Here is a 57325-nt window from a genome sequence, read left to right as displayed (position 1 = left end):
CACCACCAGCCGCCCGCGCACGACCAGCTCGTCGACGCGCTGCGCCGCGCCGGGCACAGCGGCGAGGTGGTCGAGGCACGCGACGTCATGCAGCGCCGGGCGCTTGTCGCGGCGGGCGCGGCGGTCGGCATCGTGCCGGTGGTCGCGGACGAGGCTGATGCCGAGGAACGCCCGGCCGGGCCAGGGGCCGGGTCCGGGCCAGGGGCCGCCGCCGTGTCGTGTCCGCCGCTGCGCCTACGGGTCGCCCTGCCGCACGCCGCCCAGCGCAGGCCCGAGGTGGATCACGACGCAGTGGCGGCGGCGATCGGCGCCGCACTGGGCACGGTGCCGGGTGGCGGGACAGGACCGGTCGGATGACCCGCGACGGCTGGTCCACCGATGGCCGGCCCGTGGAGGTTGGGGCCACCGGTCCCGCCGCGGGTACGCCTGCCGCTCCCGTCCCGGGCGCCGCCCTCCGAGCGGTCGCCCGCGACGCAGGCGTCACTGTCCAGGTGCACGCGACGCGCCTGACGGGTCCGCCCGGGACAGTGTCCCTGGACGACACCGAGCCGGTGGCGATCGCCTCGCTCTACAAGCTGCCGCTCGCGCTGGTCTGGGCCGATCTCGTGATGGCGGGTCACCTCGCCGCGGATCAGCCGCTCCGGCTTGACGCAACCACCCGCATGCCGGGACCGACGGGGGTGGCGATGCTGCTCGACGACGTCGTCCTCACCGCCCGCGACGTCGTGCGCCTCATGCTCGCCGTGTCGGACAACGCCTGCGGCGACGCGCTGCTGGCGTTCGTCGGGCGGGCCCGCGCGCACGACCGGCTGGCCGCGCTCGGTCTCCCGGAGACGCTGGTGCGGCAGGGCTCGGCGGAGGAGACGCGCGCCGTCCTGCAGGAGACCGGCGCTGACACCTGGGCCGCCGCGCAGCGCACCCTCGCCGACCCGGACCTCGCCGTCGAGACGTCGCAGTACGACCCGGCGTACGCGAGCGCCGCCACCGCCGCGCAGCTCGCGCAGGTGCTGCGCGTCCTGTGGTCGCGCGAGGGCACGGCGTACGACCTGGTCCGGAACGCGCTGGCCCATCAGGCGTGGCGGCACCGGGTGGGCAGCGGGTTCCCGCACGACGACGTGGTGCTGCTCGGAAAGACCGGGACGCTGGGCAGGCTGCGGCACGAGGCCGCGGTGGTGGGGTTCCCGCACGAGCACCCGGTGGGTGTGGTGGTGCTGACCCGCTCGGCACGCCCCGAGCGGCACCTGCCTGCGGTGGATGCGGCGATCGGCGAGCTCGCGCGGCTCGCCGTCGGGCCGCTGCGCCTGCCGGACGACGTGTGAGCAGACAGCCCGGGGTCGGGTAGACCCACCGGCCGGACGGAGGACAGCCGGGTATCTGCCCGACCGCCGTCCGACCAGCATGGACGTATGACCGACACTGCTACGTACGGCCCGCCCACGGCCCAACCGCCCACGGCCCCGCCGCTTCGGATGATCGCGGCCGGCGCCTTCGCCCTCGCCGTGCTCGCCGGCATCGCCGAGACGGTCGTCGCGGTCACCTCGAGAGTCGCCCAGCAGGGGTTCGACGACGCCGTCCTGACCCAGGTCATGGTCCGCGGGCTGATCTTCGCCGTGGCCCTCGTCTGCGCCTGGCACCTCGCCCGGGGCCGGCGCTGGGCCTGGTGGGCGCTCCTGCTCGGGCTCGGCGTCGTGGGCCTGGCCTCCATGGTCGTGCCGATGGCCGCCGCCCTGGCCGACGGCGCCTCCTGGTCGACCGCCTTCGAGGGCGACGTCTCGCCGGCCTTCCCGGTGATCCGCGCGCTGCACATCCTGTTCGTCCTGGCGGGCGTCGCGGTGATGCTGCGCCCGCAGGTCCGTGCGAGCCTGGGCGGCCAGAAGCGCTAGTTGCGGAGGAACTCGGCCACCGCGGCGAGGAACTCGGCCGGGGCCTCGTCGTGCACCATGTGGCCCACGGGGATCTCGACGAGCCGGCCGTCGGCCACCCCGGCGGCGAAGTCCTTGAGGTCAGCCTGGTCGACGTTGCTCGCCGGGCCGCCCGCCACGACCAGCACCGGCACGTCGATGCGCAGGGCGTCGTCCCACCAGGCGGGGTCCGGGTCGCTGCGCTGGGCGCGCAGCGCGTTCACGAGCGGCCAGTCGAACGGGACGGCGTGGTCCGGCTCGTCGAACGGCTCGAACCGCGGCCCGCCCGGTCGGCTGGGCGTGGCGTCCTCGAGCACGAGCCGCGTCACGCGCCCGGGCGAGGCGGCGGTCAGGGCCCTGGTCGCCAGCGCCGCCGTGACCGCCCCCATCGAGTGCCCGACGACGGTCACCGCGCCCGGCGCCATCGTGTCGCAGAAGGCGAGCGTGTCGGCGACCATCAGCTCGTAGCTGTACTCGCCGGGCCGGTCACTGTCGCCGTGGCCCCGCGCGTCGGGCGCGAGGACGCGGTAGCCGAGCCCGGCCAGGTCGTCCAGCAGGGGATCCCAGGAGAGCGAGCTCTCGCCGAGGGCGTGCAGCAGGAGCAGCGTGGGCGCGTCGGGGTCGCCCGCCGCGCGGTAGGCCAGGCTCAGCTGCCCGATGCCGACGTGGTGGACCGAGTGCCTCGGTGTGGTGTTCACCCGCGCAAGTATGCCGAGTGCGCGGGTGAGATCGGTCCCTTGCTATGAGATCGGTCATTCAACCGACCGATCTCATCGCAAGGGACCGAAGTCGCCAGTTCGGTCGGTTGCCCGACCCGTGCTCCGCACCAGCGCTCTGGACCAGCACTCCGGACCAGCACTCCGGACCAGCACTCCGGACCAGCACTCCGGACCAGCACTCCGGACCAGCACTCCCGGGCAACGTCAGCCGTCGCTCAGTGGTGGTGCTCGCCCGGGGCCACCGGCGTCGCGCCCGGGAGGGTCCACTGGATCGCCGGACGCCCGCCGTTCCAGCCGTTCCCGACGCCGTCCTCGTCGGCGCGCCAGAACCAGCCCGGCACGTCGCCCTCCGGCCAGCCCTCGGGGTAGTCCTGCCACGCCTCCTTGCGGCCGCGCACCGTCATGTCGAGCAGAGCCAGCGCCGGCATCGTGGCCTCGGCCCCGCGCCCGGTCACGCTGTTGGTGAGGAACACCCGGTCGCCCTGGCGCAGGAAGCACACCCAGGTGCCGAACTCGCCGCCGCCCACGACGTCGTCGTCCGCGGCGAGCACCGAGTACCAGTGCTGGGGGTAGCCCATGAACTCGACGAACGGCGCGAGCTCGGCGTAGGGCGCCTTCGCGAACACCGCGAACGACACGCCGCGCGCCGTCAGGTACGCCGGGTTCTGCACCGCCCAGTACGTCAGCGTGCATCCCGGGCACTGGTTCTCGAACGGCTCGCCCAGGTGCCACATGTGCTTGTAGACGACCAGCTCCTCGCGCCCGTCGAACAGGTCCAGCAGCGTGGTCGGCCCGTCCGGCCCGACGACGGTGGCGCTCGCGTCGACCTCGGTCATCGGCAGCCGGCGTCGCGCCGCCGCTATCGCGTCGCCCTCGTGGGTGTGCGCCTTCTCCCGGACCAGCAGCTCGTCGCGGGCGGCCTGCCAGGCCTCCCGGTCGACGACGGGCGGGACGGCGGCCGTGCCCTGCTGCTCGGTGGCGCTCTCGTGCGTTGCGGTCATGATGCTCTCCTTGTCGGATCGGCTTCGTCGGATCGGTCTCGGGTGCTGACGTCCGGCCGTGCCCGTGGGTCACGGGCCGGGCGCCTGTCACGACGACGAACGGGCGGCGCCCGAAACGACACCCCGCCCCGCTGCCGGCTCTCGGCTGCCTGCTCCCCGCTGCCTGCCGGAGACCGGCTCAGTGGTGGTGCTCGGCGTGCGCGACCACCGGCGTCGCGCCGGGGCGGGACCACTGAGCGGTGGGCCGGCCGCCGGACCAGCTGTTGCCGGCGCCGTCCTCGTCCGCCTTCCAGAACCAGCCCGGCACCTTGCCCTCCGGCCAGCCCTCGGGGGTGTCCTGCCAGGCCTCCAGTCGCCCGCGCGTCGTCATGTCGAGCAGGGCGAGCGAGGGAGTCGCGACCTCGCTCCCGCGCCCCGCCGTCTCGTACGTGAGGTAGACGCGGTCGCCCTGGCGCAGAAAGGACACCCAGCCGAACTCGCCGCCGCCCACGGCGGGGTCCTCGATGCCGTCTGCGGCGTACCAGTGCGGCGGGTAGCCCATGAACTCCACGAACGGCGCCACCTCGTCCCACGGCCCCTGCGCGAGCACCGCGAACGAGACCCCGCGTGCCGTCAGGTACGCCGGGTCGCGCACCGCGAAGTACGCAAAGGTGCAGCCGGGGCACTGGTTCTCGAACGGTTCCCCGCGGTGCCACATGTGCTTGTAGGCCACCAGCTCCTCACGGCCCTCGAACAGGTCCAGCAGGGACCGGGGCCCGTCCGGCCCGGTCACCGAGAGGCTCGCGTCGACCTCGGTCATCGACATCCGGCGCCGGGCCGCGGCGAGCGCGTCACCCGCGCGCGTGTGCGCCTTCTCCTGGGACAGAAGCTCGCGGCGTTCGCGCAGCCAGGCCTCCCGGTCGACGACGGGCGGGACGGCTGCCGCACGGGTCCGGTCGGTGTGGTCCTCGTGTACTGCGGACATGGTGCTCTCCTCGCTGGGTCCTGGGTGTTCCCGAGTACTGACGACGGGCCGGGCCCAATGTCATCGGGCCCGACTACTACGACGGGCGAACCGCGCCGGAATCGACAGACGCCCTCGACAGGCGGATGCGTAAGTAGTAACTTACGCGTTATGGAGACGTCGACCGTTGACCCGTGGCACGCGCTGGCCGATCCGACGCGTCGCAAGGTCTTCGCGCGCGTAGCGCACGGTCAGTGCTCGGTGACTGAGATCGCGCGGGATCTGCCGGTCAGCCGGCCGGCGGTGTCTCAGCACCTGCGCGTCCTGCTCGACGCGCAGCTGGTCGACGTTCATCAGCAGGGCCGTGAACGGCTCTATCGCCCCCGGCTCAGTGGCCTGGAAGGTCTCCGGCGCGAGCTGGAGTCCTACTGGAGCCAGACGCTGACCAGGTTCAAGGACGTGGCCGAGCAGACCTACGAGCCGACCACCCCGGCACCGGAAGGAAAGACTCGATGAGCACCACAGCGCAGGACCGGACGCGACTGGAGGTCGACATCACCGTCGACGTCCCCGTGGAACACGCCTTTCGCGTGTTCACCGAACGCTTCGACGAGATCAAGCCCCGCGAGCACAACCTGCTGACGGTGCCGATCGAACGCACCGTCCTGGAGCCCTACGCGGGCGGAACCATCTACGACGTCGGCGTCGACGGCAGCCGATGCGCCTGGGCGCGCGTCCTCGTGCACGAGCCGCCCCACCGGCTCGTGATCAGCTGGGACATCAGCCCACGCTGGCAGGTCGAACCGGACCCCGACCGCACCAGCGAGGTGGAGATCCGGTTCGTCGCCGAGACCCCGGAGCGCACCCGGGTCGCGCTGGAGCACCGGCATCTGGACCGGCACGGGGACGGCTGGGAGGGCTTCACCAGCCTCGACAGCGGCGACGGCTGGCCGCTGTACCTCGAGCGCTACCGCGCGATCGCCGAGCGTGAGGCCACGGACGCTTGACGCGCTCGGCTCCGGTCCGCGCCCCTCGGCGTCAGTGCTCGCGCCGCGCCAGGACCAGGGGCAACAGGCACAGCGCCAGGGCTCCTCCGCCGAGCGCGAGCGCAGCATAGGAGGCGCCAGCGACGACCACGCCGGACAGTGCTCCGCCGCCCGCTCCCGCGATCGCGACCAGGACGTCGACGTTGCCCTGCACGCGGGCACGGCCGTCCGGGGGCAGGTCGCGGCTCAGCAGGGTGGTGCCGGCGACAAGCCCGAGGCTCCAGCCGAGCCCGAGCAGGGCCAGCCCCAGGGTCAGCGCCCAGACCGCCCCGGCCGGTGCGAGCCCGGCGACGAGACCGGCACCGAGCAGGGTGAGTGCGGCGAGCGCGCTCACGGCGCGCGGCCCGTACTTGTCCACGAGCCACCCGGACAGGGGTGAGGGCAGGTACATCGCGGCGACGTGCACGGCGATGACGACGCCGATCGCGGCGGTCTCGTGGCCGTGATGCTGCAGGTGCACGGGCGTCATCGTCATGACGGCGACCATGACCGCCTGGGTGACGACCATGACCGCGGCGCCGAGGCGGACCCCGGCGGGCAGGCCGACGGCAGCAAGGGGCGGACGGTCCGCTTGGCCGCCTGTCTGCTCGGCGGTGAGCTTGTTCTGTTCGGCCGCGCCGAGCCGACGAGCGAGCAGGAGCGGGTCGGGCCGCAACAGCAGGACCAGTACGAGCGCGGCCGTGCCGTAGGCGACCGCGGCCAGGCCGAAGGGACCGGCCAGGCGCGGGATTCCCCAGGCCGCGGCGAGGGACCCGGTCACCGTGACCAGGTTGGGCCCGGCGACCGCACCCAGCGTGGTCGCGACCAGGACCGTGGACACCGCGCGGGCCTTGCGGTGCGGAAGGGCAAGGTCCGCACCCGCGTAGCGGGCCTGGAGGTTGGTCGCCGTGCCCGCCCCGTAGACGAACAGCGCGACGAACAGCAGGGGGACCGAGTCGGCGACCGCGGCCAGGAGTACTCCGAGCGCGCCGGCGGCACCGACCGCGTAGCCCAGGGCAAGGCCGGCGCGTCGCCCGGACCGCTGCGACAGCCGTCCCACGACGACGGCCGCCGCGGCCGAGCCGATGGTGAACAGCGCGCTGGGCAGACCCGCGAGACTTGCCGTGCCGAGCATGTCCTGGGCGAGGAGCGCCCCGACCGTGATTCCGGCCGCGAGCCCGGCACCGCTGAAGACCTGGGCCAGGACGAGCGCGGAGAGAACCTTGCGCTGCTCGGGCGGCGTCCTGTCCGTCCCCGGCGTTGCGGCGAGCGGAGCGGCGGACGGCGAGGCGTCGGTCATGACGTGCTCCCGGTCCTGGCGCGATCGGTGGTCAGGGCGACGTCGTCGGCGAGGAACTCGGTCACGCCGTCCGCGACAAGGTGGGCGGTGTAGCCCTGGTCGGTCAGGAGGTGCACGGCGTCGTACGACAGTACGCAGTACCGCCCGCGGCAGTAGGCGGCGACCTCGGCGTCGGCGGGGATCTCGGCGAGGCGCCCGGCGAGCTCGTCGGACGGGATGGAGACGGCACCGGGCAGGTGCCCGGCCGCGTACTCGACGCTCGGGCGCACGTCGAGCACGAGCACCTCACCCCGGCGGGACCGCTCGAAGAGCTCGGCGCGGTCGATGACGCGGACGCCGTCGGGCAGCAGCTGTGACGCCAGCCCCGCCGCGGCCGCGGAGACCTCGGGGCGGTGTCGTTCGGCCACCCGGAACATGACCGTCATCAGCTCGGCCACATCCGGGCCGGCCAAGCGGTACAGCACCCGGGTGCCGTCGCGCCGGGAGACGACCAGGCCGGCGTCACGCAGCAGCTGCAGGTGCGCCGAGGCGGTAGTGAGGTTCAGGCCGGCCACCGCCGCGAGCTGCTGCACGGGGCGCTCGCCCTGGGCCAGCAGCTCCAGCAGCTCGAGCCGCTTGCCGCTCGCCAGCGCCTTGCCGGTCCGGGCGAAGGACTCGAAGAGCTCAGCCTTGGACATGTCGCTTCTCGTTCCTGGCGCTATTCCATAGTTCCATGGAATAGCGTAGCAGCCTTGCCTGTCCTGGTTCGGTCAGCAGTGATCCTTGCGGACCGTCCGACCGAGGCCCAGATCGACCCGCGGCTCGAGCCCTTGCGGAGGCCACCGTCGGCGCGTTCGGAATGGACGAGTCGCGGGCGCTGCTGGCCACGCTCGGCCCGGTGCAGCAGGGCCAGGCCGCCGAGTGCGACTGCAACATCTTTGGCCAGGTGCAACGGCGTCTGCCGGTAGTGCCCTACCGCAGCGCCGCCGAGACGATCTCCAGTGCCTCCGCCCGGCCGATGCCGAGCGCGCGGACCGTCTCCGCGTACTGCGACGCCGCGCGCTGAGCGAGGGAGAGCCGCTGGTCGCCGGCCGCGCTGACGAAGGTGCCGGCCCGGCCGCGGGTCTCGACCAGCCCCGCTGCCTCCAGCTCGCGGTACGCGCGTGCCACGGTGTTGACGGCGATGCCGAGCTCCGCGGCCAGGGCCCGCACCGTCGGCAGGCGGGTGCCGACGGGCAGCGTCCGGTCCGCCATCTGCTGGGCGAGCGTGGTGCGCACCTGCTCGAACGGCGGGACGGGGGAGTCGGCGTCGATGCTGATCACGCCCGCAACACTACAAGCGCGACGGCCTTGAGGGGTCGCCTGATTCACCCGCGCGATGGTAGACATGTGGGACAAATCTACGAACCGGGGGGCATCGTGGCTGAGGTATACGAGATCAAGGACGACGCGGGGATCGTGCTGGAGGTGCTCGGGGCGGACGTCGAGCTCGCGGGCGAGCCGCAGGCCGTGCCCGAGCCGACGGCGGGCGGTCCGGAGCCGGTCGTGACGCCCCAGGCCGCGCTGAGCATCGCCTCGCGCGCCTCGTGGGGCGCCCGCTACCCGGACGGCGACCTGACCCTGACCGGCCTCGCGGTCGAAGTGTTCGTGCACCACAGCGTCACGGCCCAGCTCTCCGCGGACGCGAGCATCGCCGCCGAGGCCGAGCAGATGCGAGCACTGGAGAGCGTCGGCCAGTCCCGGTTCGGCACCGGCATCTCCTACAACGTGGTCATCTTCCCGTCCGGGCGGGCCTACCAGGGCGTGAGCTGGAACCGCCGCGGCACGCACACCGGCGGGCGCAACAGCACGTCCCGCTCGATCTGCTTCGCCGGCAACTACGAGACGAACCAGCCCACCGCCGCGCAGATCTCGACAGCCGCCGCGATCTACCGCGAGGGCAAGCAGCGCTGGTGGACCCAGGCCGCACCGCTGTACGGGCACCGCGACGTCTCCCAGACCGCGTGCCCCGGCCGGAACCTGTACGCCCGCATCGACGACATCCGCGCCGGCTCGGGGTCGACCCCGCCCAGCCCGGGGGAGCCCGGCGGTCTCGTCGTGGACGGGTTCTGGGGCTCGTCCACGACCCGCCGCGTCCAGCAGGAGCTCGGCACCCCGGTCGACGGCGTCGTCTCGTCGCAGAGCGTGGCCTGGCGAAACAGCAACCCGGGCCTGACGACGGGCTGGGAGTGGGTCACCAACGCGCAGGGCTCCCGGATGATCGCCGCCCTGCAGCGCAAGATCGGGATGGACTCGGGGGACCGGGACGGCAAGATCGGCCCGCAGACCATCCGCGCCCTCCAGCGCTACCTCGGCACGCCGGTCGACGGCGTCATCTCCCGGGAGTCCCGGGCGGTCATGGCCCTCCAGCGCCGCCTGAACGACGGCCGGATCTAGGGCCCGGACCTGACGCCCGGACGGACCGCCCGGATGGTCTGCCCGGATGGTCTGCCCGGATGGTCGGCAAGTTGTCAGGTGACCGGTAGCCCGAGCTGCCGATCACCTGACGTCCTGCCGATCGGCCGAGCGAGATCGCGGGCCCGGCGCGATCGCCGTTAGGGTCGCGTCCATGACCGATGCCGCCCCGCGCCCCGCACCCGACCGCGCCCCGGACCTGATTCCGCTCGGCCCCGCGCCCCGGCCCGCCGACGGCGCCGACCTGGCCGCCCGCATCCGCACGGCGCTCGCGGACGAGCTCGGCGGCCAGGCCACCGGGCTCGACCAGGCCTCGATCGCCGTGGTGCTCGACGGCGCGGACGTCGCCTCGGCGGACATCGACCTCTCGGGCGTCGTCGTGAGCCTGGACGGCGCGGCCGGGCAGACCGGGCCGGCCGGTGCGGCCGGACATGGTGCGCATGGGGAAGCGGACGCCGCCAAGCGCTGGCACCCCGAGATCGTCCGGCGGGAGCCCGCAACCCTGCGCCGCATCCGCGTGGACGCGCACCGGCTCGTCGCGGTGGACCTGCCCGTCGACGTCACGGCCGAGCTCGAGGGCCTGCGGTTCGACTGGGTCGAGGGCTCCGACGGCCGGGTCGGCGTTCAGCCGGTGGAGCCCACCGGGGCGCACCCGGTCTCGGGCCACGCGCGGATCGCCGTCGACAAGGCCGGCCTGGTCGCGACGGCACGCGGGCTGCTGACCGTCGTCCTCCTACAGCAGGGCATCACGCTGACCGGGCTCGACGTGGACCTCGTGTCGCAGGGGCCGCGGGCGGCGACGCTCCGGGTCGATGCCGCGATCAAGAAGGGCATGTTCCTCTCCGCCCGGGTGCAGGCCACGGCGTCGGTCAGCATCGACACGCACATGGTGCTCGCGGTCCGCGACGTACAGCTCGCGAGCGGCAACCCGCTGGTCGCCGCGCTGCTCGGGACCGTCAAGGGCCGCGTCGAGGCCGCCACGAGCCGCGACATCGACCTCGCCGAGAAGCTGCCGGACGGCGTCCGGCTGGCGGACGTGCGCCTGGACGTCGGCCAGGAGCTCGTCGTGACCGCCCGGCTGGCCTGATGCCCGTCATGAACACCACCACCGGATCGCGCGGCGGCTACGCGAAGGGTCGCGCGACACAGCAGGAGATCATCCGCGCGGCGATCCTGGTGTTCGCCGACGTCGGCTACCACGGCGCCTCACTGCGGGACATCGCCGCGCGCGTGGGGATCTCCCACCCCGGGCTGCTGCACCACTTCCCGAACAAGGCGGCCCTGCTCGAGGCGGTGCTGGAGTACCGCGACGCGGTGGACGAGGAGTCCTTCGAGGAGGATCTGGCGCGCGGCACCGGCTACTTCGACGCCCTGCTCAACCTCGTCGAGCGCAACCGGCTGCGCCGTCCGCTCGTGGAACTGTTCGCGGGCCTGTCCACGGAGGCTACGTCGTCCGACCATCCGGCGCACGACTACTTCCAGCGCCGGTACACGCGGGTGGTGCGTGAGCAGTCGGCGCAGCTGCGGGAGCGGGCCGCGCGCGGCGGGCTCGCCCCCGGCGTCGACCCGGAGCAGGCGGCGCGCACCGTGGTGGCCCTCATCGACGGGCTGCAGGTGCAGTGGCTCCTGTCCCTGGAACGCCCGGACGCCGACCGGATAGACATGGCGGCCGACCTGAAGGCCTACCTGACACTCATCCTCCGCTGAAGCCGTTCTTGGCTGTGAGCGTGACCGTTGCGCCTAAACCGGGCACGAAGTCGCAACGATCGCGCTCACGGCCAAAAGGGGTCAGGCGTTTGCCTCTGACAGGAGGGTCGTCAGGGCGGCGCGGGTCAGGCCCGCCAGGCCGAAGTCCGCTACGACGGCGAGCGGCATGTCGCCGATCATGCCGAGCATGTCGTCGGCGACCGCGCCCCCGTGCACCATGGCGTGGACCCGCGGGCCGACGACGGGGTGGTCCAGGGCCTCGGCCACCGTGGACAGCTCGGCCAGCGGCAGGCGGAGGTCGTCGCCGTCGACCACCACGGTGGCCGAACCGCGCAGGTCGCGCGACGAGGCGCCGACCGACACCACGAACTCTCCGCCCTCGACGACCCACCGGCGCAGCACGGGGTGCCAGTAGGCCAGGTCGCGGGCCGTGAGGTCGAGGGTGAGGTGCCGCGACTCGCCCGGGGCGAGGTCGACCTTCGCGAACGCCTTGAGCTCCCGCTCGGGGCGGAGCACCTGCGCCGCCGGATCACCGACGTACACCTGCACGACCTCCGCGCCGGCGCGGTCGCCGGTGTTGGTGACGGTCACGCGCACGCGGACGGCGGGGTCGTCGTCGGCCGCATGTGCAACCGTCCCGAGCACCTCGGCGGTGACGCCGTCGTAGGCGAACGTCGTGTACGACAGGCCGTGCCCGAACGGGTAGGCGACTTCCGCCTGCCGCGCGTCGTACCAGCGGTAGCCCACCAGGACGCCCTCGCCGTACCGGACGTGACCGAGCTCGCCGGGGAAGTTCCCGTAGGACGGGTTGTCCGCCAGGCGCAGCGGCAGCGTCTCGGCCAGGCGTCCGGCCGGGTTCACGGCGCCCAGCAGCACGTCGACGACGCCGGAGCCGCCGGCCTGGCCGCCGAGCCAGCTCTCGACCACGGCCGGCGCGAGGTGCTGCCACGGCGCCACGGAGACCGCCGAGCCGTTGGCGAGCACGACGACGACCCGCTCGTTGACCGCGGCGACGGCCTCCAGCAGCGCGACCTGCTCGGCCGGGAGGTCCATGTGCTCACGGTCGAAGCCCTCCGACTCGTAGGAGGCCGGCAGGCCGAGGAAGACCAGCACGGTCTCAGCGGCGCCGGCCACCTCGACGGCCTCGGCTGTCAGGGCTGACTCGTTGATGCCGGAGCCGTTCGCCGGGTCCTGGCCGGCGCCGTCGACCGTGTACCCGGCGGCGAACGGCACGTCCACGCCCGTCGCGGCGCGCAGCGCGGTCAGCGCGTCGTCGAGTCGCGTGGGGTTCACCTGGGAGGATCCGGCGCCCTGGTAGCGGGGCGTGCGGGCGAGCTCGCCGACGACGGCGACGCCGTCCCCCGACGCGAGCGGCAACAGCGGCGCGCCCTCGACGGAGTGGTTCTTCAGCAGCACCGTGCCGGCGGCCGCGGTCTCCCGCGCGAGGGCGTGGTGGGCGTCGGCGTCGTACGCCCCCGGGGCGGCCAGCGCGGGCAGCGAGCGCGCGACCAGCCGCAGCACGCGGCGCGCGGCGACGTCGACCACCGCCTCGTCGAGGTGACCGTCGCGCACGGCGGCGACGACGTCGGCGTCGGTGCGCCCGCCCGAGGCGGGCATCTCCAGGTCGAGCCCGGCGGCGACGCCGGCGACCCGGTCGCGCACGGCACCCCAGTCGGACATCACGAGTCCCTCGAAGCCCCACTCGTCGCGCAGGACCTCGGTCAGCAGCCAGTGGTTCTGCGACGCGTACACGTCGTTGATCTTGTTGTACGAGCACATCACGGTCCACGGCTGCGCCCGCTTGACGACGCGCTCGAACCCGGCGAGGTAGATCTCGCGCAGGGTGCGCTCGTCGACGTCGGCCGAGACGCGCATGCGGTCGGCCTCCTGGTTGTTGGCGGCGAAGTGCTTCAGCGACGTGCCCACGCCCTGGGACTGGACTCCGGACACGAGGGCGGCGCCGAGCTCGCCCGCGATCACCGGGTCCTCCGAGAGGTACTCGAAGTTGCGCCCGTTCAGCGGCGACCGCTTGATGTTGATACCCGGGCCGAGCAGCACGGCGACGTCGTTGGCACGGGTCTCGCGGCCCAGCGCCTCCCCGACCCGGCGCACCAGGGCGGGGTCCCACGTGGAGCCGAGCGTGACCGCGGTGGGGAAGCAGGTGGCGGGCACGGAGTTGCCGAGTCCCAGGTGGTCGGGGGAGTCCGCCTGCTTGCGCAGGCCGTGCGGGCCGTCGGTGACCATCACGCTCGGCACCACCTCGCTCCCGGAGGTGCTGTTCCCGGCTGCGCTGTTCCCGGCCGCGCCGTCCCGGGCGACGGGCTGCGTGGTCCAGAAGTCCTGGCCCGACAGCAGCGACGCCTTCTCCTCGAGCGTCAGCCCGGCCAGCACGCGTTCGACGTCGAACACGCGGCCCGTGGTGGCGGCATCGGGGGTCAGCTCTTCGATCGACATCGTGGGTGCTCCCTTGCTCTCCGAACCTACCGAGTGGTAGACATTCAAAAACTACCACTCGGTAGGTCGACGAGACCAGAGCCCGCCGACACCCACCAGCAAGCGGGGCAAGGAAGCCCCGGAGGGAGCCACCCATGGCATCCATCGATTCGAGCCCGGCGGCGGTCGCAGCGCCGCGACGGGCCGGCGGAACCGGCCTCGTCGTCGCGTACGTCATGGCCTTCTTCGCGCTCTACGTGGCGCTCCTGACCCCGGTCATGAGCACGTTGGCGCTGCGGGTCAGCGTCCTGTCGACACCCGAGGGCCGAGCGGGCGACCTCGCGCTGGTGACCGGCGTCGGCGCGTTCTTCGCGTTCGTGGCCAACCCGCTGGCGGGCGCGCTGTCCGACCGCACGACCTCCCGCCTCGGCATGCGGCGTCCCTGGCTGCTGTGGGGCGTGCTGCTGGGCTCGGTGGGCATCACGATCATCGCGTTCGCGCCGAACATCGCGGTCGTCGTGGTGGGCTGGGCCATCGCCCAGACGGCGTTCAACGGCACCCAGGCCGCACTCCAGGCGCTGCTGCCCGACCAGGTCGACGCTCTGCTGCGCGCCCGCGTCTCCGGCTGGCTCGGCATCGCGCAGAACCTCGCGCCGCTGGCCGGCATCGGGATCGCGGCCTGGCTCACCGCGCAGGGCACGGGCTCCGTGTGGCTGCTCCTGCTGCCGACGTTCCTCGCCATTGCCGGGGTGGTCGCGCTCGTCGCCGTCCTGCGGGACCGGCATCTCGACCCGGCCGACGTCGAGCCGTTCCACCTCGGCCGGTTCCTCGCGGGATTCTGGGTCTCGCCGCGCAAGCACCCGGACTTCGGATGGGCCTTCGCGGGCCGGTTCCTGCTGCTGTTCGGCTTCGCGCTGTACAACAGCTACCAGGTCTACTTCCTGCAGGACCGGTTCGGTATGGACGAGCCGACGGCGCTCGGCTGGCAGCTGCGCCTCATGGTGCTGCAGGCCGCGGTGCTGCTGCTGGCCGGCTCGGCGGGCGGCGCCCTGTCGGACCGCACCGGCCGGCGCAAGGTGTTCGTCATCGTCTCCACGATTCTGGCGGGCGCCGGGCTGCTCGTCTTTGCTTTCGCGGGGGCGCCCGCCCACCTGTACCTCGGGGCCGCGCTGTTCGGCGCGGGGCTGGGCGCGTACTTCGCCGTCGACCTGGCGCTCGTGACCGACGTCCTGCCCAACCGGGAGACCGAGGCCGCGAAGAACATGGGCGTGTTCAACATCGCCAACGCGCTGCCGCAGTCGCTGGCCCCGGCGCTCGCCCCGACGCTGCTGGCGGTCGGGTCGGGCGGGACCGGGTCGGGGAACTACACGGCGCTGTTCCTGGTGGGCGCGGTGGTCGCCGTCGTCGGCGCCGTGAGCACCATGTTCATCAAGGGGGCGCGATGAGGTTCCGCGACCCCGCACTGCCCGACGCCGAGCGGGTCGCCGACCTCCTGGGGCGGATGACGCTCGAGGAGAAGGCCGGCCAGCTGTTCCAGACCATGGTCGAGGTCGGCCCGGGCGGGTCAGTCGTGGACGAGCCGTCCCGGCACGGGATGCCCGGCACGTCCGAGCTCGTGGTCGGCCGGCACCTGACGCACCTCAACGTGCTCGCGGCGCCGCCCACGGCGCGCGAGTTCGCGGCCTGGCACAACCGCCTGCAGCGGCTCGCCGCCGGGACCCGCCTGGGGATCCCGGTGACCGTCGCGTCCGACCCCCGGCACTCCTTCACGGACAACCCGGGCGCCGCGCTGCTGTCGGGCCCGTTCTCGCAGTGGCCGGAGACCCTCGGCCTGGCCGCGACCCGCGACGAGCAGCTCGTCGAGGAGCACGCCGACGTCGTCCGCCGGGAGTACCTGGCCGTGGGCATCCGGACCGCGCTGCACCCCCAGGTCGACCTCGCGACCGAGCCGCGCTGGGCGCGCGGCGGAGGCACTTTCGGGGAGGACGCCGCGCTCACCGGGCGCCTCGGCGCCGCGTACGTGCGCGGGCTGCAGGGCGGTGGCGACGTCGCCCGCGCCGCCGGGCTGGACGGCACGTTCGGCCCGGACAGCGTGTCCACGATGACCAAGCACTTCCCGGGTGGCGGCCCGCAGCGGGACGGCGAGGACCCGCACTTCGCCTACGGCCGCGAGCAGGTCTACCCGGGCGGCCGGTTCGACCTGCACCTGGAGCCGTTCCGGGCGCTGCTCGCCGCGGGCACGCGGCAGATGATGCCGTACTACGGGATGCCCATCGGGCTGCGGGCGGACCTCGGCGACGGGCCGGAGCCGGTCGAGGAGGTCGGGTTCGGGTTCAACCGCGGCGTGCTGACCCGGCTGCTGCGCGAGCGGCTCGGCTTCGACGGCATCATCTGCACGGACTGGGGCCTGGTGACCGACGTCGAGATGTTCGGCCTGCCGTTCCCCGCCCGCGCATGGGGCGTGGAGCACCTGAGCCCGCTGGAGCGGGTGGCGAAGATCCTGGACGCCGGAGCCGACCAGCTCGGCGGCGAGGCCTGTCCCGAGCACGTGGTCGAGCTCGTGCGCGCCGGCCGGGTCCCCGAGGAACGGATCGACGCCTCCGTGCGGCGCCTGCTGGCCGAGAAGTTCGAGCTCGGCCTGTTCGACGACGGCCGGTACGTCGACGAGGACGCCGCCGCGGCCCTCGTCGGGCGCGCCGACCTGGTGGCCGCGGGGCTGCGGGCCCAGTCCCGGTCCGTGACCGTGCTCCGGAACGCGGACGGAGGCGCCGCCCGGCTGCCGCTCGCGCCGGGCCTGCGCCTCTACGCGGAGGGTGTGCCCGAGGGCGAGTTGCCGGGCTTCGTGCGGGTGCCCTCGCCGGGCGAGGCGGACGTCGCGCTGCTGCGCCTGGAGGCGCCGTACGAGGAGCGTGGTCCGGGCTTCGAGAGCTTCTTCCACGCCGGGTCGCTGGAGTTCCCGGACGACGTCGTCGCGCACGTGGGGGAGATTGCCGCCGTCGCGCCGACCGTCGTGGACGTGCACCTCGACCGGCCGGCGATCCTGACGCCGCTCGTCGTGGCGCTGCCGGACGGGACGGCTTTGCGGGGCGGCACGGCGACGCTCGTCGTGACGTTCGGCGTCGGCACGTCCGCGCTGCTCGACGCGCTCACCGGCGCCGTGCCGCCCGAGGGCCGGCTTCCGTTCGACCTGCCCCGGTCGACCGCGGCCGTCGAGAAGTCCCGCTCGGACGTCCCGTTCGACACCGCGGACCCGCTGTTCCGCTTCGGGGACGGCGACCCGCTCTCACCCTCAACCTGAACTTGAACCTGGGCGAAGCCTCAACCTCGACTTGAACGTGAACCGGGCTACCGACCACCCGTGGCGCCTCCGCGCGTCAGTACGGGTTGTCGACGTACGTGCGGTTGAGGGGCTCCGGGACGCGGAAGTAGTTGGCCGAGAGGCCCGCCGGGTCCGTGGCCAGGGTGCCGCGGGCGGGGCCGTCGTCGCCGTCGTCCCAGCCCCAGGGCGCGTTCGCCGAGTTCTGCGAGCAGGAGATCCCGCCGTTGCCGCAACCGCCGGAGCCGTCGCCCGCGAACGTGCCGTGGCTCGCGAAGAGCTGGGAATTGGCGCGCTGCGCCCAGAGGCCGCCGGAGGCGTGCACGTCCACCAGGCGGTAGGAGACGTCCCGGTCGTCCGGGTGCTCCGGCACCTCGGCCCGGCCGGCCGGGTGGTAGATGACGCCGTCGCCCCGGATGTCGTAGCCCGGTCGGGCCTTGAGCCCGTGCCCCTTGGCCTCCTGCGCGGTGACGGGGTGGGCCAGCCCGTCGTGCGGGCTGGTCGCCATCTGCAGCGTCCCGTCGATGTTCTCGGCGCCGGCGCCCCAGGTGCTGCCCGACGGCGTGTACGAGAAGAAGTCGGTGTGCGCCACGGTGACGGCGCCCCGCACGACGCCGTACGTCGAGCCGTCCTTCTGCACCGCCACCATGACGCCCTCGGCGTCGTTCTCGTGCTCGGTGTCGAAGATCGAGTCGGCCCAGTCCCGCGGGTGGAAGAACATGTAGGTGACGAACCAGTGGCTCGCGGTCTCCATCACCGAGTAGTAGGCGGTGGCGGCCAGGGCGTGGTTTCCGGTGTTGTCCCAGTTGTTGCGGCTGTTCAGGTCGCCGTCGAAGTCGTACGCCGCGATGTAGTCCGAGCGGCCGCCCAGCGCGTTGGTGCCGGTCTGGTCCACGTCCTGGTAGTGGATGGGCGCCCAGCGCTGCGCCAGGTCGGCGTTGCTCACGGCGGACGGCACGGCGGGCAGTCCCGCCGTCGGCCCCGCTGCGGCGGATCCCGCCGCCGCGATGCCCAGGGCGACCACAGCGGCCGTCGTACCCATCGCCAGCTTCAGTGTTCGTGCAGGTCCAGGCATGTTTTTCCCTCGTCCCGGTCGGTTCGGCAGGTTGGACTCTCGAGGGAAGGCTTCACCCGGCGCATTGCCGCCCGGCAACCGCCGCATGGCAGTTGGGTGACGATTTGTCCGTTTGGTCGGACGCTCGATAGCGTCCTCAGCCTCAGGGTGAGGGCGACACGTCTTCACCGCGCAGCGGGAGGACACAGCGGTGGGGACTGGCATTGCAGCTGGCTGGGGAAAGATCGGCGAGGTGTCCGCGCCGGAGACACCGCCCATGGTGCTGAGCGCGCGGTACATCGTGCTGCGGGACCGGTCGGCCGAGGAGCGGGTCGGCCGCTTCGCCGTGGAGCTGGGGTGGTCGCGGCAGTGGGAGACGGCGGCGGATCCCGATGAGGGCATCTGCTACGCGGTCGGCTGGGGCGCCGGTGCGCTGTCCGTCGAGTACTGCGAGGACGACGTCTCGCGGCACAGCTACCTGTGCTTCGCGGGGCCCGACGCCGCGGCCGTCGAGGACCTCACGGAGCTCGCCGAGGCGCGCCTGGACGCGTGGCGGGTGGAGGAGCTGCTCACCGCCGTCGACTCGGCGACGGAGCCGGTGGAGCAGGCCGGCGCAATCATCCGGGCGGGCCTCGGGGCGCCGCGGGAGCTCGACGAGCGCTTCTTCGCGATCATCGACGACGCGTTGCGGCATCACGACGCACGGGTCCGGGAGGCCGGCGTCTGGGCCATCTCGTACGCGCCGCACGCGCGGTACCGGCGGCGGCTCGAGTCGCTCCGCGACCACGACCCGGAGTACGACGTGTCGAGCACGGCGGAGATCCTGCTGGACGCGTTCGACGCCGAGGGGATCAGCGAGGCGCGCGTGCGATGACCGTCGGCGGGATCCGGGAACAGCGATAGGGCTCGGCTCCCGGCCGAGGCCCCGCCGGGCTTTCCGTGACAGCGCGACTTTCCGTTACAGCGCGCCGGACATGCGGTACGTTCCGGTCGACACGTAGCGTGCGCCCCGGGCGCGCTGAGAACGGGAAATCATGACAGCCACGACGACCACCCTGTCTGAACGCCTGGCCGACCTGGACGGCTTGACCCCGCTCACCGAGACCAGCACGAGCTCCGATCCTGCAGCCGTGTACGAGCGGCTGCGCGCTCGGTGGGGCAACGTTGCACCCGTGGTCCTGGAGGACGACGTGCGGGCCTGGCCACGCTGGAGGCCGCGCTCGGCTCGATCCCGCCCGCGAGCAACACCGGGCCCCGCTACGCCCTGGCCGACACGGTGCTCGGCGGCCGCAGGATCGAGGCGGGCGACGCCCTCGTGCCCGGCATCCTCGGCGCGAGTGCGGAGTCGCGCGCCGTGGGGGACGACGCGGCGCGGGACGACATCTGGCTCGAGCCCGGCAACCTGTCCTACCTGACCTGGGGCGCGGGTCCGCACGCCTGCCCGGTGCGCCGTCCGGCGAGGGTGATCGCGCAGGTGGCGGTCGAGGTGGCGCTGCGTCGTCTCGGCGGGGCGACGCTCACGGTCCCGCCGGACGCGCTGCACGCGACCGGGACCCTGTGGTCGTCCATGCCGTGGCGGCTCCCGGTGCGGTTCGAGGTGACTGAGCTCGAGGTGACCATGCAGGGGCGGACGCCAACGCGCTGAGCCGCGCACCGACCAGCTCGTCCGCCAGCCACGCGGCCTGACGCCGCAGGTCCGGCACGGAGGTGCACTCCCAATCCAGCCCGCGCCGGGCCAGGCCCATGGCGCGCAGCCGCGGGTGCCCGACGCCGGCGGCGTCGACCAGGGCGGCGCCGGGCGTCAGGTCGAGCCCGGTGCCCAGAGGGTGCGGACGGATCAGGCCGCGCGCGAGCAGGGCGTCCACGAGCGGGTTCCAGCCGGGCGAGGTCAGGGCGGGGAGCCCGGTCGCGCCGACCACGAGGTCGAACGCGGCGGTGTCCCACTGCTCCCCGCCGCGCACCTCCGCGACCGTGCCGACGGTGAGCACTCCTTCGGCGACCAGCTTGTCCACGTGGGTGCGCATCGCGTGCGACATGCGGTGCCGCACGTTCTCCCAGGAGCGCGCGTGCTCGCGCTGGAACGTCGCGCGCTCCTCGGGCGTCAGCCGCGCCCAGACGGTGTTGACCTGCGGCCGGACGGCGTCGATCACCGCGCGCCAGTCGCGGCCCGCCGTCCGCTCGGCGTCCGCACGGCGGCGGACGACGTCGAGCGCGCCGGCGAGTGTGGCTTCGCCGTCCAGCTCCACCTCGATCGCGGGCGGCAGCGGGTCGGCCGCGTGCGCCGTGGGCAGGACGCCGCCGCGCGAGACGGCGGTGAACTGCGCGCCGGGCAGCAGCGGGTGCAGATGGGCGACGACGTCGAGCGTGGTCAGACCGGTGCCCACGACCAGCACCCGGCGTGCGCCGGCCGCGCGGGCGTCGAGGTCGGGTGACCACGGGTCGGCGACGTAGCGCTCGCCCCACGGCTCGTACTCGGGCAGCCGGACGGGCGGCGGCGTGCCGAGCGCGAGCACCGCGGAGTCGGCGCGCAGCGTGGTGCCGTCGGCGAGCGTGAGCACGACGCCGAGGTCGTCCGGCCGGTGCGCGCCGTCCTGCCCGTCCTCGGCGTCGACCACCGTGCCGCGCACGTGCCGCACGCTGCTCCCGTCCGGCACCGGTACGGACGGGATCAGCTCGGCCAGGTACCGCCCGAAGTCGGCGCGCTGCAGGAAGGCGCCAGGCCCGGCGGGCACGCCCGCGGCGGCGCACCAGCGCAGCAGGTGCTCGGGATCGTCGTCGAAGGCGCTGAGCCGGGCGACCACCGCATTGAGGGTGTGCCGGGGGTCGGTGGTGCGATAGGGCAGGCCGCGCCCCGGCGTCTCGGCGGGGTCGACGAGCAGCACCCGCACGGGTCGGGACGCCGAGGCTGCGCGCAGGAGATGGGCCGACAGGATGACGCCGGCGGCGCCACCCCCGACGACGGCGATGGTCCGCGGCATGGCCCGAGGATAGCTGCTGGTGTCAGCTCCCGGCCTGGGGCGCCCACCCGTCGGAGCCCGCGAGGTAGTCGCCGATCTCGTGGTCGGCGGCCGCGGCATCGGACAGCTGGGGCCTTTCGGCGTTCACGACGGCACCCGGGCCGGCGTTGTCGTACTCGGCGTTGCTGCCCTCGGCCCAGTCGTAGCCGGACATGGTCGTCCACGGGTCGGCCTTGAGGTACGTGCCGAGCCAGGTGTCGCGGACGACGGCGCGCGGGTCGTTGTCCGGCGCGCTGGACGGGTGCCAGGGCCGGCCCAGGTAGTAGGAGCCGTCGGGCGCGGCCGACTCGATGCGGCTGTCGATGACGAGGAACCCGCGTGAGAACGCGGCCGACGTGCTCGGTGCGAGCACGTAGCCGCTGGGGTCGGAGGCGCGGGGCAGCGCGTTGATCGTGGTGTCGTGCAGTACGGCGGTGGCCCGCCCGAAGATGAAGTCGACGTCGCCCTCGACGTAGCTGTCGTGCACGTACACGCGGCCTGGGACAGTAGCCGATCGCGAGTCCAGGTAGAGCGTGTCCTGGTTGCCGAGGAACCGGACGTTCTCGAACGCCACCCGGTCGGCGGCGGTCTTCATCGCGACGGCCTGGTGGCCGGCGATCTCCGGGTGTGCGGCCTCGTCGAACGCGTTCTCGAAGGTCACGGCCTCGGCGCGGAAGTCGTCGCCCTGGACGGTGACCGACGCGCTGCCACTGGTGCCCCACGTGCCGCCGCCCGGCTTGGGCGTGCCGGCAGCACGGTCGTCGGTGATGACGACGTCGGCCGGGTCGCCCGTGGCGCCGAGGAACGAGAGACGGTCGTGGGCGGCGTCCACCACCACCCGGCCCGCGTACCGGCCGGGCTCGAAGACGATCTCGACCCGGCCGGCGGCGTCAGTGGGCGCCAGGTCGATCGCCTCCTGGGCCGTCGTCGCGTCCCCGGAGCCGTCGGTGGCCACCACGATGCGGACGACGTCGTCGGAGGCAGGTCCGCACGGCGCCGCTCCGGGGGAGCCGAGCAGCGGCGCCAGGACGAGCGCGGGTGAGAGAGCGAGGGTGGGCAGGGCCAGAACGGGCAGGGCGAAAGGTGCGGGCATCGTTGCCTCCAGGAGAACCGCGTGAGTGCTGGATATTCGCCCTCGGAACACCGGTTTATAGGCCAATATCCAGCACTCACGCGGGTTTGGGTGAAAGCGGGAAACCGGTTTCTCGGTACAGCAAACCATAAGGGGAAGGTTGGGACAAGAGTCCCCGTTTCATCGCTCCACATGGGACATGCGGTACATTCCGCCTAAACGACGTGGTGCGCGCAGTGTCGCGCCCAGAACCCGGGGAGCCATGACAGTCACGACGACCACTCAGTCGGAGCGCCTGATCGACCTGGAGGACCTGACGCCGCTCATCGAGACCACCACCAGCGCTGAGCCCGCGCGGGTGTACGAGCGCCTGCGTGCCCGGTGGGGCAACGTGGCGCCGGTGCTCCTCGAGCCCGGCGTGCCGGCCTGGCTGGTGCTGGGGCACCGCGAGCTGGTCACGGTGCTCCGGAACGAGGGCCTGTTCGCGCGCGACTCGCGCAACTGGAGCCTGCTCCAGGACGGCACGGTCGGTCCGGGCAGCGGCGTCGGCGGGGTCCTCGCTCCGCGCGACGGGATCTACTACGTGGACGGCGTGCGGCACCGCCACCTGCGCCGCCTCGTCGACGACGCCTTCGAGAGCGTCGACGAGCACCAGCTCGCCACGATCACCGAGCAGTGGTGCCGGCTCGCTCTGGACCGCCTGCTGGCCAAGGGCGAGGCGGACCTCGTGGGTGAGTACGCGCGGGCCGTGCCGCTGCTCGTGATGTCCACGATGTTCGGGCTGGACCCGGAGCAGGCCCGCGCCATGCTGCACCACACGCGGCGGGTGTTCGAGGCCAAGGGGGCAGCGGGCGGCGAGGCGCTCAACGCGCAGCGCAGCCTCATCACGGAGCTGATCGCGAGCCGCCGCGCGGCGCCGTCGGACGACCTCACCTCGGTGATCCTGCGCCACCCGAGCGCACCCACCGACCTGGACGCGCAGAGCGCGGTCTCCGCGACGCTCATGCTGGGCAGTGAGTTCGAGGTCGCGTGGATCACGCAGGCGCTGCGTCTGCGGCTGACCGACCCCCGGTTCGACGGACGGTCGGGCGGCCTGCTGTCCGCGCCGGACACCCTGGAGGCGGTGCTCGGCTCGGCGCCGCCCGCGCCCAACGCGGCGCCCCGCTTCGCCCTGGCCGACACGACGCTCGGCGGGCGCAAGATCTGGGCCGGCGACGCGGTGGTGCCCGGCATCCTCGGCGCGAGCGCGGAGTCGCGCGTCTCGGGGGACGACATCTGGCTCGAGTCCGGGAACCTCTCCTACCTCACCTGGGGCGCCGGCCCGCACGCATGCCCGGCGCGGCGCCCCGCGACCGTGATCGCGCAGATCGCGGTCGGGGAGGCGCTGCGCCGGCTCGGCGGTGTCACGCTCACCGTCCCGGCGGAGTCGCTGTCCGCTACGGGGACGCTGTGGTCGTCGGTGCCGCGGGAGCTGCCGGTGCGGTTCGAGGAGCATCGCCCGGCGCAGTGACCGCGAGGATCTCGGGCACCACCACGCCCCACGCGCTCCGGGGCGGGTACTGATGCCCGACGCCCGGCAGCAGCACGAGCCGCGCGCCCCGGATCTCGGTGGCCAGCGCCCGGCCGTGCTCCGGCGGGAACAGCGGGTCGTCCTCGCCGTGCAGGACCAGGGCCGGCACGGTGACGTCGGCGAGCGTGCCGCGCAGCGGGCTGCCCTCGACCAGGAAGTGGTTCGACGCCGCAGCCGGGTCGATGGACCGCGCGACCACGCGGCGCGCCGTCGCGAGCGAGTCCGCCTCGTCGTAGCCCGGGCCCGCGTACAGCCGGTCGGCCTCGGCGAGGGACCGGACGACGGCGTCCGGGTCGTCCCGGTCGGGGTCGGGCGGCGGGCTGGCGAACCCCGCCTGGATATCTGGGGTAGGTCCCGGGAGGGGTGGGCCGCCTTCGCTCCTCGTGAGCGGGCTCGTCGACATCAGCGTGAGCGACGCGACCCGGCCGGGATGCTCGATCGCCACCTGCTGCGCGATCCCGCCGCCCATCGACACACCCACGAGGTGCGCCCGTTCGATCCCGAGGGCGTCGAGCACCCGCACCGGGTCCAGCGCGAGGTCGTCCCCGGTGTACGACGGCGCCCCGGGTGGGTCGGTCCGAGACCGCCCCGTGTCGCGGTGGTCGTAGCGGATGACGAACCGGCCGGTGCCTTCGGGGTGGCTGCTGCCGTCGCTGTCGCCACCGTCGGCGAGCGTGCGGCAGAAGTCCTCGTGCCACCAGTCCATCGCGGCGGCGATCCCGCCGATCAGGAGGAGCGCCGGGTCCGCCGGGTCGCCGAACGTCTCGGCGCACAGCCGCGCGCCCGGTACATCGAGAAAGGTCTCGGTCATGCCTGTCGGACGGCGTGGACGGTGCAAACTCATCGCCGAGCGCCGGCCGGGTGCCGGGCAGGGCGCTCCGTCAGAGGGGGAGGAACAGGGCCGCCACCGCGACCAGGCCGGCCGTGCCCGCGCCGATCCACGCGTACAGGACGTGCTGCCGGGCGCGCTCGCGGGCGGCGTCGAACTCTGTACGGAGGGCCCCGAACTCCTGGTGGGCCGCCTCGATCTCGGCGCGGACGCCCTGGAGCTGTGCCGTGGCCCGGGTGGCGGTCGCCTGGGCGGTCGCCGCCTCGGAGCGTGCGGTCGCGGCATCGGCCCGGGCCGCTTCGGCGTCGGCACGGGCTGCTGCCGCCTCGGTGCGGGCCGCCGCGGCCTCGGCGCCGGCGTGGTCGGCTGTTGCCAGAGCTGCGGAGGCGAGCGCTGCGCCGTCCTCGGCGGGTTGCCCTGGCTGCCCCGTATGGCCGTGGCGCTGCTGCGGGTGCTCCGGGGCGGCCTCGATCTGGGGCGCCTGCCCCGCCGCGTAGATCACCTGGGTCGTCTGCTCGTGGGCATCACGGGGGCGTGCCTGGCTCTCTGCGCGGGAGAGCTGGTTCTGGACCTCGGCCTTGAGATCGGACAGGAAGGGCTTGAGGCCCCGGCCCTTGCGCTCCTTGGCGGAGGCGTGCCGGGGGACGCCGCCGGGCTGGATCGGGGCGTCGAGTGCGCTCGGGTCGTGTTCGGTCGCCATGGGTGAGAAAGGTACACGGCGTCCTGATCGCACCCGCTGGATCAGGCCTCCGCCGCGACCCCGACACGCTGCATCGCACCGCCGGCGTGTCGCGTTCAGACGCACAGGTCACCCGAGTGATGTGGGCGTCTGGCACCTGCGGGACGGGCCGACAGGTCAGGCGGAAGGCTCCGCCAGGAAGTCGGCGATGAGCGCCGTCACTTCGTCGGGGCGCTCCAGGTTGGGCAGGTGGCCCGCCCAGCCGAGCTGCGTGTGCTTGGCGCCAGGGATGCGCCCGGCCAGATGGTTCGCCACCGCACGGAAGTGGTCGAGGTCCTGGCCGCCCGAGACGATCAGTGTGCGGGCGGTGATGGCCCCGAGGTCGATCGGGGGGCCCGCCAGCTGGTGGATGTCCTCGCCGGCGCCGAGCTGGACCTGGAATGCGTGGCGCTGCATGGTGCGCAGCAGCTCGCGGGCGTCGTCGTCGGCGTCGGGCCCGAGCCAGGTGGCGACGTTGAGCTCGGTGGCACCGGCGATGTCGCCCGCCTCCAGGAGGGCGTCCTCCCTACGGGCGAACCGTTGCAGCGAGCGCGTGCCGGGCAGGGCGAAGGCCGAGTTCAGCAGCACGAGGTGCGAGACGAGGCCGGGCCATGCGGAAGCGACTTGGAGGGCGACATTGCCGCCTGACGACGCCCCGACGATGGCGACCGGACGTTCCCGCAGGGAGTCGAGCAGCTCCTTGACGTCGCCCGCGTTGTCGAACTGCTCACTGGTGAGCGGCGTGTCGCCGTAGCCCCGCATGTCGCACGTGATGACCCGGTGGCCCTGGGCGAGCAGCGCCCGCTGGGGTTCCCACATCCGGGAGTCGGCGACGCCGGCGTGCAGGAGCAGGACGGCGGGGCCGGAGCCCGTGGTGTCGTGGTTGAGGATCATCCGCCGACGGTAACGGCGGCGGCCCGGCAAGAACCAGCGCATTGAGGTGGACTCCCGTGAGGGCGACGGCTAGACTCGAACACATGTACGAGTCATCGGAAGGTCAGGCGCCTGGTGCGCAGACGGCGCGGTCGCCGGTCGACGCGGCGTTCGCAGGGCTGCTCGACGAGCTGTTCACCGGCCCCCGGGTCACGTACGCGCCGGTCAGGGAGTCGCCCACCTACTACGGGGGACACCGCTACCGGCGGCCCGCGCACCGGCGCTTCGTGCTGCGCGCCGGTGCCGACCTCGATGATCCCCGCTGACGGTCCCCGCGACGGCTGATCCCGCTGGGCCCGGCCTGCGCCGCGCCTGTCACATCACGACGGCGACCACGGCGGCCACCAGGGCCAGCGCGATCCCGACCCAGGCGAACGTGGTGGCGGTAGCTGCCTTCTTGGTGGCGGCGTCGGCGGTCCCGCGGGCGGTCGCGGCTTCGGACGCCGCGGAGTCGGCCGCGGTCTGGGCGGCGGTCGCCGCGGACCGCGCCGCATCGAGGTCGGTGCGCAGCGTGTCCGTGGTCGAGGCCAGCTCGTCGATCCGCGCCTGCAGCCGCGCCGCCTCCGCACTGGCCGTGGCCGCCGCCTGCTCGACCGAGGCGGCCACGTCAGTCGCCGTCTTCTCCCGTGCCCGTTCGACTGCCTGCTCGAGCGTCTCCTCCAGCGCTCGCGCCCGGGCCTTCTCCTGGGCGGCAGCCTCCTTGGCGACGAGCTCGCGCAGCTCGGTGCCCTGCTCCTTGAGGGCGATCGTCAGCTCGGCGCGGACCTCCTCCGGCGTCAGCGGCTTGTCGGGCTTGGCGAGGTAGGCGTCCGCCCAGGTGCGGCGCGACCGGGTCGACTTGCCGCCCTTCGCGGCGCCGTCGACGACGGCCTCCTTCTCCTCGTCGGTGAGGCGGTCGAGCGCCTCGGCCGCGGCCTTGACGGCCGGTGGGGTCTCGACGGGGGCCTTGGCACCCTTCGGCGTCGTTCCCTGGGATGTCATCGAAGTCTTGGCCCCCTTGGGCGGTGCGGCAGCTGCCACGGGTGCGGCGTAGTCGGCGTCCTCGCTGTCGCTCGACGCGGACTCGGGAATCTTGATGGGCTTGGTCAACAGAGCCCGGAGGCGGTCCATCCGCTCGGTCTTCTCGCCGCCCTCGCTCGGAGGCGCGTCGCTGTCACTGCTCATGGGGGAAACGTACTGCTCTGCCCGTTGTACGTCGACTACCACGGCGGGAGTGGCGGTTTGCCTGTGTGGATGATTCACCTTGCGTGGACGGTGGTGGACAGGAGTGGCCTTGCTGGGCCACCTGAAACCCCACTGGTGCCCCACAGGCCTTGTCTCGGGCAACAGAATCGATCGGGTGTCGCGGTCGCCGGCGGGTTGTGGGTGCGATCGACACCTGGCGGGTGGGGAAAGACCACCCATGGCCAAGAACAAGGAATCCCGCCGGACGTTCGGAGCGTTGGAGGCGCGCAAGCAGTAGCCGCCCACGCCGACTGCGCGATGGTGTGGAGGCTGTGCGGCAGGTGGTGCAGCAGTCCCGTGCGCCTGAGTTCCGAGGTGTGGTTCCTGCGAGCACACTGGGCGACACAAGTCGCGGTCAGGTCCTTTGCAGGTTTCCTCGTCCAGACTGGTGGGGTGCTCGGACTGTCGGGGTCGGTGAGCGGAAGGGAGCAGGAGTGGCCAAGGTTGCGCTCTGCGAGGACGATCCGTCGATCCGCCGGATCGTGGTGGAGGGGCTGCGGCATGCGGGGCACGAGGTGGTGACCGCGCACGACGGGCGCGAGGCCGTGACGCTGTTCGCCGGCGATGACACGATCGCGGTGGTCGTCCTGGACATCGGGCTGCCCGATGCGGACGGCCGCGACGTCTGCCTGGCGCTGCGGTCGGCGGGCCAGGTCGCTCCGGTGCTGTTCCTGACGGCGCTGGGCGCGGTCCACGACCGGCTGGCGGGCTTCAGCGCGGGGGCGGACGACTATCTCCCCAAGCCGTTCGATCTCAAGGAGCTGCTCGCCCGGGTGGAGGCTCTTGCACGGCGCGGGCGGCTGGTCACGGTGTCGTCGGCCGGCGACCTGGTGCTGGACCCGGCCCGGCACGCGATCGCGTGCGAGGGACGCGAGGCCGCACTGACCCCCACGGAGTTCCGGATGCTCGCGGCCATCACGTCCCGGCCCGGGGAGGTGGTGCGGCGCCGCGCGGTGGTCGCGGCGGCCTGGCCGGACGGGGCGATGGTCAACGAGAACACCGTCGATTCCTACGTGCGCCGCATCCGGGCCAAGCTGGCCGATGTCGGGTCCCCGCTGCACCTGCACACGGTCCGCGGAGTCGGGTTCAGCCTGCGATGAAGCGCCTGGCACCGAAGTCGTTCCGAGGGCAGATCGTCCTGTCGACGGCGGGCCTCATGCTCGTGGTGATGCTGCTCATCACCGTGGGTCTCCAGATGCTTCTGGCCTATACGGCGGGCCGGGACATCGACCACGTCCTGCAGGACCGGGCCGACGCCGTGGCCTCCGTCCTGGAAGCTGACACCGAGCGGGAAGAGTTCGTGGTGCCCCCTGAGCTCATCGAGCCGGGCGTGCGTGTCTACGACCAGGCCGGCCTAGCCGTTGTGGGCACTATCGAGCAGGAGGCCAGCCACGCCGCGGACCAGCTCGGTGCGGCCACCAGCGCGCGCAACGTCGACGTCGGGGACGGGATACGGTTGCGGGCTCTCCCGTTCGTTACGGCCGGTGGCGTCCATGGCGTCGTCGTGGTCAGCCAGGCGACCGACCCGTACGAACGCTCGGAGACCTACGCCTTCATCGCCACCCTGGTGATCGGTGTGCTGGTCGTGGTGGCCACCGCCGGAATCGCCCACCGGGTGACGTCGCGCGCGCTGGCCCCGGTCGCGCAGATGGCGCGGCGGGCGGCCGAGTGGAGTGAGCACGACCTGGCCCACCGGTTCGACCTGGGGCCCGGGGACAACGAGCTCGCCCAGCTCGGCGCGACGCTGGACCGGCTGCTGGACCGGGTCGCGACCGCTATCCGTTCGGAGCAGCGTCTGACGTCCGAGCTGGCCCACGAGCTGCGCACACCGCTGACCTCGATCCAGGGCTCGGCGGACCTCGCGCTGCTACGCGGGGTCACCGACCCGCAGGCCCGGGCCGAGCTGGAGCAGATCGCACTGGCCGCCCGGCGGATGTCCGAGGCGATCACGACGCTCCTGGACGTCGCACGCGACCATCCCGCGGCAGGGGCGCAGGAGACCTGCCTGGCGAGCGAGATCGCCCGCGAGGTCCGCTCGTCCGTCCCCGGGCAGCTCGTCTTCGTGGACGGGTCGGCGGGCTCGTCCGGCCGCATCGCCTGTCCCCGGGCACTGGTCCTGCGCGCCTTGGCGCCGCTGGTGCAGAACGCGGTCGCGCACGCCCGGACCGCCGTGACCCTGCGGGCCACCGACAGGCCCCACACGGTCGTCCTGGCGGTGGTCGACGACGGCCCGGGCATCGACGCCCGGGTGCGTGGTCGGATCTTCGACGCCGGTGTTTCCGGGTCCGGGAGCACGGGGCTGGGTCTGGGTATCGCGCTGCGGATCGTGCGGTCGCTGGGCGGCAGCATCGATACCGAGACCTCACCGTCGGGCACCACGTTCATGGTGACTCTGCCGCGTGGATGACGCAGCGCCCGTCGTGGTCGATACCACCACGACGGGCGCTGCTGACTCTGCGAGGGCTCAGCCGAGGGTGGTCAAGAGCGCTTGCAGGTGCTGCTCCTGCACTGCCGGGGCGGGGGTGCCGGCCCGGACCGAGGTGAGGACCGCGTCGATCTCGTGGTCGAGGTAGGTCCAGGCCTGGCAATCCTCGCCGAACAGGGTGTCCTGGTCCTTGTCCCACGCGGTCTCGAGGTCCGCGACCCGCGCGGCCGCTCCGGGCTGGTCACCCGAGTTCACGAGATCGAGCGTGTCCTGGGTGATGGTCCGGTAGCCGGCCAGGTCCTGGGCCGGGAAGTGCTGCGCCGCCTGCTGGTTGGCCTGCGTGGCGGTCAGCTGGGTCGACGTCGAGCAGGTAGGCGCGGCAGCCTCTTCCAGCGCACTGGTGTGCGGCTGCTGGTTGGTCCACTGCAGCAGGAGGACGGTCACGGCGGCGACTCCCGCCAGGACCGCGAGCGACACCTGCCGCCGGACAGGGCTCGTCACGATCGTCGTGGCCTCGACCGGCTCGCGCTTCTCGATCACGTCCGCCCGGGTCAGGCTCAGGAAGACGACGGTGGCGAGGATCGCGCCGAGGAACACCAGGCTGGTGCCGAACGTACCCAGGCCGACTCCTTGCTCGGCCGCCGGGGTGGCCAGCCAGTCCCCGATGTTGGCGCCCAGGGGCCGGGTCAGGACGTAGGCGATCCAGAACGTCAGGACGGCGTCGGCGCCGAACCGCCACAGGACGGTGACCACCGCGATCAGTGCGAGCGGCAGCAGGACCGACAGGCCCGGCCCCCATCCGGTCAGCTCCAGGGTCCAGTCGCCGGTCGCGGTACCGAGCGCGAACGTGACCAGGACCGTGAGCCAGTAGAACGCCTCGCGCGGGACGGTCACGATGCTGTGGATGGACAGGGTGCGTTCACGTGCGTACCAGACGGCGAACACGGCGATCAGGAGTGCGGTGAACACGGTCGTGCTGATCCACAGCGGGACGCCGTACTGGTCGGTCAGGATGTCGGTGTAGAGGGTGCCGGTGACGCTGACCACCACGACCGTGAGCCAGTACACCGCCGGGACATAGCGCCGCAGTCGCATCTGAGCGGTCAGGACGACCACGAAGATCGCTGTGAAGATGATGGCGGTTTTGACCAGCCCTACTCCCAGCTGCATGTTGATCCAGTCGGCGAAGCTCTCGCCGACCGTCGTGCACAGGATCTTGATCACCCAGAACCAGATGGTGACCTCGGGGACCTTGTTGAGCATCTGCCGCGCCGTGGCGCTCGTGACTATTGATGGGGTCATGCGGTCAACACTCGCCGCGCGAACCTGCGAACAACCTGACTGCCTGCCGATCACCAGCGGCAACAAGAAGGTGGGGCTCCTCGCTGGTGCGAGGAGTCCCACCCACAGGCGTTCGTTACTCGGACCCGTCGTTGGCCTCGGCGCCCCCCTCGTCTCCTCAGCGGCCTCCGTCGCAGGGTCCTGCTCGCCGTCGCCGTCGGACTGCTCCACGCTCTGGTGCACAGCGGTCGGCTGGTTGGACTTGCGCCTGCGCCACGGCCGCACCGCCGACGCCGAGCCCGGCCAGCAGCACCGCAGCCGTGCCCGCCGCTGCCTTGCGCGTGATCTTCTTCATGAGGTCACTCCTCGGTAGGCGGTCACCTGGTGTGACCGGCATTCGGGCTGCTGCAGTTCCTGATGCGTCACCCCGGGGTCGTGGTGTCCAAGAGCGAGATCCTGCAGAGCGTCTGGGACCTGAACTACGACGGAGACGACAACGTCGCGGAGGTCTACATCGGCTAAGGCCGGTCCACCTTGCGGCGCAAACAGAGTCTTGGCCGCAACGCTTGGAACGGGGCGACCGGCCCGGCATCTACCGACCGGCTGGGCGGCCTTGCTATACCTGCGCCGCGGCCTGACCGGTCGCCGCACTGGCCGCGTACAGGAGCTCCTTCAGGCCCGGGACAGCCTCGTGGTCGGGGTGCCAGACCAGCCGGAGGCTGAGATCGCCGGTGGCGAAGGCCAGCCGGGTGAGCCTGCCGGAGGCGAGCTCCTCGGCGACGGCGAAGTCGGGCACGAGCGAGATGCCCATGCCCTGCTCGACCCAGGCCTTGATGACGTGGACGCCTCCGACCTGCACCCGCTCTACGTCGTTGCCGAGGAGCTGCTGCCCGCGGAGCCAGAACGTGCAGGCCGGCGAGTTGGTGAGGACCTTCTCGCCGCGCAGGTCGGCTCGGACGACCCGCGCGGCCCCGGCGAGCCGGTGGCCGGGGGCGGCGATCAGGGCGAGCGGGACGGTATCGACGTCGCAGAACTGCAGCGGTGCATCGGGTGCGGCGAAGCCGAGGTCGCCGAGGCTGCCGCCGGTGTCGAGCAGCAGGGCCGCCTCGAGGTCCCCGTCTGCAACGAGGGCGAGCAGCCGGTCCCGGGCAGTCTCGGGCCGCACCTCGACGCGCAGGCTCGGGCGGCGTCCGGCGAGCCTGCCGAGGATCGCGGGGACGTGGGTGGCGACGATGGTCTCCAAGGCCCCCAGCCTGAGCTCGGGCTGCGTGTCGGCCACCTCGCGCCGGGCCCGCTCGGCGCCTTCGAGGAGGCTCGCGGCCCAGGGGCGCAGCCGCTCCCCGGCCGCGGTCGGACACATCCCCTTGGGGCTCCGGTCGAACAGAGCTGTGCCGAGTGAGGCCTCCAGGACCCGGATCTGCTCGGACACCGAGGACGGGGCCATGTCCAGGGCGACGGCGGCGGCGGTCACGGTGCGGTGCTCGGCGACTGCCGCGAAGACCCGCAGCTGGCGTAGTTCCATGCGCGCAGCAACCAACATCGGCGTTCGGATCTTCCGAACGCGGCCTTCGGGGCGGCCGGTGGAGCGCTGTGCCCGGTGCGGGCGAGGGTTGCGCCCATGACCGCCACGCTCGCGCCCCCGAAGACCCGCCCGCTCATCCTGCTCGGCATCTCGATCGGCTACGGCCTCACCATCCTGGACAGCACCATCATGGCCGCGGCCGAAGCCGACCTCACCGACACGCTCGGCGCCAGCACCTCGAGCCTGCAATGGACGGTGGCGGCCTACACGGTCGTGCTCGGGGCGTTCCTGCTCACCGCCGGGGCCACCGTCGACCGGTTCGGCGCCCACCGGGTCTTCCGCGCAGGCGTGGTCGCGTTCGGCCTGCTCTCCCTGGTCGGGGCACTCGCCCCGAACCTGGCCGCTCTCACCGGGGTCCGGGCGCTCATGGGCCTCGCGGCCGCCGCCTGCATGCCTGCCTCCATGTCCCTGATCACCCAGCTCTATACCGACCCGCGCCGCCGCGCCGGAGCCATCGGGGCATGGGCGGCGATCAGCGGCGGTGCGATGGCCGCCGGGCCCCTCGTCGGCGGTGCCGTCGTCGCCCTCGCGGGCTGGAAGGGGATCTTCTGGATCAATGTCCCCCTCGCCGCCGCAGCCCTCGCGCTCACGGCTTCCCCGGCCCTGCACGGCTCCCGCACTGACCGCCCGATCGACTGGGCTTCCCAGCTGTCCGCCTGCGCCGCACTGGGCCTGGGCATCGACGCACTCATAGCACTCGGATCTGGAGCGACCGGCCACGCCGCCGTCTCAGCCGCCGCCACGGCACTCGCCACCACCCTCTTCGCTCGCCTGGAGCGGCGCAGCAAATCTCCCGTCCTCAACCCCGCCGTGCTCCGCGCCGGCAACGTCGGCCCTGTCCTTCTCGCGGGCGGCGCCGTCAACTTTGCGCTCTCGGGCACCCTGTTCGTCCTCCCGCTGTACTTCCAGCGCACCCTCCACCTGGACGCGCTCCAGACCGGGCTCGCGTTCGTCCCGATGACCGCCGCGTTCGGCTTCCTACCGATCCTCACGGGCAAGATCATCGCCAGAACCGGGCCACGCCGTCCGATCCTCGTCGGCCTGGCGCTCCTGGCGACAGGCGCGACGGGCCTCGCTGCGGCGACCGCGACCGGCACCCTCCTGGTGCTCGTGCTCGTCACGTCGGCCTGCCTCGGCGTCGGTGTCACCTTCGCGATCCCCGCCCTCGTCGCCCTCGTGACCGGGGCCGCCCCGGCAGGCACGGCCGGTGCTGCGGGAGGCTTCTTCAACGCGACCCGGATGATGGCCGCCACGGTGGGCGTGGCTGTCATGGGCTCGATCGCAGGGGTAGACGGCAACGCGGGCGCGACCGCGTTGGCCGTCGCGCTCGCGGCAGCGGTCTGCGCGGCGGTGCTGGTTTACTCCATGACCCGTATCCGGACCACGTAACGGCTGCGGACCTCTCGCCGGATGAGTTCATGCGGCCGATCGATGATTTTCTGCGGACGCTGTTCATCAAGAGCATGGCCATGGCGCCCTCCGCAGGCCCACTCACCGAATCGTAGGCGGTGCCGGCTTGAGCTCTGACCCCGGTATTTCGCGGTGAGCGGTCGTTGCCCGATCGGCACACCGAGAAGCTGGCTCCTGATCCTTATCGTGCAACCAAAGGTTGCGCTCGGCTCGGATACGTGCAACCATCGGGTTGCGTCAAACGATCAACACAGGACATTGGGAGCTCCGATGAGCAACGACCGAATCGAACGCGACACCCTGATCACCGCGCCGCTCGAGCTGGTCTGGACCCTTGGCCCAGCCGGCGTTCTGGGTGGCCGACAAAGCCAGCCTGGCCGGCACGGTCGCCAAGGAGGGGGAGTCGATGATCGCCAAGAACCCCGAGTACGGCGACTTCCCGGTGCGCGTCGAGAAGGTCCAGCCGCCGACCTACCTCGCCTACCGCTGGGCCAGCGCCTTCCCCGGAGAAGAGCTGCGCGACGACAACTCCACCCTCGTGGAGTTCACCCTCGCTATAGAGGGCGACCAGACCCGCCTGTATGTCGTCGAAAGCGGATTCGCGACGATCGCCGCGACCGAGGAACTGCGTGGCAAGGCGGTGAAAGACAACATCGGCGGATGGACCCAGGAGCTCGACGCGCTCAAGGCTCGCGCCGAGCAATCGTCCGAGTGATGAACTCCCAGCGCGGTGGCAGCGAGGGGGTCGACCGCGTCCTCGCCGCACTGGCCGATCCGACGCGGCGCCAGGTGCTCGACCTGCTCGCCGCCGAACGCGAGGCCACCGCCACAACGCTCGCCGAACGGCTGCCGATCTCGCGGCAAGCCGTCGTCAAGCACCTCGCGATCCTCGAAGACGGCGGACTGGTCTCGAGCACCCGTGTCAGACGCGAGTTGTTGTACGTCGTGATGCCGGCAGTGCTGAACGCAACCGCCCGCTGGATGGACCGGCTCGCCGCCGACTGGGATCGTCGCCTGGCCACGATCCGGCACATCGTCGAAGCGGTGGAACGGGATTCGCGCCCCTGAACCAACCGCGCCCCTAAACCAACCAAGCAATGCCCTGACCGATCGATCGCTACCGCGGATTGAGTTCGCAACGCACTCGGCCGGACGGTCAGCCCTGTCCTCGAACGACTTCCCGAGAAAGGTCCCCCTTTGATGGCCGACACCATTTCCGCGCCGCGCTTGACCGGCAGGCAGCGGCTGATATTGCTCGTTCTCCTCGGCGCTGGCTTCACGATGTCCGTCGACTTCTCGATCCTGAATGTCGCACTGCCCGAGACCGGTGCCGGCGTCGGCATGGACGTCGCCGGATTCCCCTGGATCACCGCGGCGTACGCGCTACCCGCTGCCGGGTTCACCCTGTTCTTCGGTCGGCTGGCGGACCTGTTCGGGCGCCGCAGGCTGTTCCTGTCGAGCATGGTGCTGCTGGCTGCGGGCTCGCTGCTCGGGGGCTTCGCTTCAACGCCCGAGGTGCTCCTGACCGCCCGCGCGCTACAGGGCCTGGCCACCGCGATGGCGATCCCGGCGTCACTGTCCCTGCTCACCACCACGTTCCCGGAAGGCGCGCTGCGCGACCGCGTCCTCGGCTTCAACGGCGCGCTGCTGTCGGCCGGCTTTACCGTCGGCGCTCTGGTCGGTGGCACACTCGTCAGCCTGCTGAGCTGGCGGGCCGCGTTCTTCATCAACGTCCCGGTCGCCGTGCTCATCCTGGTGGCCACGCCGTTCGTGATCCGCGTGAGCGAAGTCAAGGACCGTCGCAAGCTGGACCTGCCGGGCGCGGTGACCGTGAGCGGCGGCCTGCTGGCCCTCATCTACGGGATCATCGAGCGCAGCCTGATCGCGGGCGTCGTCGGCGTGGTGCTGCTCGCGGCGTTCTGGTTCATCGAGCTGCGAGTGGCGGCGCCGCTCGTCCCGCTGCGCATTCTCGAGCGTCCCAATGTGAAGTGGGGCAACTATGCCGGCTTGATCATCTTCACCATGACCACCGGCATGATCTTCTTGATGACGCTCTACGTCCAGCGGACCCTGGGCTTCTCCCCGCTGGCCACCGGCCTGATCTTCGGTATCCCAGGCCTGGCGGCCGTGGCCGCCGGCGTCATCGCGGGGCGGGCCATCGGGACCTTCGGCACCCGCAAGGTCCTGACCACGGCGCTGCTCGTCCAGGGCTTGGCGACCATCCCGCTGGTGTTCACCGGCACCGATCGGTTCTGGGTGGTCGTCCTGGTCGCCGCGCTGTTCGTCGGGTTCTTCGGGCACGTCGCCGCCATCGTCGCGTACACGGTGACCGGAACCTCAGGGCTGCCCGACGAGGAACAGGGCCTGGCCACGGGGCTGACGTCGATGACGCAGCAGGTGGCCGTGACGGTAGGCATCCCGATCCTGAGCGCGATCGCGACCCTGCGCGGCGGCGAGCTCGCCGGGATCCACCTTGCGCTCACGGTGAACGTGATTGTGACGCTCGTGAGCGTCGGCCTCATCTGGGTCGGGCTGCGCCCGCGAGGGGCGAGTGAGTCGGACACGGATGCACCGGAGCCGGTCGTAGCCGGCGCGGCCGCGGGTTGAGAGGTAACAGATGTCGTTGAGGACGGTGAAAGCGGAGAACGCGACCGGGTCGAGCACATCGGCCAAGGTGAACATCGCTCTGGCCACGCTGTTCATGGCTACGTTCGTGCTCGGCTGTTCCGAGATGCTCGTGATCGGCATGCTCGACCTGATCGCCGCCGACCTCCGGGTGTCGATCTCGGCCGCGGGTGCGCTGCTGACCGCCCAGGCGCTGGGCATGGCGCTGGGTGGCCCGATCCTGACCGCCCTGACGATGAGGTGGAACAAGCGGATCATCCTGATCGGCGCGCTCGGACTGACCGTCGCCGCGAACCTCGTCCTGGTGCTGACCGCTGATTACGGCCTGTTCCTCGCCGCACGCGCGGTGGCTGGAGCGGCGCAGGGGCTGTTCATCGCGGCCGGGATCGCCGTCGCGGTGTCTCTGGTTCCCGCCGAGCGCACCGGCCGGGCCATGTCGGTTGTCATCTCCGGCTTCGCGGTCTCCTCGGCCGTGGGCGTTCCGCTCGGCACGCTGGCCGGTCAGGAGCTGGGTTGGCGCGGCTCGTTCACTGCCGTCATCGTGCTCGCCGTTATCGCCCTGGTGGCCACGCTGGGCGTGGTTTCCTCGGTACGCGGTACCAGCGAGAGAGTCTGGCAGCAGGCGCGGCACGCGTTCGCCCCGCGGGTGCTCGCCGTCCTCGGCCTGGGCGGGCTGATCTTCGCCGGGGCCGCAGCGTTCAACACGTACATGGTTCCGTTCTTGCAGGACGTTACCGGGGTCGCCGGCGGCCTGATCAGCGTGTATCTGATGGCCTTCGGTATCGCCACGGCCGTGGGCAGCTTTGGTGGCGGCCGGCTGGCCGACGCCGGCGCCGCGCGCACGCTCATCCTCGGTGCGAGCGGAGTCGCGGTGTCCCTGGCCGCGCTCTATGTCTTCGGCGAGTTCGCCTTCCTCGCCGCACTGGCCCTGTTCGCCCTGGGTCTGTTCGGGATGGGCTCAGCACCGTCGCTGCAGTACCGCGTGGTTGAGCTGGCCGGACCGGGCGGCCAGCTGGCGCAGTCTCTGCCGGCGTCCGTGGCCAACCTCGGCATCGCGCTCGGTTCGATCGCAGGTGGCCTGGCCATCGGCGCCAGCGCCGTCGCGGCCGTAGCCGTCACCGGCCTCGTCATCGCCGTCCTCGCCGTAGTGGCGGCCGTGGCAACCAGTTTCCTCAAGCCATGACCCACGCACGTTCGTCGCACACCAATGATGCAAGGAGACGATCATGAACGACCGAGCACCGAGCCCCGCCCTGCCCCCTGTGGTGGACAGAAAGACCTGGCAGGAGGCGAGGGATGCCCTGCTGGCCAGGGAGAAGGCACACACTCATGAGGGAGACGCGATCGCGGCGGCACGCAGGCGGCTGCCGATGGTGGAGATCGACGCCGGCATCGAGGTGATCGGTCCGGACGGGCCAGTCACGATCCTCGACGTCTTCAAAGGTCGTAGGCAGCTCATCGCGTACTTCCACGCCTGGTGGCCGGGCCGACCCGCGGCAGAGCAGTGTCCGGGCTGCACGTTCTTCAACAGCCAGGTCCGCGAGCTGTCCTACATCCACTCGCGCGACGCGACGTATGCCGTTCTCTGCAAGGGCCCGTACGAGCAGAGCGTCCGTTACCGGGACTTCCTCGGCCTGGAGATGCCGTGGTATTCGGCCGAGAAGACGGCGCCACAGCTCCTGGAGGGTCGGAACTGGCAGGTCCACCACCTCGTCTGCTACGTCCGCGACGGTGACCGGGTGTTCGAGACCTACTACACCGGCGGTCGCGGCGTGGAGATCATGGCCCCCACCCATGGGCTGCTGGACATGACCGTCTACGGACGGCAGGAGGCGTGGGAGGACTCGCCCGACGGCTGGCCACAGCCCTGGTACTCGGACGAGCGACCTGGGGAATTTCAGATCGACGGACGCCCCATCGCGCAGTGGGCTCGCATCGAAGCCGGCCACTCCGACGACCTGACCCGACCATGACTGTTACTTCCGCCGCGCCCGCCGTCTCCACGAGCCGCCAGCGCCTGGTCCTGTTCGTCCTCCTCGGCGCCGGCTTCCTGATGTCCGTCGACTTCTCAATTCTCGATGTCGCGCTGCCAGAAGCCGGCGCAGGAGTCGGAATGGCGGAGTCACAGCTCCACCGGATCGCCGCGTACGCGCTTCTCTCGGCAGGCTTCGCCTCCATGCGAAAGGGGTCGTTATGCGAATCGACCCGATTGCCCTCAAGGTGATCGTGCGCGACCTCCTTCGGGCCGTCGGAGCTGGCCGGGAAGCTGGTGGTCTACTCGCTGTTCTCGCGGTTGTCGTTCTCGGGCAAGGCTGTGCACCAGGGGTTCGCCTCGGGCGGGCAGGAGGCGTTCCCGCAGGGGGACGTCCATGCCTTCAGCGGGGCGCACCGCGCGATCGGGCGTGCAGGGAGCCTTGACTACCACGGCGGGAGTGGCGCTCTACCTGTGGGGGTGATACGCCGGTCGCACACCCGACGAGCGAGCAGCGGACGCCGCCCCGGCACCGGCCTGGGGTTCGGGTTCGGTCCGAGGGCGGTGCCTGCGGGCCACCACAGCTGCACCGGTCCCGGCCGCGACGAACAGGGCGGCCAGACCGAGCCAGCCCGGGGTCCCATGCTCGATGGCCGTGACGGTCACGAGCGCGGGGGCGACCATCGACGCCAGGGCGTAGCCGGTCTGGCTGAGGCCCTGGTACGCGCCGGCGTGGCGGGGGTCGGCGAGCTCGAAGGCCATGCCCCAGCCGCCCGCCTCGCCGAGGATCTCGCCGACGGAGTGGGCGAGGGCGGCCACCACGAGCAGGGCGCAGGCGGCGGCGAGGTTGCCGTACCCGGCCAGCGCGTACAGCACGCACGCAAGCGCGAGCAGCCACGACGCGCGCCGCACGGTGATCCCCGCCCGGCGCACGTCGTGCGTGCCGCGTGACGCGCGCACCTGGAGCGAGGCCACCACGACGGTGTTCAGGACCAGCAGCACCGCGACCATCGCCGTCGGCGCCTCGGTGGTGGCGACCCAGAGCGGGACGCCGACCGTCTGCAGGCCGAAGTGCATGGCGATGACGGCGTTGCACGCCACGCTCGCGACGTACGTCCGGTCCCGCAGGGGCGACGGCCCGCGCGGCGCGTCCGAGGCCCGCTCGCCGGCGGAGTCCTCGGTCATCCGGGCGGCGAGCTCGGGCACCCGGCAGCCGAGCCGCGCGAGCGGCACGGTAGCGAGCAGGAGCAGGACGCCGACGGCGAGCATCGCGGTCTGGTAGGCGGCGGGCGTGCCAACCAGGAGAGCGGCCGCTGCGGCCACGGTGCCGAGGCCGATGAAGACGTTGGTGACCACACGCATGCGCGCCCGGACCTCGACCCGCTCGGGCCCGGTGTACCACCGGGCGAGCATCGCCTGCTTGGACGAGGCGCTCGCGGAGCGCATACCCACCGCGAGGCACGCGACGAGGGTGAACACGACGGCGTCGGGAGCGAGGGTGTACGCGAGCATCGCCGCCCCGTTCAGGCCCGTGGCCCAGGCCTGGACGTGATGGGCGCCGACCCGGTCGGACAGCCGTCCCGCGGCGTACGCCGCCAGGACGCCCACGCCGCCGGCGATGCCCAGCCCGACGCCGACGGTCGTGGCGCTGAGCCCGATGACACGCGTGAAGTAGAGCGCGCTCACGGTGTAGAACACACCGCTGGACAGTGCGAACGCCATGGTGCTGAGGGTCAGGGAACGCGCGACGCGGTCGCGGGGGAAGAAGGTCTGCTGCACGCCCCTTTCTCCGTCGCGGCGGATGCCCGGAGCAATTGATGTAGCCTCCAGCTTCATGGAACCCGCACGGACCGGAGGCGCACGGACCGTCGGCGGACAGACCCGCGGCGGGCTGATCCAGTACGAGCTGGCCGGGATGGACGTCGCCGACGTGCGGTTCGCGGTATCGCCGCTCACCGAGCTCACGCTGTCCCTGCGCACGTTCCGCGACCCCGGCCGGTACCCGGTCCACCTGCCCTGGCTGCAACGCACCGAGGGTGCACGCGCGGCCCTGGACCTGCCGGTGCTTCGGGCCCTGACCAACGACGTGCTCTGGACGCCCGACTACCTCACACCCCGGCCGTACAGCCCGCTCACCCGGATTGCGGACGAGCTGGCCGCCATCGAGAGCGTGCCCGTGCCCCGCCTGGCCGATGACCTGCGCGCTGTCCACCCCGGCGACCTGCCCGCGGCCCTGCGCGGCGACCTCGGGACCGTACGCGCACGCATCGCCACGGCGCTGAGGGAGTACTGGAACACCTGTTTCGAGCCCTGGTGGCCGCGCATGCGGGCCGTCCTGCAGGCCGACGTCGTCCACCGCGGGCAGGTCATGTCCGCCTACGGGATGGCGTCGATGTTCGCCGACCTCAGCGAACGCGTCCGGCTCGTCGACGGCGTCGTGCGGGTGCGACTGGGCAGCGACGCCCGGTTCCGGCGGGCCACCACCGGCGAAGGGCTCACCCTCGTGCCGACGCTCTTCAGCCGGGGAGCGACGACCCCGATCTCGCCCGACGAGCCGCCCGTGATCATGTACGGCGCACGCGGCGTGGGCACGCTCTGGGAGACCGAGCCGGAGCGGTCGCCGAAGGCGCTCGCAGGTCTGGTGGGCGCGACGCGCGCCGGCCTGCTCACGGTGCTGGCGACGCCCGCGTCGTCGACCGAGTTGGCGGGCCGGCTCGGGGTGACGACGTCCGCGGTCAACCAGCACCTGCGCGCCCTGCGCGACGCGGGTCTGCTCGCCAGCGCACGCCACGGGCGTTCGGTGCTGTACCTGCGCTCGGAGCTGGGCGACGCCCTGGTCACCGGGGTGGCGTCGAGCCGGTCCGGCGTCCGGCACACGGGTGCGCCTGCGGGGTAGTGTGCTTGGCGCCATCGGCGCCGGAGCGCCCCGTCGAGACCAGGGAGTCAACGTTGACCGCACCCACACCCCCGCCCGATGTCCAGAACGTGCCGGCGGGCCGCTTCGTCAGTGGTGACCCGTACGTCCTTGACGCCACGGCGGTGAAGGAGCCGCCCGTCGGCTGGCGCGCCTCCTCGAGGTTCTTCGGCCCCGGCCTGATCGTCTCCGCGTCCGTCGTCGGCGCGGGGGAGCTCATCACCGCGACGTCGCTCGGCGCGCAGGCGGGCTTCGTGCTGCTCTGGCTGGTGTTCGTCTCGACCATCGTCAAGGTGGCCGTCCAGGTGGAGATGGCGCGCTACGCCATCGTCACGGGCGAGGGGGCCATGGAGGGCTACAACCGCGTCCCGCCGCGCGTGGGGCGGCTCAGCTGGGTCTTCCTGATGTGGGTGCTGATGGCGATCAGCAAGCTGATCCAGACGGGAGGCCTGATCGGTGGCATGGCCGCGGCCCTGTCGATCCTCCTGCCCCTCGGTCTCGGGCCGCTCTCGCCCGCCGCGATGACGATCTGGGCCGTCGTCGTGACGGTTGTCGCGATCGCCACCCTGATCGCGAACCGGTACGGGCTGATCGAGAACGTCGCCACCTTCCTGACGATGGCGTTCGTGGCCGTCACGGTCCTCGTGGTGATCGCGCTGCCGTTCAGCGAGTTCGCGTACTCCGCGGCCGACCTGGGGTCCGGTCTCAGCCTGCAGCTTCCACTCGGGGCGCTCGGGATCGCTCTGACGATGTTCGGCCTGACCGGCGTCGCGTCCGAGGAGATCACCGCCTACACCTACTGGTGCCTCGAGAAGGGGTATGCCCGGTGGTCGGGGCCGAACGACGGCTCCGACGCCTACCGGCGGCGTGCTCGCGGCTGGATCGCCGTCATGCAGAAGGACGCGATCGTGTCCTGGGTCATCTACACCGTCTCGACCGCGGCGTTCTTCGTCCTGGGTGCCGCGGTCCTGCATCCCCAGGGGCTGATCCCCGAGGGCAACGAGATGATCCTGACGCTGTCCGAGACCTTCGCCGGGGTCTTCGGCGAGGCCGGCCGGGTCGTCTTCCTGATCGGCGCTCTGGCGGCGCTCGGGTCGACGATCTGGGCGGCGATCCCGTCGTGGTCGCGCTCGTGGGCCAACGCCCTGTCCATCGTCGGCGTGTTCGACTGGGCCGACAGCCGCTCGCGCAACCGGTGGATGCAGGTCTTCATCGCGGCCCTGCCGAGCGTGTGGCTGCTGACCTTCCTCTGGATCAGCTCGCCTCTCGTGATGATCATGATCGGCGGTATCGCCGGCGGCATCTTCCTGGCCGCCGTCGCCGTGTCCGCGCTCTACCTGCGCCGCCGCATCGAACCGGAGCTGCGCGGCGGGCGCTTCATCCGTGCCGCACTCACCGTGAGCGCCGTCGCCATCATGGGGCTGGGCGTCTACTCCGCCGTGACCACGCTGGGCGGCTGACGCCTCGGTAGCCCGGACGCCGTCCGGGCGAGCGGCCCGGGAGTGACCCTTGCCACGTTCCGGGTCACCGCCATGGCTTGACGCGGATCAACGAGCGATTAAGTTAGGTCAGGCAAACCTAAGTCGTGCCGGATCGTCCGGTCCGGGGCGGCGTACTTGCCCCTTCCCGCATCCCTCTTCGAGGAGCCTTCCGCATGCCCTCACGCCTGCCCGCAGTGACGCAGCCAGTGAACACCGCACCCGCCCCGGGAGCGAGCCACGACACGACCGCGCTGTTGCGCGAGGCAACCGCGAGCACCTATGCGGATACGGTCCGGGAGGTCGCCGACGACGTAGCGGCCCGGCTCTCGTCCGTCACGCAGCCGTTCTCGGGCGCCAGCCGTTCCGAGCTGCAGGGCCTGGTGGACGCGGTGGACCTCGACGGACCGCCGTCGGGCACCCGGCAGGCGCTGCGCGAGGCGGGGGACCTGTACGCGAAGCACGCGATCTGGTTCCACGAGCCCACCTATACGGCGCACCTGAACTGTCCGGTCGCGCTGCCCGCGGTGGGCGCCGAGACCATGCTGGCCGCCATCAACACCTCGGTCGACACCTACGACCAGTCCACGGTCGCCACGCTCATGGAGCGCCGCCTGGTGGAGTGGACGGCGGGCCGCATCGGGTTCCCGGTCGACGGCGCGGACGGCGCGGACGGCGTCTTCACCTCGGGCGGCACCCAGTCCAACTTCCAGGCCCTGTTCCTCGCCCGCGAGAAGGCGCGGCGCGCGGGCACCCGCCTGGAGTCCATGCGGATCCTCGCCACGGCCGTGAGCCACTTCAGCATCGCCAAGTCCGCGCTCCTGCTCGGCCTGCCCGACGACGCCGTGGTCGCCGTCGGCACCGACGCCGACGGCCGGATGAGCCTCGACGCCCTGGCCGAGACGCTCGTCGACATCGAGCGCACCGGCGACACCGTGATCGCCGTCGTCGCCACCGCGGGCACCACCGACCGCGGCTGCATCGACCCGCTCGGCCCCATCGCCGACCTGTGCGACGCCGTCGGGACCTGGCTGCACGTCGACGCCGCCTACGGCTGCGGGCTGCTGGTCAGCCCCACGCGCCGCCACCTCCTGGCCGGCATCGAGCGCGCCCGCAGCGTCACCGTCGACTTCCACAAGTCGTTCTTCCAGCCCGTGTCGTCCAGCGCGCTGATCGTGCGGGAGCGCGCGGACCTCGCGCCCGTGGCCTGGCACGCCGACTACCTCAACCCCGAGGAGAACGCCGAGCCCAACCAGGTGGACAAGTCGCTGCAGACCACCCGCCGGTTCGACGCCCTCAAGCTCTGGGTCACCCTGCGCGCACTCGGCCCGGACGGCATCGGCGCCATGGTCGACGCCGTCTGCGACCTGGCCGCCGCCGTCCACCAGGACCTCGCCACCGACCGCGACTTCCGCCTCGTCGGGACCACCGACCTGTCCACCGTGCTGTTCCGCTACCAGCCCGAAGGGCTCGACGACGAGCACTCCGACGCCCTCGTCCCGCAGGTGCGGCGCGTCCTGTTCGACTCCGGCCGCGCCCTGGTCGCCAAGACCGTCGTCGACGGCCGCCCCTGCCTCAAGCTCACCTTGCTCAACCCGGACGCCACGCTCGCCGACATCCGCGGCGTGCTCGAGCTGGTCCGGTCCGCCGCGCACGGCCTGCTCGCGGGGGAGGCGCTCGCGGACACCGACGGGCCGCCGTGCCGCGACGTGCACCCGCGGCTGGCCCGCACCGAAGGAGAGACGCGATGAAGACCTACGACCTCCTCGGCATCGGGGTGGGCCCGTTCGGCCTGGGCCTGGCGGCCCTCGCCGACCCCCTCGACGACGTCGACGCCGTGTTCCTGGACCAGCGCGACGGCTTCTCCTGGCACGCGGGGATGCTGATCGAGGGGACCACCCTGCAGGTCCCGTTCCTGGCGGACCTGGTGACGATGGCCGACCCGACCTCGCGGTACTCGTTCCTGGCGTGGCTCAAGGCGACCGGGCGGCTGTACCAGTTCTACATCCGCGAGTCGTTCTACCCGCTGCGTGCCGAGTACGACCAGTACTGCCGGTGGGTGGCCGAGCAGCTCCCGACGCTGCGGTGGGGGCGGCGGGTGACGGGCGTCGTCCGCGTCCCGGACCCGGCGGTGACGTCGACGGGCGGGGACGGCGGCTACCTGTTCGAGGTGACGGCGGAGACGTCCCAGGGCGTCGAAAAATACTGTGCCAAGCACCTGGTGCTCGGCACCGGCACCCAGCCGCGCCTGCCGGCAGCCCTGAACGAGCTCGGCGGCGCGGGTCCCGTGGTGCACACCAGCGAGTACCTGCCCAACCGTGCGGAGCTGGCGGCGTCCGGCTCGGTGACCGTGGTGGGCAGCGGGCAGTCGGCCGCCGAGGTCTACCGCGACCTGCTGGACGGCTGCGGCACCGGGCCGGGGGAGCACCAGCTGACCTGGGTGACCCGCTCGCCGCGGTTCTTCCCCATGGAGTACACGAAGCTGACGCTCGAGATGACGTCGCCCGAGTACACCGACCACTACGTGTCCCTGCCGATCGAGCAGCGCGACGTCCTGGGTCGCGAGCAGCGCAACCTCTACAAGGGCATCAGCGGCGACCTGATCGACGACATCTACGACACCCTGTACCGCAAGTCCGCCCTGGGCGCCGAGGTGCCGACCACCCTGCTCAGCGACACCGAGGTGATCGCCTCCCGGTACGACGCCGCCGGCGCGGGCGGGGCCGGCGAGTACGTCCTGACCCTGCGGCACGCCCAGCTCGGCACGACGGCGGAGCACCGCACCCGCGCGGTCGTCGCGGCCACGGGCTACGCCGGTGCGGTGCCCGGCTTCCTGGCCCCGGGCCTGGTCAACCTCGACGGGCGCGGCCGGTACGCGGTCACCCGCGACTACGCCGTCGACGCCGACCGCCGCATCCACGTGGCGGGCGGCGAGGAGCACACCCACGGCGTGACCGCCCCCGACCTCGGGTTCGGGGCCTGGCGCAACTCCGTGATCCTCGCTGGCGTCACGGGCCGCGAGCCGTACCCGGTCGAGCGCCGGATCGCCTTCCAGCAGTTCGGCCTGCCGGGCTCGTCGCGGGTCGAGCCGGAGTCGCAGATCGAGCCTGAGTCACGGGTCGAGCCTGTCGCGACCAGCCCGCAGGACAACAAGATGGAGGCCGCCCGGTGAGCGCTCCGACAGCCCCGTCAACCACGACGAGCCCGCACGTCTTCGCCACGACCACCCGCCTCGGCGAGATCACGCTCGAACCCGTGGTGCCGGCGCGCGACGCCGAGCTGGTCCAGGGCTGGCTCGCCCACCCTTCGGCGTCCTACTGGCAGATGGGCGGGCTGACCGTCGACGAGGTGCGCGAGTACCTGGCCTCCGTCCAGGCCGGCCCGCACGAGGACGCCTGGCTCGGCCGCCTCGACGGCGAGCCGCTCTTCATGACCGAGACCTATGACCCGGCCCACGTGCTGCTCGACGGCGTCCACGACGCCCGGCCGGGCGACCTCGGCATGCACCTGCTCGTCGCCCCGCCCGCCACCCCGCGGCACGGCCTGACCGATGCCGTCATGACGGCGGTCATGCGCTTCTGCCTCTCCGATGCCGAACCCTTCGCCCCCACTGAGCCATTGCGCCCATCGGGCACCGACTCTGTGGGCACAATCGCTCCCCGGGACGGCCGCGCGGCCGGTGGGGGGCGCGGCGCGAGCCGCGTTGTGGTCGAGCCCGACGTCCGTAATCGGAAGATCGCCGCCAAGAACGCCGCCGCCGGGTTCCGGGTGCTGCGGGAGGTGGACCTCGGCGGGGGCGCGCACGCCAAGCGCGCCGCCCTGAGCGTCGCCACCCGCGCCGACTTCGCGGCGTCCGCCCTCGGCGACGGACCGCTGCCCGGCCCCAACCTGCCGGGCGACCTGGCGAGTTCCGACCTGCTCGCCTCGCACCTCACCGCCGGTCACATGGAGCACGCCCACCGCCACCTGGTCGCCAAGGCCCTCGCAGAGCTCGCGCACGAGCGCCTGTTCCAGCCGGAGCCCGACGACACCCCGGACGGCTATCGCCTCGCCCTCGACGGCGTCACCTACCGGTTCACCGCCCGCCGGTACGCTCTCGAGCACTGGGTGATCGACCCGGCGTCCGTCCGCCGCACGGGCGACGCCGGGCTGCGGGGCGACATCGTCCTGCCCGTGGACGCGCTGGAACTGATCGCGGAGCTGCAGCCCCTGCTGCGGGTGCCGGACGCCCTGCTGGCGACCTATCTCGAAGAGCTGTCGTCCACCCTGGCGAGCGCGGCCGCGAAGCGGGAGCGCGAGCTCGACGGGCACACGCCCTCGGTGGCCGGGCTGCTCGAGGGGATGCGGGCGGCGTCCGGCACGCGTGCCGGCGAGCCGTTCGAGCAGGCCGAGCCGTTCCAGCAGGCCGAGTCCTTTCAACAGGTGGAAGCCGCCATGTCCGAGGGGCACCCGAGCTTCATCGCGAACAACGGCCGCATCGGCTTCTCGCTGAGCGACTACCGCGCCTACGCCCCCGAGCGCGGGCAGCGCATGCGCATGCTGTGGCTCGCCGCCCGCCGCGAGCACACCCACCTCGCCCTGGCCGCCGACCGATGCGAGCAGGGCCACTACGGCGCCGAGCTGTCCGACGCCGAACGGGCCGCCTTCGCCGACCGCCTCGCCGCCCGCGGCCACGACCCGGCGGACTACCTCTACCTGCCCGTGCACCCGTGGCAGTGGGAGCACCGCGTCGCCATCACCTTCGCCGCCGACGTCGCCCGCGGCGACCTCGTGCCGCTCGGCCCGGGCTCGGACGAGTACCAGCCGCAGCAGTCGATCCGCACCATGTTCAACCGCACCCGCCCCGAGCGGCACTACGTCAAGGTCGCGCTCGCGATCCAGAACATGGGGTTCCTGCGCGGGCTCTCGCCCGCGTACATGCGGGTCACGCCGCAGATCAACGACTGGGTCGCCGACCTCGTCGCCGGCGACGAGACGCTGCGCGCCACCGGTTTCGGCGTCCTGCGAGAGGTGGCGTCGATCGGCTACACGGGCGACGTCTACCACCGCACGCCCCAGCCGAACCCCCACCGCAAGATGCTCGCGGCCCTGTGGCGCGAGTCGCCCGTGCCGCGCCTGGGCGCGGGGGAGCGGCTGGTGACCATGGCGAGCCTGCTGCACCGAGACGCGGGCGGCGCGTCGTTCGCAACCGCGCTGGTCCGCGAGTCCGGCATCGCGCCCGAACAGTGGCTGCGCGCCTACCTCGACGCCTACCTGTACCCCCTCGTGCACTGCCTGCGGACCTACGACCTGGCGTTCATGCCGCACGGCGAGAACCTCATCCTCGTGCTGCGCGACGGCGTCGTGCGCCGCGCCTTCATGAAGGACATCGGCGAGGAGGTCGCCATGCTCGGCGAACGCCCCCTGCCCGACCGGGTCGAGCGCATCCGCTCCGTCGTCGACGACGACGAGAAGGCGCTCGCGATCTTCACCGACGTGTTCGACGGCGTGCTGCGGCACCTGTCCGGCATCCTCGCCGAGGACGGCGTGCTAGGCGAGGACCGGTTCTGGGCGCTCGTGGCCGAGACCATCGACCGGCACGCCGCCGAGCACCCCGACCTCGGAGCGGGCACGGGCGCCGGGCCCGGGGCCGGCGTCGACCTGCGGGCCGAGCGCTTCGCGCACTCGTGCCTGAACCGCCTGCAGCTGCGCAACACCCTGCAGATGGTGGACCTGACCAACCAGTCGGAGTCGCTGATCTACGCGGGAACTCTCTCCAACCCGGTGGGAAGACAAGCAGGGAGACAAGCAGGGCGACGAGCAGAGAGATGATGGCAGACGTGGACTTCGACCTGTTTCGAGACGATCTCGGCATCCCGCACGTGCGGGCCGCCTCGGAGACCGCCCTGGCCTACGGCCAGGGCTGGGTGACCGCCCAGGACCGGGGGCTGCAGATCGAGGCGGACCGGATGCGCGCCGAGGAGCGGTACGCCGACCTCGCGGGCGAGGCGGGTGCCGCCTGGGACCGGTTCGCGGCGCGCGAGCGCCTGGCCGCGACGGCCCAGCGCATCTACGCCGCCCTGGCCGCACCGGAGCAGGTCTGGCTGGCGGCCTATGCGGACGGCGTGAGCGCCGGCCTGATCGCCGGCGGGCGGGACGTGCCCGAGCTGGCCGCACTGCCGCACCGCCCGTGGTTGCCGTGGACGCCGGTCGGCGTGTTCCTCGCGACCCACGTCCTGTTCAACGGGTTCCCGAGCATCCTGTGGCGAGCGCACGTGGCCCGCCATCTGCACGTGCCTGGTGTGCCGCTGGAGCAGGTGCTGGGCCTGTTCGCCGCCGACTCCGGCGCGAGCTCCGGCTCGAACGCGTGGGCCGTGCACGGGTCGTTCACGGAGTCGGGCAGCCCACTGGTCGCGGGTGACCCCCACCGCACGCTGGAGCTCCCGGGCCCGTACCAGCAGGTCCGGCTGGCGTGCACCGACCCGGCCGACCCGTACGACGTGCTCGGGTTCGCGTTCCCGGGGGTGCCGGGCATCCTCCACTTCGGGCACGCGGTCCAGCCCGCCGCGGGGGAGCGCCCGGCATCGTCCGTGGCCTGGGGCATCACCAACGCCGCCGCGCACCACGTCGAGGTCGTGTCCGACGGCGCGGACAGCGCAGGACCCGGCGGCTGGCGCCTGCACTGGCCCGCGCGCGAGCTGTCCGACGCCGGCGTCGCCTCCTGGCGCGCCCTGCTGCACGCCCGCACCGCGCACGACGTCGCCGCGGCGTTCGCCGGGTGGGTGGACCCGGTCAATCGGGTGCTCACGGCGGACAGCACGGGCGCCGTCCTCAGCCTGACCGCGGGCAAGGTCCCCGCCGTCGTGTCCGCCGTGCCGGACCGCGCGCTGCCCGCCGCCAAGCCGGCGGACGGCTACGTCGACCTTCCCGCGCCGACGCCGGTGACCCAGGTCGCCGTCGACGCGAACGAGCGGCCCGTGACCCAGCCGCCGGCCGAGCTGGACGGCCGCCCGGGCCTCGGCCCGCGCGACGTCCGGCCCGGCCGCGAGGTACACGAGCTGGGCTGGTCGTACGCGCCCCACCGCGCGGAGCGGATCCGGCAGCTGCTCGCGGAGGCGCCCGCCCCGGAGTCGCCCGCGACCCAGGCCCGCATCCACGGCGACACCCGCGACCTCGGCGCGCCCGGCCTCGTCGCGCACCTCGCAGCCGACCCCTCCGACGCCGCCGTCCGGCTGCGGGCCTGGGTCACGGCCGGCGCCCACGTCGACGCCGACTCCACCGACGCCGCCCTCTACATGCGCTGGCGGGACACCCTGGCGCACCGCCTCGCCGCCCATCCCGTGTTCGCCCCCCTGCACGAGCCGCACGGGCAGGACCCGGCCCTCGCACCGGTGCTCGCCGGGGTCTTCCACGTACCGACGGCGGTCGGGGCCGGGCTCGCGCACATCCTCGCGGCAGACTGGCTGGGCGTCGACGCCGCCGCCGAGGCGAGCGCAGCGCTGTCCGAGGTGGCGCGCGCCGCCGTCGGGCACGGCGAGCCGACCTGGGGCGAGCTGCACGTCCCCGACCCGCTCCACCCCGTCCCGGGCCCCGTCGTCCCGGTCCCGCATGCCGCCGGCCCCGCTGCGTTCAGCCCCGCACCCGTCTCGGGGAACAACGAGACCGTGCGCTGCACGGGCGGGTCCCCGGGCGTCGCCCCGACCGCCTACCGCGGGTCCGTGGCCCGCTACGTCTGGGACCTCGCCGACCGCGCCAACAGCCGGTGGGGCGTCCCCTTCGGCGCCGACGGTCGGCCCGGCAGCCCGCACTTCGACGACCAGCACGCCACCTGGGCCGATGCCCGCACCACCGCCGTCGTCACCGGCTGGGACCGCCTGCACCCCGTCGACACGACCGGCCGCCTGCTCAACGGCGCCCGCGGGGAGGAGGTGTGGCGCCGCGGCTTCGGTCCCGACGGCGTCATCACCGTGCACATGCTGGACCCCGAGGCGGACGCCGACGTCCTGCACGGCTGGTTCACCCAGCCGCGCGCCGCCTTCTGGGGGATGGGCGAGCACACCCGCGACGAGGTACGCGACACGTACACGTTCGTCGAGTCCCTGCCGACCCACCACGCCTACCTCGTGCGCTGGGACGGGGAGCCCGTCGTCCTCGTGCAGGCCTACCACCCGGAGCATGACCCCGTCGCCACCGCCTACGACGTCCGGCCCGGCGACCTCGGCCTGCACTTCTTCCTCGGCAGCCGCGGCCCGACCGCCCGGCACGGGTCGCCGGACGACCCCTGGACGGTGCTCGGCCCCGCCATGCGGGCCTTCCTCTTCGCCGGCCCCGGCACCCGGCGGGTCGTCGGCGAGCCCGACACGCGCAACGAGAAAGCGGTGCGCCGCATGACGACGATGGGCTTCACCGCGGGCGAGGTCGTACGGTTCGAGTCGCCGCAGGGACCCAAGGAGGCCCGCATGGCCTACCTGACGCGCGAGCAGGCGCTCGCGGACACGGCGGCCGGGTAGCGTGGTCCGCTAACGTCGCGTCATGGCGACTGAACCGGCCCACCGCACCCTGCTCGTCCGCCCGCCGTCGCCCAGCCTGGCGGACGGCGAGCTGACCCACCTCGAACGCGTCCCGGTCGACGCCGGCCTGGCCGCCCAGCAGTGGCGCCGGTACGTGGACGTGTTCCGCGACCACGGCTGGGACGTGCACGAGATACCGGCGGCGGAGGCGCACCCGGACGGGGTGTTCGTCGAGGACACGGTGGTGGTCTTCGACGGCCTCGCCGTCCTGACCCGTCCCGGCGCCCGGTCCCGGCGGGGCGAGGTGGCGTCCGTGCGACCGGTGGTCGAGCGTGTCGCGCACGAGATCGCCGAGATCATCGAGCCGGGCACGCTCGAGGGCGGCGACATCCTGAAGGTCGGCCGCACCGTCTACGTCGGCCGCACGGCGCGCACGAACGCCGAGGGTTCCGCCCAGCTCCGGGCGCTGCTCGAGCCGCGTGGGTGGCGGGTCGTCGAGGTGCCCGTGACCCGGGCGCTGCACCTGAAGTCGGCAGTCACCGCGTTGCCCGACGGCACGATCATCGGGTACGGCCCCACGGTCGACGACGCCACCCTCTTCAAGGAGTTCCTGCAGGTCCCGGAGGCGGAGGGCAACGCCGTCGTCGTCCTGGACGACACCACCGTGCTGCTGTCGGACGCCGCGCCCGGCACCGCGGAGCTGCTCCGCGGGAGAGGGCTCACGGTGCGCACCACGCCCGTGACGGAGTTCGAGAAGCTCGAGGGCTGCGTGACCTGTCTGTCGGTGCGGGTGCGCTGAGCCGGTAGCCGTCCCGCACGCGGGACCGAATGCACGATCTGTGACGCAGGTCACAGAACCGTTAGGTGCTTACCCAAACTAACAACTTGCACCCAGCGGGATAATGGACCCGATGCCTCTCAACGACGACAGTTCGAATCGATCTGATCATTCCCCCGAGCGCAGCACATTCGCCTCGATCCGGCGCCTCTACCCCTACGTCCGCACGGCCTTGCCACGCCTGCTCGGCGGCCTGGCCGCGTCGCTCGGCGCCAGCCTCATGGCGCTCGCCATCCCGCGTGTCCTGCAGTGGGTCACCGACGGCCCTCTCGCGACCGACGCGCGCGAGCACGACTGGTCGGGCCTGATCTGGTCCGTCGTCCTCGTCGCAGCGCTCGGTGCGGGGGAGGCGGGCCTGATCCTCTTGCGCCGCACGCTCGTCATGTTTCCCGGGACGCGCGTCGAGGCCGCGATGCGCATGGCCCTGTTCCGGCACCTGCAGGACCTCCCGGTGGCGTTCCACGACCGCTGGCCCGGCGGGCAGCTGCTGAGCCGGATCATGGGCGACCTCGGCCTGCTGCGCCGCTGGCTCGTGTTCGGGATCCTGCAGCTCGTCGTCAGCTTCGTGACCATCGTGGTGGGTGTCGGCCTGCTCGTGGCCACGGGCGGCTGGCTCGGGATCATCTTCCTGTGCGGGTCGGTGCCGGTGACGATCCTGGCGTTCCGGTTCTCCCGCAAGTACCGCAAGATCTCGCGGCTGTCCCAGGACCAGTCGGGCGACCTCGCCACCACCGTCGAGGAGTCCGTGCACGGCATCCGCGTGCTGAAGGCGTTCGGCCGCGGCCCGGACGCGCTGGACCAGTTCACCGACCAGGCCTCCGAGCTGCGTGAGACCGAGATCCGCAAGGCCACCACCGACGCCGGCCTGACGACCGCCCTGCGCGTCATCCCCGAGGTCACGAACGGCGTGGCGCTGGTCGCGGGTGCCTACCTGGTGGCCCAGGGCGACATGACGCTCGGCGCCCTCGTCGCGTTCTTCGCCACCACCGCCGTCATCAACGGCCCGGTGGTCGACCTCGGCATGACCCTGTCGATGACGCTCAACGCACGTACCGCCGTCGACCGGTTCTTCGAGGTCATGGACACGGTCAACCCGCTGACCGACCCTGCCGACCATGCCGAGCCAGCCGAGCCCGGCGCCGGTGGCGCGGGCGGGCACGTCGCCTTCCGCGACGTCACCTTCCGGTACGACGACGCCGCGCGTCCCGTGCTCGACAGCGTGGACCTCGAGCTGCCGCCCGGCACCACCACGGCGCTGGTCGGCCTGACGGGTTCCGGCAAGTCGACCCTCGCGATGCTCCCGCCGCGGCTCTTCGACGTCACCGACGGTGTCGTCGAGGTGGACGGCGTCGACGTGCGGGAGATGACGCGCGCCCAGGTGCGCGAGCTGGTCGCCGTCGCCTTCGAGGACCCCACGCTGTTCTCCGCGTCCGTGCGGGACAACGTGCTGCTCGGCGTCTCCGACGACGTGCCCCGGGCCGAGCGCGAGGCTCTGATGACCGAGGCCCTCGAGGTTGCCCAGGCACACTTCGTCGCCGACCTGCCCGACGGCGTCGACACCCGCATCGGCGAGGAGGGTCTGTCGCTGTCCGGCGGGCAGCGGCAGCGCCTCGCGCTGGCCCGCGCCATCGCCGCCCGGCCGCGGGTTCTCGTGCTCGACGACCCGCTGTCCGCGCTCGACGTCACCACCGAGGAGGCGGTGACGGCCCGGCTGCGGGACGTGCTCGTGGCCACGACCAGCCTCATCATCGCGCACCGGCCGTCGACGGTGGCTCTTGCCGACCGGGTGGCCGTGCTCCAGGGCGGGCGGATCACCGCCGTCGGGACGCACCAGGAGCTGCTCGCGAACGACCTCCACTACCGGTACATCATCTCGAGCCTGGAGGGGGACTACGAGGCGCACGGGCACGGGTACGGGCAGGACGGCGCCCAGGACCCTCCGCTCGAGGAGTCCGAGCCGCTCGGCCCGGACCCGCGGGGCGGCGACCCGCGAAGCTCCGACCCGCAGAGCCAGGAGGCGCTGTCATGACCGCCACCACCCAGCCCGCCGACCGCCGTCGGCCCACCGATGCCGCCGCGGACGACGTGACGAGCCTCGGCAAGGAGGCTTCCCGCAGCGTCCGACGCCGGTCCATGCAGCTGCTCGGCGACCTGCTGCGCCCGCACAAGCGCGCCCTGGCGTGGGCCGCCGTGCTCGTCGTGGCGTCCACGCTCGGCCAGGTGGCCGGGCCGCTGCTCGTCGGCGTGACCATCGACGACGCCGTCCCGGCGCTGCGTGACGGTTCGGTGACGCCGCTGGTCCTCCTGGGCGCCGCGTACCTGGCGGCGGCCCTGCTCGGCGGTATCGCCGCGGGCGCCTACGTGCGGGCCGCTGCCCGCATCGCCCAGGCGGTGCTGCTGGACCTGCGCCGCCGCGTCTTCCGGCAGACCCAGCGGCTGTCGCTGGAGTTCCACGAGTCGTACACGTCGGGCCGCATCATCTCCCGGCAGACCTCCGACCTGGAGGCCCTGCGCGAGCTGCTCGACGGCGGCCTGACGGGCGTCGTCTCCTCGCTGCTCCTGATGGTGTTCACGTTCGGCTTCCTGTTCTTCGTGGACTGGCAGTCCGGGCTGGTGCTCACCGTGGCGTTCGTCCCGGCGTGGCTGCTCACCCGCTGGTTCCAGCGCATGTCGCAACGGTTCTACCGGGAACAGCGGACGGCGTCGGCCCGGCTCATCGTCAAGTTCGTCGAGACCATGACCGGTATGCGGGCGGTGCAGGCGTTCCGCCGCGAGCCCACCACCGAGGCCGACTACCGCAAGCTCGGCGAGGACTACCGCGACGCCAACCTGCAGATCTTCGGCGTCAACGGCCGGTTCCAGCCGGGCCTCATCCTGATCGGCAACCTGACCGTGGTGGCTGCTCTCGCGATCGGCGGGTGGCGCGTGCTGGACGGGTCGCTCGAGGTGGGCGTGCTGGCCGCCGTCCTGCTGTACTGCAAGCGGTTCTTCCAGCCGGTGCAGCAGCTGGGCATGTTCTACAACTCGTTCCAGTCCGCGACGGCGGCGCTGGAGAAGGTGTCGGGCCTGCTCTCGGAGGAGCCGACCGTGACGGAGCCCGCGAACCCCACGCCGCTGCCCCTGTCGGACGGCGGGCGGGCGCGCGGCGAGCTGCGGCTCGACCACGTGCGGTTCCAGTACGGCGACGGGCCAGTGGTGCTGCCCGACCTGGACCTCACCATCCCCGCCGGCCAGACCGTGGCGGTCGTGGGCACCACCGGCGCCGGCAAGTCGACGGTGGCCAAGCTGGTGACGCGGTTCTACGACGCGTCGGAGGGTGCGGTGCGCCTGGACGGGGTTGACGTGCGGGACCTGGCGTCGACGGACCTGCGTCGCGCCGTCGTCATGGTCACGCAGGAGGCCTACCTGTTCAGCGGGTCGGTGCGCGAGAACATCGCCCTCGGGCGGCCCGGAGCGAGCCAGGCCGAGATCGAGGCGGCGGCGCGTGCCGTGGGCGCGCACGAGTTCGTGCTCGACATGCCCGACGGGTACGACACCGACGTGAACAAGCGCGGCGGGCGGGTCTCCGCCGGGCAGCGGCAGCTGCTGTCGTTCGCCCGGGCGTTCCTCGCCGATCCCGCCGTCCTGGTGCTGGACGAGGCGACGTCGTCGCTCGACATGCCCGGCGAGCGGCTCGTGCAGCGCGGCCTGCAGACGCTGCTCTCCGACCGGACGGCGATCATCATCGCGCACCGCCTGTCCACGGTGGCGATCGCGGACCGGGTGCTGGTCATGGAGCACGGGCGGATCGTCGAGGACGGCACACCCGCCGACCTGATCGCGGGCGACGGGCAGTACGCCCGGCTGCACGCGGCGTGGCAGGACTCGCTGGTCTAGCGCCGGTACCCGGCCAGCCCGCCCGCGATCGCCGACAGCGCGCGGTCGAGCTCGTCGTCGGTCACGCCGCCGAAGCCGACGACGAGCCCCGCGAGGCCCGGGCTCCGGCAGTACTCGGCCAGGAGCGGGAGGTCGAACCCCGCGGCTCGGGCGGCGTCCCGGGCCGCGGCGGCGGCGTCCGGATCGGTGAGCCAGGTCGAGTACATCCCGGCCAGCGGCCCGGCGAGCTCGGCGTGCGGTTCCAGGGCGGCCGCGACCCGCGGTGCCCGGTCCGCGTAGACCCGTCGAGCGGTGCGGACGACCTTGTCGGCCCAGCCGTCGCGCAGCAGGGTCAGCATCGCCCGCTGGGTGGGCCAGGGCGGGGTGTCGTGGGTGACCGTGCGGCGTCGGACGAGGCGTTCGTGGATCTCCCGCGGCGCGACCAGCCAGCCGAGCCGCAGGCTGGGGCTGACCGACTTGGAGGCGCTGCCGAGGTAGGCGACGCGCGACCGGTCGAGGACCGCGAGGGCGGGCACGGGGGCGACGTCGTACCGGAACTCGGAGTCGTAGTCGTCCTCGACGACCAGGGACTCCGCTGCACGGGCGGAAGCCAGCAGGGCCAGCCGGTCCGCGGCCGGCATGACCCGGCCCAGCGGGTGCTGGTGGGCGGGCGTGACGTAGGCGGCGGCGCACCCGGCCAGGTCCGTGACCGGCGCGAGCGCCGGATGGTCGACGACGGCGCGCCCGGACGCCCGGACCGTCTCGACCGCCGCGCGGTAACCGGGGTCCTCGACGAGAACGCCCCCGGGGCCGAGCGCGCCCAGCAGCTGGCGCAGCCCGTCCGTGGTGCCGGCCGTCACGAGGATCTCGTCCGGCCCCACGGTCAGGCCTCGGGTGCGGGCGAGCCGTTCGGCGAGCGCTTCGCGCAGCTCGGGGATGCCGCGCGGGTCGGGATAACCCCGGGGCGGCCTGGCCGCGGAGACCTCCCGCCAGGCGCGGCGCCAGCCCGCGAGGTGGCGCGGATCGATCCAGGGTGTGCCGGCGTCCAGGCGGACGTACCGCGGCTCGCGCGTCGCGAGCCGCGGCGGTGGAGCCTGCACCGGGAGCTCCTCGCCCGACGCCACGAAGGTGCCCGCCCCCCGGCGCGTCTCGACCCAGGCCTCGGCCAGGAGCTGGTCGTACGCCTGCTCGACGACGGCGCGCGCCACGCCCAGGTCGGCCGCCAGCGCGCGGCTGGAGGGCAGGCGGTCGCCCGTGGTGAGCGTGCCGTCGGTCACCAGCC

At 72.7% G+C, this 57325-nt stretch carries 49 protein-coding genes (1 of these 49 cut by a window edge); 31 read left to right on the top strand and 18 right to left on the bottom strand.

Annotation, left to right across the window (positions count from 1 at the left end):
• The 3 genes from EW117_RS27055 to EW117_RS27045 all read left to right on the top strand — a co-directional run.
• Window positions 1-357 carry the final stretch of a LysR family transcriptional regulator gene (locus EW117_RS27055; RefSeq protein WP_129789831.1) on the top strand. Its footprint begins 561 nt before the window's first position, so 357 of the gene's 918 nt are visible here — the last part of the coding sequence; its start codon lies beyond the left edge, outside the window; it ends in the stop codon at window positions 355-357.
• On the top strand, window positions 354-1319 hold the full coding sequence (locus tag EW117_RS27050) for a serine hydrolase (RefSeq protein WP_129789830.1): 966 nt from the start codon (window positions 354-356) through the stop codon (window positions 1317-1319). Before EW117_RS27055 ends, EW117_RS27050 begins: the two co-directional genes overlap by 4 nt.
• Before the next feature lie 87 nt (window positions 1320-1406).
• A complete protein-coding gene (locus EW117_RS27045) occupies window positions 1407-1883 on the top strand; it encodes a hypothetical protein (RefSeq protein ID WP_129789829.1) in 477 nt (158 codons plus the stop codon).
• Here the strand turns inward: EW117_RS27045 and EW117_RS27040 are convergent.
• From EW117_RS27040 to EW117_RS27030, 3 genes are all read right to left on the bottom strand, one after another.
• Complete coding sequence (locus EW117_RS27040; RefSeq protein ID WP_207212087.1) at window positions 1880-2599, bottom strand: alpha/beta fold hydrolase; 720 nt, start codon at window positions 2597-2599, stop codon at window positions 1880-1882. The genes EW117_RS27045 and EW117_RS27040 overlap by 4 nt on opposite strands.
• 236 nt (window positions 2600-2835) lie before the next feature.
• Window positions 2836-3621 (bottom strand): DUF899 family protein, encoded by a 786-nt coding sequence (locus tag EW117_RS27035; protein WP_129789828.1) that lies wholly within the window; start codon window positions 3619-3621, stop codon window positions 2836-2838.
• Between the two features lie 178 nt (window positions 3622-3799).
• The gene (locus tag EW117_RS27030) at window positions 3800-4585 is read right to left on the bottom strand and encodes a DUF899 family protein (protein WP_129789827.1); all 786 of its coding nucleotides are present in this window, start codon (window positions 4583-4585) and stop codon (window positions 3800-3802) included.
• 150 nt (window positions 4586-4735) lie between these two features.
• Between EW117_RS27030 and EW117_RS27025 the strand changes: the two genes are divergently transcribed.
• Window positions 4736-5080: an ArsR/SmtB family transcription factor gene (locus EW117_RS27025; protein ID WP_129789826.1), complete on the top strand. Its 345-nt coding sequence runs from the start codon at window positions 4736-4738 to the stop codon at window positions 5078-5080.
• A complete protein-coding gene (locus EW117_RS27020; RefSeq protein WP_129789825.1) occupies window positions 5077-5571 on the top strand; it encodes an SRPBCC family protein in 495 nt (164 codons plus the stop codon). The genes EW117_RS27025 and EW117_RS27020 overlap by 4 nt, the downstream gene beginning before the upstream one ends.
• Before the next feature lie 31 nt (window positions 5572-5602).
• Here EW117_RS27020 and EW117_RS27015 read toward each other — a convergent pair whose 3' ends face one another.
• From EW117_RS27015 to EW117_RS27005, 3 genes are all read right to left on the bottom strand, one after another.
• Complete coding sequence (locus EW117_RS27015; protein ID WP_129789824.1) at window positions 5603-6889, bottom strand: MFS transporter; 1287 nt, start codon at window positions 6887-6889, stop codon at window positions 5603-5605.
• Window positions 6886-7566 carry an ArsR/SmtB family transcription factor gene (locus EW117_RS27010; RefSeq protein WP_129789823.1) on the bottom strand — a complete coding sequence of 227 codons (681 nt, stop codon included), beginning with the start codon at window positions 7564-7566 and terminating at the stop codon, window positions 6886-6888. Before EW117_RS27010 ends, EW117_RS27015 begins: the two co-directional genes overlap by 4 nt.
• Before the next feature lie 274 nt (window positions 7567-7840).
• Window positions 7841-8191 carry a GntR family transcriptional regulator gene (locus EW117_RS27005; RefSeq protein WP_129789822.1) on the bottom strand — a complete coding sequence of 117 codons (351 nt, stop codon included), beginning with the start codon at window positions 8189-8191 and terminating at the stop codon, window positions 7841-7843.
• Window positions 8192-8287: 96 nt separating this feature from the next.
• Between EW117_RS27005 and EW117_RS27000 the strand changes: the two genes are divergently transcribed.
• The 3 genes from EW117_RS27000 to EW117_RS26990 all read left to right on the top strand — a co-directional run bounded on the left by EW117_RS27000 (window position 8288) and on the right by EW117_RS26990 (window position 11029).
• On the top strand, window positions 8288-9304 hold the full coding sequence (locus EW117_RS27000; RefSeq protein WP_129789821.1) for a peptidoglycan recognition protein family protein: 1017 nt from the start codon (window positions 8288-8290) through the stop codon (window positions 9302-9304).
• 172 nt (window positions 9305-9476) lie between these two features.
• Window positions 9477-10409 (top strand): hypothetical protein, encoded by a 933-nt coding sequence (locus tag EW117_RS26995; RefSeq protein ID WP_129789820.1) that lies wholly within the window; start codon window positions 9477-9479, stop codon window positions 10407-10409.
• 8 nt (window positions 10410-10417) lie between these two features.
• Window positions 10418-11029 (top strand): TetR/AcrR family transcriptional regulator, encoded by a 612-nt coding sequence (locus EW117_RS26990; RefSeq protein WP_165362887.1) that lies wholly within the window; start codon window positions 10418-10420, stop codon window positions 11027-11029.
• Between the two features lie 81 nt (window positions 11030-11110).
• On the opposite strand, the gene EW117_RS26985 is transcribed toward EW117_RS26990, so the two are convergent.
• Window positions 11111-13483, bottom strand: coding sequence for a glycoside hydrolase family 3 C-terminal domain-containing protein (locus tag EW117_RS26985; protein WP_129789818.1), 2373 nt, complete (start codon window positions 13481-13483; stop codon window positions 11111-11113).
• 134 nt (window positions 13484-13617) lie between these two features.
• On the opposite strand from EW117_RS26985, the gene EW117_RS26980 reads away from it, so the two are divergent.
• Together EW117_RS26980 and EW117_RS26975 are read left to right on the top strand one after the other, a co-directional pair.
• Window positions 13618-14907 carry an MFS transporter gene (locus EW117_RS26980; protein ID WP_129789817.1) on the top strand — a complete coding sequence of 430 codons (1290 nt, stop codon included), beginning with the start codon at window positions 13618-13620 and terminating at the stop codon, window positions 14905-14907.
• Window positions 14904-16760 carry a glycoside hydrolase family 3 protein gene (locus tag EW117_RS26975; RefSeq protein ID WP_129789816.1) on the top strand — a complete coding sequence of 619 codons (1857 nt, stop codon included), beginning with the start codon at window positions 14904-14906 and terminating at the stop codon, window positions 16758-16760. Before EW117_RS26980 ends, EW117_RS26975 begins: the two co-directional genes overlap by 4 nt.
• 76 nt (window positions 16761-16836) lie before the next feature.
• Here EW117_RS26975 and EW117_RS26970 read toward each other — a convergent pair whose 3' ends face one another.
• Window positions 16837-17853, bottom strand: coding sequence for a hypothetical protein (locus EW117_RS26970; RefSeq protein ID WP_242504597.1), 1017 nt, complete (start codon window positions 17851-17853; stop codon window positions 16837-16839).
• A 190-nt stretch (window positions 17854-18043) separates the two neighbouring features.
• Between EW117_RS26970 and EW117_RS26965 the strand changes: the two genes are divergently transcribed.
• Window positions 18044-18706 carry a hypothetical protein gene (locus EW117_RS26965; protein WP_129789815.1) on the top strand — a complete coding sequence of 221 codons (663 nt, stop codon included), beginning with the start codon at window positions 18044-18046 and terminating at the stop codon, window positions 18704-18706.
• A 643-nt stretch (window positions 18707-19349) separates the two neighbouring features.
• On the opposite strand, the gene EW117_RS26960 is transcribed toward EW117_RS26965, so the two are convergent.
• Entirely contained in the window at window positions 19350-20810 is a 1461-nt protein-coding gene (locus EW117_RS26960; RefSeq protein ID WP_165362886.1) for an FAD/NAD(P)-binding protein, read from the bottom strand.
• A 22-nt stretch (window positions 20811-20832) separates the two neighbouring features.
• Complete coding sequence (locus EW117_RS26955) at window positions 20833-21921, bottom strand: pectinesterase family protein (RefSeq protein WP_129789813.1); 1089 nt, start codon at window positions 21919-21921, stop codon at window positions 20833-20835.
• Between the two features lie 241 nt (window positions 21922-22162).
• On the opposite strand from EW117_RS26955, the gene EW117_RS26950 reads away from it, so the two are divergent.
• Window positions 22163-23410, top strand: coding sequence for a cytochrome P450 family protein (locus EW117_RS26950; protein ID WP_129789812.1), 1248 nt, complete (start codon window positions 22163-22165; stop codon window positions 23408-23410).
• On the opposite strand, the gene EW117_RS26945 is transcribed toward EW117_RS26950, so the two are convergent.
• From EW117_RS26945 to EW117_RS26935, 3 genes are all read right to left on the bottom strand, one after another.
• A complete protein-coding gene (locus tag EW117_RS26945) occupies window positions 23337-24281 on the bottom strand; it encodes an alpha/beta fold hydrolase (RefSeq protein WP_129789811.1) in 945 nt (314 codons plus the stop codon). The genes EW117_RS26950 and EW117_RS26945 overlap by 74 nt on opposite strands.
• Before the next feature lie 70 nt (window positions 24282-24351).
• Complete coding sequence (locus tag EW117_RS26940) at window positions 24352-24999, bottom strand: hypothetical protein (RefSeq protein ID WP_129789810.1); 648 nt, start codon at window positions 24997-24999, stop codon at window positions 24352-24354.
• Between the two features lie 156 nt (window positions 25000-25155).
• Window positions 25156-25911, bottom strand: coding sequence for an alpha/beta fold hydrolase (locus EW117_RS26935; protein ID WP_129789809.1), 756 nt, complete (start codon window positions 25909-25911; stop codon window positions 25156-25158).
• An 83-nt stretch (window positions 25912-25994) separates the two neighbouring features.
• Here EW117_RS26935 and EW117_RS26930 point away from each other — a divergent pair, with 83 nt between their 5' ends.
• On the top strand, window positions 25995-26216 hold the full coding sequence (locus EW117_RS26930) for a hypothetical protein (protein ID WP_129789808.1): 222 nt from the start codon (window positions 25995-25997) through the stop codon (window positions 26214-26216).
• Window positions 26217-26265: 49 nt separating this feature from the next.
• Here EW117_RS26930 and EW117_RS26925 read toward each other — a convergent pair whose 3' ends face one another.
• Complete coding sequence (locus EW117_RS26925; protein WP_129789807.1) at window positions 26266-27114, bottom strand: hypothetical protein; 849 nt, start codon at window positions 27112-27114, stop codon at window positions 26266-26268.
• A gap of 494 nt (window positions 27115-27608) precedes the next feature.
• Here EW117_RS26925 and EW117_RS26920 point away from each other — a divergent pair, with 494 nt between their 5' ends.
• Window positions 27609-28274: a response regulator transcription factor gene (locus tag EW117_RS26920; protein WP_129789806.1), complete on the top strand. Its 666-nt coding sequence runs from the start codon at window positions 27609-27611 to the stop codon at window positions 28272-28274.
• Complete coding sequence (locus EW117_RS26915; protein WP_129789805.1) at window positions 28271-29581, top strand: HAMP domain-containing sensor histidine kinase; 1311 nt, start codon at window positions 28271-28273, stop codon at window positions 29579-29581. Before EW117_RS26920 ends, EW117_RS26915 begins: the two co-directional genes overlap by 4 nt.
• 57 nt (window positions 29582-29638) lie before the next feature.
• Here EW117_RS26915 and EW117_RS26910 read toward each other — a convergent pair whose 3' ends face one another.
• Window positions 29639-30901 (bottom strand): COG4705 family protein, encoded by a 1263-nt coding sequence (locus tag EW117_RS26910; RefSeq protein ID WP_129789804.1) that lies wholly within the window; start codon window positions 30899-30901, stop codon window positions 29639-29641.
• Between the two features lie 381 nt (window positions 30902-31282).
• Here EW117_RS26910 and EW117_RS26905 point away from each other — a divergent pair, with 381 nt between their 5' ends.
• Window positions 31283-31402, top strand: a complete 120-nt coding sequence (locus tag EW117_RS26905) for a winged helix-turn-helix domain-containing protein (RefSeq protein ID WP_340641117.1) — start codon at window positions 31283-31285, stop codon at window positions 31400-31402.
• Window positions 31403-31496: 94 nt separating this feature from the next.
• Here the strand turns inward: EW117_RS26905 and EW117_RS26900 are convergent, their stop codons facing one another.
• Window positions 31497-32402 (bottom strand): LysR family transcriptional regulator, encoded by a 906-nt coding sequence (locus tag EW117_RS26900; RefSeq protein WP_129789802.1) that lies wholly within the window; start codon window positions 32400-32402, stop codon window positions 31497-31499.
• Between the two features lie 96 nt (window positions 32403-32498).
• Here EW117_RS26900 and EW117_RS26895 point away from each other — a divergent pair, with 96 nt between their 5' ends.
• The 6 genes from EW117_RS26895 to EW117_RS26870 all read left to right on the top strand — a co-directional run bounded on the left by EW117_RS26895 (window position 32499) and on the right by EW117_RS26870 (window position 38470).
• Window positions 32499-33851, top strand: a complete 1353-nt coding sequence (locus EW117_RS26895; protein ID WP_129789801.1) for an MFS transporter — start codon at window positions 32499-32501, stop codon at window positions 33849-33851.
• Between the two features lie 355 nt (window positions 33852-34206).
• Window positions 34207-34587: an SRPBCC domain-containing protein gene (locus tag EW117_RS26890; protein WP_207212086.1), complete on the top strand. Its 381-nt coding sequence runs from the start codon at window positions 34207-34209 to the stop codon at window positions 34585-34587.
• Window positions 34587-34940 carry an ArsR/SmtB family transcription factor gene (locus tag EW117_RS26885; protein WP_129789800.1) on the top strand — a complete coding sequence of 118 codons (354 nt, stop codon included), beginning with the start codon at window positions 34587-34589 and terminating at the stop codon, window positions 34938-34940. The genes EW117_RS26890 and EW117_RS26885 overlap by 1 nt, the downstream gene beginning before the upstream one ends.
• Before the next feature lie 132 nt (window positions 34941-35072).
• The gene (locus EW117_RS26880; RefSeq protein ID WP_129789799.1) at window positions 35073-36479 is read left to right on the top strand and encodes an MFS transporter; all 1407 of its coding nucleotides are present in this window, start codon (window positions 35073-35075) and stop codon (window positions 36477-36479) included.
• A gap of 10 nt (window positions 36480-36489) precedes the next feature.
• Window positions 36490-37680 (top strand): MFS transporter, encoded by a 1191-nt coding sequence (locus EW117_RS26875; RefSeq protein WP_129789798.1) that lies wholly within the window; start codon window positions 36490-36492, stop codon window positions 37678-37680.
• Between the two features lie 43 nt (window positions 37681-37723).
• The gene (locus EW117_RS26870; RefSeq protein WP_129789797.1) at window positions 37724-38470 is read left to right on the top strand and encodes a DUF899 family protein; all 747 of its coding nucleotides are present in this window, start codon (window positions 37724-37726) and stop codon (window positions 38468-38470) included.
• Window positions 38471-38937: 467 nt separating this feature from the next.
• Here the strand turns inward: EW117_RS26870 and EW117_RS26865 are convergent, their stop codons facing one another.
• Window positions 38938-40248, bottom strand: coding sequence for an MFS transporter (locus EW117_RS26865; RefSeq protein ID WP_207212085.1), 1311 nt, complete (start codon window positions 40246-40248; stop codon window positions 38938-38940).
• Between the two features lie 55 nt (window positions 40249-40303).
• Here EW117_RS26865 and EW117_RS26860 point away from each other — a divergent pair, with 55 nt between their 5' ends.
• The 9 genes from EW117_RS26860 (at window position 40304) to EW117_RS26820 (ending at window position 56064) form a co-directional block, all read left to right on the top strand.
• Window positions 40304-41365, top strand: a complete 1062-nt coding sequence (locus tag EW117_RS26860) for an ArsR/SmtB family transcription factor (protein WP_242504596.1) — start codon at window positions 40304-40306, stop codon at window positions 41363-41365.
• A gap of 53 nt (window positions 41366-41418) precedes the next feature.
• The gene (locus EW117_RS26855; protein ID WP_207212084.1) at window positions 41419-42843 is read left to right on the top strand and encodes an Nramp family divalent metal transporter; all 1425 of its coding nucleotides are present in this window, start codon (window positions 41419-41421) and stop codon (window positions 42841-42843) included.
• A gap of 194 nt (window positions 42844-43037) precedes the next feature.
• Complete coding sequence (locus tag EW117_RS26850; protein ID WP_242504595.1) at window positions 43038-44612, top strand: pyridoxal phosphate-dependent decarboxylase family protein; 1575 nt, start codon at window positions 43038-43040, stop codon at window positions 44610-44612.
• Window positions 44609-46033, top strand: coding sequence for a lysine N(6)-hydroxylase/L-ornithine N(5)-oxygenase family protein (locus EW117_RS26845; RefSeq protein ID WP_129789795.1), 1425 nt, complete (start codon window positions 44609-44611; stop codon window positions 46031-46033). Before EW117_RS26850 ends, EW117_RS26845 begins: the two co-directional genes overlap by 4 nt.
• Window positions 46030-48672 carry a GNAT family N-acetyltransferase gene (locus tag EW117_RS26840; RefSeq protein WP_129789794.1) on the top strand — a complete coding sequence of 881 codons (2643 nt, stop codon included), beginning with the start codon at window positions 46030-46032 and terminating at the stop codon, window positions 48670-48672. The genes EW117_RS26845 and EW117_RS26840 overlap by 4 nt, the downstream gene beginning before the upstream one ends.
• Window positions 48669-51350: a GNAT family N-acetyltransferase gene (locus EW117_RS26835; RefSeq protein ID WP_129789793.1), complete on the top strand. Its 2682-nt coding sequence runs from the start codon at window positions 48669-48671 to the stop codon at window positions 51348-51350. The genes EW117_RS26840 and EW117_RS26835 overlap by 4 nt, the downstream gene beginning before the upstream one ends.
• A gap of 22 nt (window positions 51351-51372) precedes the next feature.
• The gene (gene ddaH / locus EW117_RS26830) at window positions 51373-52149 is read left to right on the top strand and encodes a dimethylargininase (RefSeq protein ID WP_129789792.1); all 777 of its coding nucleotides are present in this window, start codon (window positions 51373-51375) and stop codon (window positions 52147-52149) included.
• Between the two features lie 112 nt (window positions 52150-52261).
• Complete coding sequence (locus tag EW117_RS26825; protein WP_129789791.1) at window positions 52262-54217, top strand: ABC transporter ATP-binding protein; 1956 nt, start codon at window positions 52262-52264, stop codon at window positions 54215-54217.
• The gene (locus tag EW117_RS26820) at window positions 54214-56064 is read left to right on the top strand and encodes an ABC transporter ATP-binding protein (protein WP_129789790.1); all 1851 of its coding nucleotides are present in this window, start codon (window positions 54214-54216) and stop codon (window positions 56062-56064) included. Before EW117_RS26825 ends, EW117_RS26820 begins: the two co-directional genes overlap by 4 nt.
• Here the strand turns inward: EW117_RS26820 and EW117_RS26815 are convergent.
• Window positions 56061-57325 (bottom strand): aminotransferase-like domain-containing protein (locus EW117_RS26815; protein WP_165362884.1); only part of this gene is annotated, 1265 nt, incomplete at its 5' end. The genes EW117_RS26820 and EW117_RS26815 overlap by 4 nt on opposite strands.

Origin of the sequence: Promicromonospora panici (assembly GCF_900608595.1) — a bacterium.
In the GTDB taxonomy this organism is placed as follows: Bacteria; Actinomycetota; Actinomycetes; order Actinomycetales; family Cellulomonadaceae; genus Promicromonospora; species Promicromonospora panici.
Note: the sequence above shows the minus strand (reverse complement) of the source record. Positions and strands in the feature narration are given on the sequence as shown.

Excerpts from the sequence above, each read along its gene's own strand:
- EW117_RS27050 (WP_129789830.1), top strand. The coding sequence starts at position 354 with ATGACCCGCGACGGCTGGTCCACCGATGGCCGGCCCGTGGAGGTTGGG.
- EW117_RS27045 (WP_129789829.1), top strand. The coding sequence starts at position 1,407 with ATGACCGACACTGCTACGTACGGCCCGCCCACGGCCCAACCGCCCACG.
- EW117_RS27035 (WP_129789828.1), bottom strand. The coding sequence starts at position 3,621 with ATGACCGCAACGCACGAGAGCGCCACCGAGCAGCAGGGCACGGCCGCC.
- EW117_RS27030 (WP_129789827.1), bottom strand. The coding sequence starts at position 4,585 with ATGTCCGCAGTACACGAGGACCACACCGACCGGACCCGTGCGGCAGCC.
- EW117_RS27025 (WP_129789826.1), top strand. The coding sequence starts at position 4,736 with ATGGAGACGTCGACCGTTGACCCGTGGCACGCGCTGGCCGATCCGACG.
- EW117_RS27020 (WP_129789825.1), top strand. The coding sequence starts at position 5,077 with ATGAGCACCACAGCGCAGGACCGGACGCGACTGGAGGTCGACATCACC.
- EW117_RS27015 (WP_129789824.1), bottom strand. The coding sequence starts at position 6,889 with ATGACCGACGCCTCGCCGTCCGCCGCTCCGCTCGCCGCAACGCCGGGG.
- EW117_RS27010 (WP_129789823.1), bottom strand. The coding sequence starts at position 7,566 with ATGTCCAAGGCTGAGCTCTTCGAGTCCTTCGCCCGGACCGGCAAGGCG.
- EW117_RS26995 (WP_129789820.1), top strand. The coding sequence starts at position 9,477 with ATGACCGATGCCGCCCCGCGCCCCGCACCCGACCGCGCCCCGGACCTG.
- EW117_RS26990 (WP_165362887.1), top strand. The coding sequence starts at position 10,418 with ATGAACACCACCACCGGATCGCGCGGCGGCTACGCGAAGGGTCGCGCG.
- EW117_RS26985 (WP_129789818.1), bottom strand. The coding sequence starts at position 13,483 with ATGTCGATCGAAGAGCTGACCCCCGATGCCGCCACCACGGGCCGCGTG.
- EW117_RS26980 (WP_129789817.1), top strand. The coding sequence starts at position 13,618 with ATGGCATCCATCGATTCGAGCCCGGCGGCGGTCGCAGCGCCGCGACGG.
- EW117_RS26975 (WP_129789816.1), top strand. The coding sequence starts at position 14,904 with ATGAGGTTCCGCGACCCCGCACTGCCCGACGCCGAGCGGGTCGCCGAC.
- EW117_RS26970 (WP_242504597.1), bottom strand. The coding sequence starts at position 17,853 with ATGCCTGGACCTGCACGAACACTGAAGCTGGCGATGGGTACGACGGCC.
- EW117_RS26960 (WP_165362886.1), bottom strand. The coding sequence starts at position 20,810 with ATGCCGCGGACCATCGCCGTCGTCGGGGGTGGCGCCGCCGGCGTCATC.
- EW117_RS26955 (WP_129789813.1), bottom strand. The coding sequence starts at position 21,921 with ATGCCCGCACCTTTCGCCCTGCCCGTTCTGGCCCTGCCCACCCTCGCT.
- EW117_RS26950 (WP_129789812.1), top strand. The coding sequence starts at position 22,163 with ATGACAGTCACGACGACCACTCAGTCGGAGCGCCTGATCGACCTGGAG.
- EW117_RS26945 (WP_129789811.1), bottom strand. The coding sequence starts at position 24,281 with ATGACCGAGACCTTTCTCGATGTACCGGGCGCGCGGCTGTGCGCCGAG.
- EW117_RS26940 (WP_129789810.1), bottom strand. The coding sequence starts at position 24,999 with ATGGCGACCGAACACGACCCGAGCGCACTCGACGCCCCGATCCAGCCC.
- EW117_RS26935 (WP_129789809.1), bottom strand. The coding sequence starts at position 25,911 with ATGATCCTCAACCACGACACCACGGGCTCCGGCCCCGCCGTCCTGCTC.
- EW117_RS26930 (WP_129789808.1), top strand. The coding sequence starts at position 25,995 with ATGTACGAGTCATCGGAAGGTCAGGCGCCTGGTGCGCAGACGGCGCGG.
- EW117_RS26925 (WP_129789807.1), bottom strand. The coding sequence starts at position 27,114 with ATGAGCAGTGACAGCGACGCGCCTCCGAGCGAGGGCGGCGAGAAGACC.
- EW117_RS26915 (WP_129789805.1), top strand. The coding sequence starts at position 28,271 with ATGAAGCGCCTGGCACCGAAGTCGTTCCGAGGGCAGATCGTCCTGTCG.
- EW117_RS26910 (WP_129789804.1), bottom strand. The coding sequence starts at position 30,901 with ATGACCCCATCAATAGTCACGAGCGCCACGGCGCGGCAGATGCTCAAC.
- EW117_RS26900 (WP_129789802.1), bottom strand. The coding sequence starts at position 32,402 with ATGGAACTACGCCAGCTGCGGGTCTTCGCGGCAGTCGCCGAGCACCGC.
- EW117_RS26895 (WP_129789801.1), top strand. The coding sequence starts at position 32,499 with ATGACCGCCACGCTCGCGCCCCCGAAGACCCGCCCGCTCATCCTGCTC.
- EW117_RS26885 (WP_129789800.1), top strand. The coding sequence starts at position 34,587 with ATGAACTCCCAGCGCGGTGGCAGCGAGGGGGTCGACCGCGTCCTCGCC.
- EW117_RS26880 (WP_129789799.1), top strand. The coding sequence starts at position 35,073 with ATGGCCGACACCATTTCCGCGCCGCGCTTGACCGGCAGGCAGCGGCTG.
- EW117_RS26875 (WP_129789798.1), top strand. The coding sequence starts at position 36,490 with ATGTCGTTGAGGACGGTGAAAGCGGAGAACGCGACCGGGTCGAGCACA.
- EW117_RS26870 (WP_129789797.1), top strand. The coding sequence starts at position 37,724 with ATGAACGACCGAGCACCGAGCCCCGCCCTGCCCCCTGTGGTGGACAGA.
- EW117_RS26860 (WP_242504596.1), top strand. The coding sequence starts at position 40,304 with ATGGAACCCGCACGGACCGGAGGCGCACGGACCGTCGGCGGACAGACC.
- EW117_RS26850 (WP_242504595.1), top strand. The coding sequence starts at position 43,038 with ATGCCCTCACGCCTGCCCGCAGTGACGCAGCCAGTGAACACCGCACCC.
- EW117_RS26845 (WP_129789795.1), top strand. The coding sequence starts at position 44,609 with ATGAAGACCTACGACCTCCTCGGCATCGGGGTGGGCCCGTTCGGCCTG.
- EW117_RS26835 (WP_129789793.1), top strand. The coding sequence starts at position 48,669 with ATGATGGCAGACGTGGACTTCGACCTGTTTCGAGACGATCTCGGCATC.
- ddaH (WP_129789792.1), top strand. The coding sequence starts at position 51,373 with ATGGCGACTGAACCGGCCCACCGCACCCTGCTCGTCCGCCCGCCGTCG.
- EW117_RS26825 (WP_129789791.1), top strand. The coding sequence starts at position 52,262 with ATGCCTCTCAACGACGACAGTTCGAATCGATCTGATCATTCCCCCGAG.
- EW117_RS26820 (WP_129789790.1), top strand. The coding sequence starts at position 54,214 with ATGACCGCCACCACCCAGCCCGCCGACCGCCGTCGGCCCACCGATGCC.